This window comes from Noviherbaspirillum sp. Root189, from assembly GCF_001428545.1.
Taxonomy (GTDB): Bacteria; Pseudomonadota; Gammaproteobacteria; order Burkholderiales; family Burkholderiaceae_D; genus Noviherbaspirillum.
Genome location: NZ_LMHZ01000030.1, coordinates 1 through 44,060, shown reverse-complemented (window position 1 = coordinate 44,060; position 44,060 = coordinate 1). Strand labels below are relative to the sequence as shown.

The following is a 44,060-nucleotide window of genomic DNA, read 5'->3' as shown; positions in this document are numbered from 1 at the left end:
CCACACAGTGCATTGAAGTATCTGCCGCCGAGGATGTTCAGGGAGCGGCAGTCCTTAAATAACTAATACCGACGGTCCGGGAATATAGGGGCGAGACCACTGATGGCTTGTAAGTGATGCGACATCGTCTGTGTATCGGCATGGGGCAGCACCAGACCGACGGCGGTATCGCGCTCAGCACAGACGGCACCAAAGAGATATGCCGACTCCGACAGCTGTTGCCGCACGATTCGAGGCCGTGTTCCCTTACGGGCCCACAAGCGTGTTTGTGTGCCGCGCTGGCCGATGCGCATCTCGTCCTGGAACCAAATATCGACTTGGGCCAGGCTGACCTCAGCGGGCAGAACTGCCTGAACTTCCCGCAGCAGTTTTTTTCGAAATCCACTTGTCTGACTGCATCAGCGTACGGGCTTCTCGAGCGTGCCGAGATCCACACAATCCCCAGGCGTTTTAACGGTTCATAGACGCCATTGAGAGAGTACGTCACGTCAAACTATTGCGCCAGCAATTGGCGGATGTCTTCGCCGCGGAGACGACCGCCAGGACGGACTTGCTGTAACTGCTCAATCGCCACACGAAACGCTTCTTCCTGCTCTCTGGGCAGACGCTGATTGCACCAATAGCGCGGCTTGCTACCTAAGCCTTTGAGACTATCACGTTCGAACCATCTCTCCCAGCGCGCAACGGTATGGCGGGTGGTACGCCGGGCGGCTGCGACTTCGGTATAGCTCTTGCCGTCCTTCAAGTGAGCTAAGGCGATATAGCGTCGCCGTCGTTGCCCGTTCGGTTCTTCCCTCGCCAGCAAGTCAAAGTTGTACTGTTGCAGGTGCCGCAATCCCTCTGGCGTCAACATAGTCGCCTCCAAGACGGAACTTCGTCTTATTCACGACCTCTTCCGCCAGAGGCGGTTCGCTTAACCTTAGGATTGGTATAAGTTAGGTGGGTTGTGATTCGGTTTACCGGCAATGTAATGGACTTCCTCCACCCCTGAAGCAGATACACTGATGGTTACGCGAAGCGTAGGCTGCGCATTCAATAAAGGGAAGTCGGCATAGTTGACTTGCTCCGTGAATTTAACAACACGACAGTGTAGAATCCTTGGATGCAAAGTGGTGAAGGGCTGCAAATTCAGCTTGTGCCCTGTAATCCAGTGAGCTGTGCGGCTGGCTTAATTGTCATCCTGATACCATGCCTTGATTAAGACCGGCGCTTCAACAAACAGTTCCGGGTCTTGAAACCGATATGCACGGCTTGGTGCGGTACGAGGTGGACCCCAAGCGCGGGTACTACGTAGACCACGTGAAGTAAGCAGCGTGCGCCAGCCAAGTTGGAGCTACTGGTGTCTTACCAGGAATGCACGAACGCTGGATGAATACCAACGCGCTCCATTCCGGCCCCGTAAACCCTGCCGGTTCAGTTCAGAGGCAATCGCACTGAACGTCTTGCCCCGTTGCCGGCATTGGCTAATTCTAGCCAAGACCGCAGCTCTGTCGTACCACGTCGTTCTTGAAATGTCTGCAGCAGCACGCTTTTTCACAAGCTGGTTGCGATCCTTGTGCAACAACTCCGAAGCGCGAAGCTGCTGTTCAATGAACTTTGTCCAACTCATCTCTGTCGCTCCGCATGCGAGGCAAATGGACGCTTGTAGTGTTGTTTACTCATAATGGCCCACACACAAGCTGCTCAAAAACCACGGAGACGATTTGTTCTCCCGATTCGAGCCGCAACACAAAGCGCTGAACTTGAACGCTGCGCTCGCGTAACCGTCTACTATCACATCATTGATGATTGCGACCATCAGACCTGCTCGGACCACCAAAAAGCCGAAAAGGATAATCGACAACAGAATCAGGCATACCTCTTTAAGCGCGAATTTTAGAATCGCTTCGCCAGGCCGGAATACCGAGCAGACGACCGTGGCAAGCCCGATCAGAGCGAGCGTCCCGCCAAGCACTGTCGGGAAATAGGCAGCCTTTATCCTCCTGGCGCTCCACATGAAGCAGGCGCGACTAACGATGACGGCGGCCATGCCGAAGAATATAAAAATGGATTTGGATCCGAAGCCCCTTAAGTCTCGAACTAGATGTTGCACAAGGTAGCCTGCATGAATATGAACGACATGGGTTCTAAGCGTCGAGCGCAGTTTTTCGGCTCTACCAGAGCCCGATGTTTTGTTATGTGCTTCAAGCCCTCGAATGCGGTGAAGATACATGTGTGCTTGGGACGCGCCATTTCCCCAATAAACTTACTTATCTGGGAACCGGCTTGCGACCATTTTTGCCGCGAGCCGGTTTGTGATTTAGAAGCAGGAGTAGGCAACCTATAGGCAAGGCTTACAAACTAGCCGCCTCGTTAATCAACACCGTACGCGACTTGTTTCTGTGTCAGTCAATCTTCGCGCCGGCCTGTTTGACCACTTGGGCCCAGCGTGGAATCTCGGTTCGGATAAATGCTGCAAATTCCTCGGGGCTATTCGTGACTGAGGTGCCGCCTGTGGCAGCAATGCGATCGGCTACTTCTCTCGAACTGATGGCCTTGATGCTTGCGCTATTCAGCTTTTGAATAATCTCCTTCGGCGTCCCTGCCGGTGCGACAACTCCATACCACGCTGTTGCCTCATATCCAGACAATCCCGTCTCCTCAACCGTCGGTACATCTGGTAACGCCGGATTTCTTTTGCGTGATGTGACGGCCAACGGGATCAGCTTGCCCGCCTTCACATACGGCAAGGTGGCGGTTACGCTACCAATAACGATCGACACCTGTCCGCCGATAGCATCCGTTATCGCCGGACCGTCCCCCTTGTAGGGGATATGGCTAAGATTGATATTTGCCATGACCTTCAGCATTTCGCCACTGAGGTGCTGAGTGGTGCCATTACCACCGGTTGCGAAATTGTATTTGTCAGGATTGGCCTTAGCAAGACGGATCAAGTCTTCCAGCGACTTCACGCCCACGCTTGGATGCGCAGCGATCACATTTGGAACGAATGCCATCAGCGTGACAGGTGCGAAGTCTGTGGCTGGATCATAGGGCAACTTGGTAAACAGCGTGGCGTTGACAGCCAGCGGCCCGTTTGGTGCGAAGCCGAGCGTGTACCCGTCGGGCGCAGACTTGGCTACAAAATCCATGCCGATATTGCCGCCGGCGCCAGGCTTGTTGTCGACCACGACCGGCTGCTTGAGAATGTCGGACAACGTCTTCGCATAGGCGCGCGAAAGCGTGTCGGTTGTGCCGCCGGCGGAATAGGGAACGATCAACCGAATCGGCTTGGTCGGATATCCCTGGGCCGCAGCCGATAAAGCAAATCCTAGTACTACAATACCTACAATCATCTTACTTAAAAATCTGGGTTTCATTTTTATCTCGTCTCCTGGTACGGGTTGTTATAGGTCCATCTGCTTGGCGATAACGGAACGCATAATCTCGTTCGTGCCGCCGCCGATTGCTCCAATCCGGGCGTCCCGGAAATACATCTGCATCTCGTGTTCCATCATGTAACCCGCGCCACCCATAATTTGGATGCCCATGTCGGCGCAGCGTGAATTGTTTTCCGTCGCGAGCACCTTGGCCATCGCCGTTTCCATCGTCGGTGACTCTCCGGCATCCAGCATATCTGCCACCCGGTGCGTCATGACTCGGGCGCTTTCCGCCATGATTTGCATGTCCGCGAATTTATGGGCAATGGCCTGGTAACTTGAGATCGGTTTGCCGAACTGCGTGCGCTCGACGGCGTAATCGCGGGCATAATCAATAATTTTCATCATGTTTCCGCATGCTGCTGCCGCCAAACCCATCCTTTCAAGATTCAGGCCGCGCATCAGCGCTTTCCAGCCGCCGTTTTTCTCTCCCAGCATGCGTGCTGCTGGAACACGAACATTGTCGAAGTAGACTTCACTAGTGTGTATCATGCGCCGACCAAGGGACTTGAGAGGACGTATCGTCACACCTGGTGAGCGTACATCCACTAGGAACAGCGTAATCCCCTTGTGTCCGGCATCGCGCTCGGTCTTGGTGGCCACGACTAGGTGATGCGCGACGTGCGCGCATGTGATGTACACCTTTTGCCCTGTAATGACGTAGTCGTCACCATCCTGGACTGCTCTGGTGCGGATGGAGGCAACATCGGAGCCGGTTTCGGGCTCCGTAAGACACAGCGCAAGGCGGGTGGTACCTGCAATCACACCAGGCAGGATTTCTGCCTTCAACGCCTGGCTGCCGCCGTGCCTCACCTGCATTCCACCGTAGATCACGCTAGTCATGTACGCCGACGCGAGCTGCGCACTGTGATACGCAACTGACTCGATAAAGATTGTTAAATCCTTGAAGGAGCCTTCGGAACCGCCATACTCCACTTCGTATGGAAGGCCAAGCCACCCTGCCTTAGCCATCGCCTCATACGCTTCAAATGGAAACTGGCGTGCTTCGTCAAGCTCTAGAATCTTTTCGCGCGGCAACGCCTCTTCGACGAGCTGCAGCGCACTTTCACGGATCATCTTTTGTGCTTCCGTCAGTCCGAAGTCCACGTTGGATTGGTTCATCATTCTGTCATCTCCTGGAAATTGAAAAGGGCGGCCTTGGTTATTGAGGCCGGCGGCGGTACAGAAGAGTGACGTTCATCTCCTGGACCGTGGTGCCGTCCTGCTTGACGATCCGTCGCTGCAATGTCACTGCACCGCGATCTGGCTTGCTTGATTCCTTCTTGCCAAGCACCTTCGACACCATATGAATGGTGTCACCGTGTTTGACAGGCGCGAGCATCTTCCAGCCGTCGATTTGCAGCAATGCGAGCAGCGTTCCATCGTTCAGGCCGCTGGCATATTGGAGACCGGCGGCGATGGCGTAAACTAGGGGACCGTGTGCAACCGGCTCGCCGAAGGGGGTCGATTTGCAATACTCGAAATTGGCATGCACTTCGTTGAAGTCGCCCGACAGGCAAGCGAAATTGACGATGTCGGTCGAAGTGATAGTACGTGCTGGTGTGATGTATTCGGCGCCAGCCTCAAAATCTTCGAAATACTTGCCTCGGATGGGGCGTGTAGACATGGTGGTTTCTCCTCTATAAAAAGTGTTATCGTTTTTCGTTTGTCAGTATCAGCGTGCAATGCGACGATAGAATGCCTCCTTCGTTATGCACTAACGCCACTTCCGCTCCTTCCACCTGCCGGCTTCCCAGACCTCCACGCAACTGCCGAACCGCTTCGACAATGCCGAACAGTCCCCCTACCGAGCCTGCGTGCGCATGCGACAACATGCCGCCATGCGTATTGACCGGCATCTTTCCGCCAATTCGGGCATGGCCTTCCTGGTAATAGAAGCCGCCTTCGCCGCGTCCGCAGAATCCTAGTTCTTCCAGCTCGACGATCGGTACGATGGAGAAGCAATCGTAGAGCTGCGCAACATCAATGTCCGATGGTCCGAGCCCTGCCATGCGGTACGCAGCTTCACCGGATTCGCGTGCGCCGAACTCAGTGAGGCTCGGCGCGAAGGAAATGTGCTCATGCGTGTGAAACTCGCCGATGCCTGCCAGGTATACCGGGCGGCGGAGCAGATCCTTGGCGCGTTCGGCGGAGGTCACGATGAACGCGCCGCCGGCGTCCGACAGCAAGCAGCAATCCAGCATTTTGAGCGGATCGGCGATCGGCTTGGAATTCATTACGTCTTCCAGCGTCAAGGGCTTTTTGGCGTGCGCGTTCGGATGAAGCATTGCGTGTGCGCGGGTCGTGACAGCGACGGCGGCCATCTGCTCCTCCGTCGTGCCGAATTCTTCCATGTGCCGACGCGCAATCATTGCGTAGAAGGCAGGAATTGATGCCCCGTAGGGCTGTTCGAAATATGGGTGACCTACTGCGGTAAGTGCCGCTACAGCTTGGTCGCGGCTCTGTCCGGTGGCGCGGTTTTCGCCAGCGCACACTAGGACGGTATTGCATTGTCCGGATGCGATTGCTTCGGCAGCATGCTTGAGCATGACCCCAGGTGAGGCACCGCCTACCACCATGGATGCGTTGTACCGCGGCTTGATGCCGAGGTATTCGCTAATCACGGTTCCAAGCATGAAGTACGGCTCCGTAAAGGAGTACGCGGTCAACAAGCCGTCGATATCAGACACCTTCATTCCGGCATCATCCAGTGCGCGCCGCGCTGCCTGGGCATTGAGTCCCAGACCGCTCATACCCGGCACCTTGCCGATGTCGGACTCTCCGACTCCCACAATCGCTACCTTGTTGCGCAATGTGTTCATCATGTCAGTTACCTTCCTTTGTGCCGGACTGGCGGACGAATTGAGGCACTTTCGCGTTGTCCCCACGCTGTTCAAAGCAAACCTCGACCCGGTCAGCGATCCGGGTTTCAAGCGCGTCCTTGCCAAGGATGTTGGCCATCATTCGCGTTCCTTCATCCAAATCAATTAGTGCCAACACATATGGCACCTGATCGGCAAATTCGGGGAGCGCCGCACGACGGACTATGCTATAGCTGTGGACAGTGCCCCGTCCGCTCGCCTGTATCCATTCCAGCTCGGTGCTCCAGCACTTTGGACACAAGTAGCGAGGGAGGAAATGGACCGTCCCGCAGGATTTGCATTTCCGGATCATCAGGCGATTCTCGCGAGCGCCATCCCAGTAAACTTGGGAGTCTGGATTGGCGATGGGTTGCGGAAGGTTTTGACTCATTCGTTTTCTCGCTAAATAGTTGAGCAATCTCACTTGGCCTTGGCGGTGGCGCCAGGGAAGTCTGCGGGCCTGCGTTCGATCGCGGCATCAAGGCCTTCATGGAATTCAGGGTTCGACATGGCCAGCACCTGGCCAAAGCCCTCGAAGGCCATCATGTCGGACAGAGATGTTTCAAAGGTGCGCGCCATCAACGTCTTGGCAAGCCCCATGACCTCGGCCGGCCCCTCGGCGAGGCGCTGCGCTTGACGCAATCCCATCGCGTGGAGCTCGTCATCCGGCACCACCTTGGCTACCAGGCCGAGCTCGGCGGCTTGGTGCGCAGTGAAGGTTCCACCACTGAATATGAAATTTTTGGCGCGCGCCATGCCGATGAGACGCGGAAGGTGATACATGGTGGCGATGTCCGGCACCACGCCTAACCGGAAAAAACCTGCCATGAACTTCGCGCTTTCGCCGGCGATCAGCACATCACCGGTCAACGCCAGTCCCATGCCGCCCCCGACCGCGTAACCCTGAACACCGATTACTACCGGCTTGTCAAGATTAATTAAGGGTGACAACCACTGATTCAGGCCGCGGAACCGGCGATGGACGGTCCATGGGTCGCACGATGTCTTCAGCATGTGCAGGTCTCCGCCTGCACAGAAGCTCGGGCCGTCGGCAGCCAAGAACACCGATCGCACAGCGTGATCACGTCCAGCCTCGTCCACCGCGGCGCCAATTTGCGCGCGCATGTCCATCGTCAGGGAATTCAAATTCTCCGGACTCGAAAGGCGGATAATCATTACACCGCCGTCTCTTTCCGTAGTCACTAGTTTGTTAGTCATTATCAGTCTCCATGCATCGATGCGCCGAAATGCGCCTTATCGCATCTGGAATAGCAATCGATATGCCAATGGGGTAAGAAATGTGTTGATGCGGCTTGCCAAGCATGGCTTGAGTCAAAACGCACTTCGCCAACTCATTGATTCGTCAAAACAATTTTCCGACTGAAGCAGTTGGTGACGCGCCTGCGAGATGCAAGGAGCCGTATGCCGAGCTGCGCGGAATAGCGTCTTTCGCCAGCTGAGATGTCTGCTTCACATACAACTGATACGCAATTGGCAGCGCGGGATACACTCGCCTTACCGCGGCTGCGCTACGCTGAAGACGCCTTGTCCGGATGCCAGCATTTCTCCCCCCGGACACGCGTAGACCTTGATCGTTGAAAAGTACATGGATCGGCCGCGTTTGGTGATTTGAGCTTCGGCTCGCAATGACGTTGTCTGCGCAAGGCCGGTACCACGCAGGAAGGAGCAATTCATGGAAACCGTGGAGGCGATATGCTCCGAAACGTCTTTTTTTACGCCTGCCCAGTAGCCGGCGACGTCAATCAGCGTCATGACCACGCCACCGTGAACTGTACCTTTGAAATTGCAGTGTTCCTGTCGCAGCTTGAGCTCTACGATAGCGCTTCCCTCTGGCGATTCCAGGCGCTCGAAACCAAGCAGGGCTTTAAAATGAGGAGCGGATCCTTCACGCCCGCCGACTTCATATTGTTGTTTAATTTTTTCCATGCGATCTCCCATGAGTGTCATCATTAGGCCGCTACGGAGCAAGTCGTATGCCATCACAAATACTGAAGTTGTAGCGCGTGTTGTCGCGGTTCTCGGGTAGTCGAGCCGCTCAATTCATGTGAGCTGTATGCGGGCAAGACAAAATAGGTGTCTGTGGGGGAAGAGACCGAGAGGCGCTTTGATTGCGATGTCTGAATTCGGCAGCTTGCACTTCCCTCTCCCGCCCGCGGGAGAGGGAAGTGCAGAGCGCGGCAAGCCAACCGCTATTCCGGATCGAGCTTCTTGTAGAGATAGGCACGCGAGATCCCCAGTTCCTCCGCCGCCTTCTTTTTGTTTCCGCGATGCCTGCTCATGGCTTCTCGAATCATGTTTTTTTCCAGCTCATTGATGGCGTCTTGGATCGTTCGCGTCGAAGAAGGCGCAGCTGTGCCGTTTGAAGCATTGACTGGAACGGGCGCCTCGGAGGAAGACGCTCTCTCCAGCGGGATGTCGCTCATAAGGCGAAAATTCTCGATGGTGATTTCGGGACCGTCGCAGAAGATGGCTGCTTTCTCCACTTCATGCAAGAGCTGCCGGACATTCCCGGGCCACGACTGCTCTCGCAAAAAGTCATAGACACGACCATCAACGCGCTTTACCGACGTTCGATGACGGTTGGCGAATGAAACCAGGATGCTTTGCACGAGCTCCGGGACGTCCTCAAGGCGCTCACGCAAGCTCGGCATGCGAATGGTCACACCGCTGATTCGATAATAAAGGTCGAGTCGGAACTGTCCGTTGCCTATCATCTCCTGGAAGTTACAGTTACTGGCGCAGATAAGACGGAAGTCCGAATGAAAGACCCGGTTGCCGCCGACACGCTCAAACATGCCATCCTGCAGGACACGCAGCAGCTTTACCTGAATTTCAGCCGGCATGTCGCCGACCTCGTCGAAGAACAATGAGCTGTTGTCAGCCAGTTCGAACTTGCCTTTGCGGCCGGCTTTCTCTGCCCCCGTGAATGCGCCGGACTCGTATCCGAACAATTCGCTTTCGACAAGCCCGCCCGGAAGTGCTGCTGCGTTGACAAAAATCATTCGGTTCTTGCTGCGCAGGCTTAACGCATGAATTGCGTGCGCGGCCAGTTCCTTCCCTGTGCCGCTCTCGCCGACAATCAACACCGGGACATGGAGCGGCGCCACCTTGATGATGTCCGACTTGAGTTGTCGCATCGCTTCGCTGTCGCCCACCATCTGTTCCAAATCAAAGGAGCTCTTCTTCATGCCTGACATTTCTTGCCGGTAGAATTGGACTTCCGAACGCAACTTGGTCACTTCACGTGAGAGATTGTGAACAGTCTCCGGTTCCTTGAACATGACCTGGCCAATCGCCCCGACAGTCTTGCCGTTTTGCGTGATGGGAATGCGGGAAACGACGCGAGTCACTCCACCCATTTCCTGCAGCTTGCCGATCTCCGCACGGCCGCTCTGCACGACCTCATGCAGCCGGGTGTTCTCAATCACTTCCGTGACGTGCTTCCCTATTCCTTCCCCGCGCTTGAATCCGAAAAACTTCTCATGTACTGGGGGAATAAATTTGAGCCGCGATTGCTCATCCGCTACGATCATCGAAAAATAGGGGTTTTCAACCAGATAGGTAAAGATGGCGTGCGCGAAATCAACGCAGGTAATCAAATCGAAGAGCGCCGACTTCTCTTCAACCGGCTGGATGAAAAAGACCATCGCATCTGCCATTGCGCGATACGTCACAACCATCTGCCTTCCAAGTTCCAGCGCTATCATCCCGCTGCCTTGCGCGCGCTTTTCATCCAGGCCTTCCAGAAGCTTGTGCCGAATCTTGATGCTATCGGCGCAACCGCCGGCGTACACCACGATATCGTTGGTGTCTATTATCAGAATTCCGAAACGGCCTGTCTCATTTACCATCATATCTATTATCCGTCTTATAAGTATGGGAAATCTGCGGTGTCTTCCAAGAATACACTTATATCATGGGGCCGACACAGCTACCGGACGATGGTTATGCGTAGTGAGTGTGGAAGGAGCAGGACTCCAAACCGCACCATACGGCCATGCCTGTTCCTCACCACCTTATTTACCGAGAAAACAAGTGTTTTCAGATAGCGGCTGAAACGCCTGCTCGCCTGAAATGACCCTCTTGATCCTGACAATGTCCCATTCGCCTTTCGACTCGGCGGGCGTCTTGACTTCGGCCAGATACATGTCATGCACCATTCGGCCGTTTGCCCTAATCTTTCCACCCTTGGCGAAGAAGTCGTTGATTTCGGTCTCTTTCATCTTTTTGGTTACGGCGTCGGCGTTGTCCGTTCCGGCAGACTGGATGGCCTTGAGGTAATGCATGGTTGCGGAATATGCCCCCGCCTGAATCATTGTTGGCATCGCCCCGTGGACGGCGTAGAACCGTTTCGACCAATTGCGTGTCTCATCGTTGTAATCCCAATAGAAGCCCGTGGTGAACAGGAGGTTCTGGGAGATATTCAGCCCCATGCCTTTGATGTCGGTATCGAATACCAGCAGCGTCGCCAGTTTTTGGCCGGAGCGCCCGACGCCGAACTCCGCTGCCTGCCGTACCGCGTTCTGCGTATCCTTGCCGGCATTGGCCAGCCCGATAATCTTTGCCTTGGATGTCTGAGCCTGCAAAAGGAAGGAAGAAAAGTCAGTCGCGTTCAGCGGATGCCTGCGCGTGCCGTGGACTTTGCCGCCCATCTTTTGTATAACCTTGGTGGTATCCTTTTCCAAGGAGCTGCCGAACGCGTAGTCGGCCGTAATGAAATACCAGCTATCTCCGCCCTCCTGCATCACTGCGCGGCCGGTTCCTGTCGCCAGCGCATAGGTGTCGTATACATAGTGGATTCCGTAAGGAGAACACTCGTTGTTGGTAAGCGCCGTGGAGGCCGAGCCGGCGAAAATCATAACTTTCTTCTTCTCAGCACCTAGTTTTTGCAGTGCGATTGCCGCGGCCGAATCGGTCGACTCAATGATCATATCAACTTGCTCACGGTCGAACCACTCCCGGCCCTTAGTGGCGGCAATATCGACCTTGTTCTGGTAATCGGCACTCAATACCTGAATCGGCTTGCCATGGACCTTGCCGCCGAAATCTTGGACTGCCATCTCGACTGCCCTGACTGCGCCTGGTCCGCCGTTAGCGGAGTAGACCCCAGTCTTGTCAACCATGACACCGATTTTTACCTCATTGTCAGAAACTTGAGCGAAGGCGAACAACGGTAGAACGGAAAGCGCAATCAGAAGGGTTGCCGACTTAGAATGAAGTTTCATCATCGTCTCCATTTGTTTTGTAGTTGTTAATGGGAAGGGCGTCAACGGCGCATACACCGCTGCAGCAAATGAAACGCAAATTCCATTCCATAAGTAAAGCCGGCGCATACATCCTCTCCGCCTGCAGTCCGCCGTCGTTTTTTCACCATCCCGTTCTCGTACTGCCTTCGCCACGAGCAAACTGCCTCCAAGCACTGTCTTCGACGTAGACAACTGTACTCCTCCAGGAGCTTGATCTGATCGCCGCGTGCCCGGACACGCTCCGCCTAGCCACGTAAATACAAGCTTGCGGCAGGGTTTGGAGAAGGTAGGGCATGACTGAGCGCCAGTGGCACAGACGTTGCTATTGCGAGATTACCTACAACTTTTGAACTGCTTTCCTCATGGTCCCTGCTGATAACATGCGCTCTCCGCCACTGCCTTCTCAAGCGATCAATCTTCTCGAAGGTATTCGTGTACTGGATATGACAACATCGGTGGCGGGCCCTTATGCGGGCCTGCTGCTGGCGGACTTAGGTGCCGAAGTCGCCAAGATCGAGCGGCCGGAACAGGGGGATGACGCGCGCGCCTGGGGACCTCCTTTCCTCGACGGCGAGTCCCTGTGGTTCCTGAGCGTGAACCGCAACAAGCAGAGTGTCACTCTCGACACTTCGCAGCCCGCCGGCCGAGAGACGTTGCGAGCGCTGGTTTCCAAGGCGGACGTCATGCTCACGAACCAGGTACTGCGCAGCCAGAAGAAACTTGGCATCGACTACGAAACGCTCAAGGCGGTTAACCCTCGCTTAATCCATGTTTCCATCACAGGATTTGGCTTGAGCGGCCCGAACGCCGACCTGCCTTGCTATGACCTGATCGCCGAGGGCTATAGCGGTGTCATGGACCTAACGGGTGAAGCAGACGGCGATCCGCAGAAAGTCGGCACGCCGGCGGCGGATCTTCTGGCGGGACAGGATGCGGCCTTGGCCACGCTGGCTGCAATCATTGCGCGCAACCGCACCGGGTTCGGCCAGGAAATCGACGTCTCGATGGTCGAAAGCATGACACGCTTCCTCACGCCGCGCATCATTCCGTTCCTTGGCTCGGGTGAGCTGCCGCGCCGCGCCGGAGGCAAGGACAGCGTGATCGCGATCTATCAGACCTTCGACGCCGAAGATGCCCCGTTGACTCTGGGCCTCGGCAATGACGGCATTTGGATCCGCTTCTGCAACGCCATCGGGCGTCAGGATATGGCGGCCGACCCGCGCTTGGCGAATAACGAGGGACGACGCCGTCACCGGCCGGAAATCGTGGAAGAAATCCAGAAAGCACTCCGCACTAAACCTCGCAGCCATTGGCTTGCGCTTTTTGCCAAGTCTCGTGTACCAGCCGGTCCGATCAACCGTCTCGATGAAGTTGTGCAGGACCCGGCCATGCAGGAACGCGGGTTGTTTTTTTCACTCGAACGCAACGGCTTCGCCATCCCACAGATTGGCCTCGGCATACGCTTCGACGGCAATAGCCACGCCTGCCGGTCGGCCCCGCCGCGCCTTGGCGAGGACACCATGAAAGTATTTAAGACCTGGCTCGACTGGGACGACACCAGACTCGCAGCGCTCGCGGGTAAGCCTGCACAGTAATACATACTTAATCCTCAATTCGACGACAAGGAGATCACCGATGAGCAGCAAATTCGAAACCATCCTGTATCAAGAAGACGGCCCGATCGGCACAATCACGCTCAACCGCCCGGACAACGGCAACATGTTCAATGAGCGCATGTGTCACGAGATCCGCGACTGCATCAACGAGATTCGCCGCGAAACGCGCACACGTGTCGTGGTGATCACGGGGGCAGGCGATCGCTTCTTCTGTATCGGGGGCGAGAAGACGGGTATGGAAGACACAAAACTTTATGCGGGCGTGCTTCCGGTCCTAGAAATGTACGAGAGTATCGACCGGCTGCAGAAGCCCGTAATCGCCTCGGTGAACGGCTTTGCCGTCGGTGGCGGGAATGTGCTGCAGGTGATGTGCGACCTGACCATTGCAAAGGAAAGCGCTGTGTTCCGTCAGGTGGGTCCGATGATGGGCAGCTTCGATGCCGGATACGGCACATGGTATCTCGAAGACCTGGTTGGCAAGAAAAAAGCCAAGGAGATCTGGTACCTCAATCCCAAGATCTCAGCGGCAGAAGCCGTGTCTATCGGACTAATCAACAAGGTTGTTCCGGACGACCAGCTAGCCGCCGCCACCCGCGAGATGGCGCTGGAAGTTGCCAACCGCGGTGCGTTCGCGCTGGCAGCAATCAAAGGCGCTTTCGGTGCACGCCACGGCGGCGTTGCTGGCCTGTCCCGTGTGACGCACGACCAGTTGCTGCGCCAGTATCTCGATACTGACGAATCGAAGGAAATGTCAAAGTCCTTCGCCGAAAAGCGCAAGCCCGATCCGTCGACCTTTGGCCACTGAAGCCGACCACGCCATGACTACCATCCTCACCCTGCACGATCCGGGCAAGGCCGCAGCCTTGTATGCAAGCGGCGTCTGGCAGAAGGACACTTTGTATACGCTGCTGGCGCAACATGCCGCGGAGCGTCCCAACGCCTACGCGCTGCGCGACCGCAGCCGCCGTATCACATGGTCTGCCCTGCTGGCATGGACCGACGCGGTCGCCGCCGACCTAGAGAATGCCGGCCTGCGCAATGGTTCACGGGTGTCCGTGTGGTTGCCCAATCGCGTCGAATCCATCATCGTGTTCTTGGCATGTTCGCGCAACGGCTACGTCTGCAATGCGTCGCTTCACCAGAACTACACCGTCGCAGAGATTGTTACGCTGCTGAACCGGATCGAGTCCGAAGCTTTTTTCGGCCAGACAGGTTATGGCGCAGATGCTGCTCAAGCGGATGCGCCTGGTTCGATCGCCACGGTGGCGAGCATGCGGCGTGCATGGTGGCTACCGCCACTTGAAGCGCAGGCGCAGGAAGGCAACTTCCCTAGACCTGACGCCGGCCGCCGGCCCGTCCAGGCTGCGAATCTTAATCCGGACAAGGTCACTTACCTAGCCTTCACCTCCGGCACGACCGGGCTTCCCAAGGCGGTCATGCACAGTGACAACACGCTGCTTGCAAACGGTCGGGCGATGGTCAAGGATTGGCATCACGATGCGAACACGATATTGCTATCGCTGTCCCCGGTCAGCCACCATATCGCGACGGTCGGTCTGGAACAGGCGCTTGCAGCTGGCTTCGAAATGGTGCTCAACGATGTCCCGCAAGGCATGAAGCCGCTTGACTGGATCCTGGAGACTGGCGCCACCTATGTCATGGGCGTGCCTACCCACGCGATGGACATCCTGGCCGAGGCCAAACAGCGTGGCCTGGAGGGGCTGGGCCAGGTGAAAGTCTTCTATATGGCCGGCTCGCCGATTCCGCCGGAAACGGCGCAGTCCTTCCTGTCTCGTGGCGTGACGCCGCAGAATGTGTACGGCATGACCGAGAACGGCTCGCACCAGTACACGCTCCCCTCGGACGGCGCTGACACCATCGTCGGCACCTGCGGGCGCGCCTGCGCCGGATTCGAAGTCAAGCTCTGGACTCAGGACAATCCCAACGTGGAAGTAGCGCCAGGCGAAGTGGGGGAAATCGGCAGCCGCGGTGGCAATCTGATGCTCGGCTACTTTAACAACCAATCCGCAACGGAAAAGTGCTTCAACGCCGACGGCTGGTTCCTAAGCGGCGACCTCGGCCGGATGGATGAAAACGGCTGTCTGGTCATTGTCGGTCGGAAAAAAGATTTGATTATCCGTGGCGGCCACAACATTTATCCCTCGAGCATCGAGGATCGCGCAATCACGCATCCCGCCGTGCTAAAGGCAGCCGCTTTTTCGGTTGCCGACGACCGGCTCGGCGAAAAAGTCTGCCTGGCCGTCATCCTCGCCCACAACATCGAACTGGACGGCGACGCGATGCTACAACACCTGAATGACGCCGGTCTATCCAAGTTCGACATGCCGGAGTACTACATCGCGATGCGGGAATTCCCGCTCACCGCCAGCGGCAAGATCCTCAAGCGCGAATTGATGGAATGGGTCAAGCAGAAACGCATCGCCCCCACGCCGGTACGCTGGACCGGCGGCCGGTAATGAAACCAAAGGAGACCTGAAAATGCCCATCACGCTAAGCCGCAAAGACGAGTTCTGCTTGCTGACGATCGATCGCCAGGAAGCGTTGAACGCGCTTAGTTTTTCCCTGATCCAGGAGATCGGAATGGCTTTGGACGAAGCAGCCGACTCGGGCTGCCGCGCACTTATCATCACGGGCGCCGGTCCCAAGTCCTTCTGCGCCGGTGCCGACATCACCGAATTGACCGGACGCGACCTCGAGGCGCAAAAACGAGGTTCCGAAATCGGCCAGCACACGTTTGCCAAGCTCGACACGCTGCCAATGCCTTCGGTGGCCGTCATTAACGGTTTCGCGTTCGGCGGCGGACTGGAACTGGCGATAGCCTGTACCTTCCGGCTGGCGATGCCCAACGCAAAAATGGGCCTGCCGGAAATCAAGCTTGGACTGATTCCCGGCTACGGCGGGACGCAGCGCCTGCCGCGCTTGGTCGGCGAAGCAAGAGCGATGGAGCTAATCCTTACCGGCCGCACGGTGCCGGCGGAGGAAGCTTATCGCATCGGGCTGGTCAATCGCCTGGTCGAAGGCGACCCGGTTGAAGCGGGAATTGCTTTCGCCCGTGAATTCAGCGGCTTCGGCATGTTGGCGTCGCGCCTGGCGCGCGGCGCTGTTCAGCGAGCGCTGCAGACACCGCTGCAGGAAGGACTCAAGATCGAGGCCGACCTGTCCACGCTGGCCTACTGCACGGAGGATGCCGACGAAGGGATGGCGGCGTTCCTCGCCAAACGTCAACCCATTTTCAAGGATCGATAAGCCCATGAACAAAGACGGGATCATCATCATCACTGGCGGCAGCCGCGGCATCGGTGCCGCTATTGCTTCGGCTCTGCTGCGCGCCGGCTATCGCATAGCCTGCCTGTCGCGCAGCGGTGCCCTGCCAGCAATGGGCGACAGCGCACTACTCACCGACCGCTGCAAAGCATTTTCCTGTGACGTCACCCGCCCGGACAGCATGCGGGCCGCGTTCGACCAGATCGCGGCACTCGGCTATCCCGTGGTCGGACTGGTCAATAATGCGGGCATCCATCTAGAAGGTCCAAGCAAGTCGTTTTCTCTGGAAGACTACGACACGGTATTCGACACGAATGCCAAGGCTGTGCTGATTGCTAGCCAATGTGCGTATCCATTCCTCGAAGCTGGCGGCGGGCTAATCGTGAATATTGGCTCTTTCTTCGACAAGATGGGGGTCAAGCGCAACTTGGCGTATTGCGCCTCCAAGGCAGCCGTGGCGGCAATGACACGCTGCCTGGCGGTCGAATGGGCCAGCAAGGGCATCAACGTCATGAATGTCGCGCCGGGCTATATCGTCACCGACCTCAACAAGGAAGCGATGGAATCCGGGCCGCTGCGCACCTACCTGGAAAAGCGCATCCCACGCGGCACGCCTGGCACCTCCGCGGAAGTCGCCAACGTCGTTGCAACGCTCTATGCAACTGACACGTCCTTCCTGACCGGGGAAACCATCTATATCGACGGCGCACAGGGCATCGCCCACTAAAATTTCGTTAGAAAGGCAAGCACATGAACATTTTCGAACGGCTCGATTTCGCGGTATCCCTGAATCAAGAAGAGAGGATACTGCTGGACGCCGTCCGCACGTTGTCACAGGAGCAGATCGCTGCGAAGGCCGAGCATTATGACAAGACCGGCAAATTCCCCTGGGAAAACATTCAGGCCATTAACGACCTCGGCTTGAACGCCATGTTCATCCCCGAAGAGTATGGCGGGGCACCCCTGTCCTATTCGGCTTACCTGGCCTGCGTGCGGGAAATCTCGAAGGCCTGCGCTTCTACCGGCATCATCTGGGCAACCAATTTCCACGCGATCAAGCCGCTGATCGACTTTGGCACGCAGGACCAGAAGCAGCGCTTCCTGCCACGCATGGCGGCAGGTGGCCTAGCCTCGTTGGCAATCACCGAGCCGGGCGCCGGTTCAGATGCCTTGGGCATGCGCACAAAGTTCACGCCGGACGGCGATGACATCGTAATCCAAGGCGGCAAGGTCTTCATTACCAACGGCGACGTCGCTGACCTCTATATCCTGTTCGGCAAGTGGAGCGAGATTGAAGATCCCAGGCAGTCGATCTCCGTGCTGGTGCTGGAAAAAGAGACTCCCGGCCTGTCGGTGGTTGGCACCGAAACCAAGATGGGGCATCGCGCGTCCACCACAGCGGCCATTTCCTTCGACAACTGCCGTGTTCCACGCGCCAACCTGATCAAGGAACCGGGCGACGGCCTGCACATCTTGTTCTCGTCGCTTAACAAGTCGCGTCCCAGCGTCGCTGCGCATGCGCTAGGCATCGCGCGCGCCGCCTTCGAAGACGCGGTGACCTACATCAATGAACGCAAGCAGTCGGGCAGAAAGATCATTGAGTTCCAGGGCATCCAGTTCATGCTCGCCGACATGGCGACGGACCTGGCAATGTGCGAGGGTTGGCTCTGGCGCCTGGCAGCGATGGTCGATGCCGGCGCGACCGATTTCGGTATCGAGGCATCGATGCTGAAGATGCGCGCTTCCGACTTGGCCATGCGCATCGCCACGGACGCCGTGCAGCTGCTCGGTGGCTACGGATATTGTTGCGACTATCGCGTCGAACGGCTGATGCGCGACGCCAAGATCACTCAGATCTGGGAAGGAACTAATCAGGTGCACCGTCAGTTGATCGGACGCAGTTTTTTGAAAAAGTGAGGACTTAATGAGTGAAATCAAGACCATCGGTATTGCCGGCTGCGGCACCATGGGCGCTGGCATTGCCATCGTCGCAGCCCGCGCCGGCTTCCGTACCGTCGTGTATGACACGCGCCAGGACGCGCTGGACCGCGCGCTGAAGCAGACCAAGGATTTTCTTGCGAAGTCGGTACAGCGTGGCAAGCTGACCGAAGAGCAGGCTGCAGCGAGCGTCAACAACTTCGTTCTAACAACCAGCCTGAGCGACATGGGGTCATGCGACCTGGTGATCGACGCGGTGTTCGAAGATTTGCGCGTCAAGCATGACTTGTTCGGCAAGCTCAATGAAGTGTGCCCGCCGCACACGATTTTCGCATCCAATACGTCGACCTTGTCCATTACCGAGATCGCCGCCGGTTCGGGACGCGACGACCGTTTTGTCGGCATGCATTTCTGCCTGCCGGCGCAGTTAATGAAGTTGGTCGAAATGTCGCCCGGCCTTAACACCTCGGAAGAAACTTTGGCAAAGGCGTGGACTGCATGCGAAGCCTTGGGGCAAAAACCGGTGAAAACCAAGGACAATCCGGGCTTTATCCTGAACTACTTCCTTGTCCCGTTCAACAACGATGCGATCCGCATGGTTGAAGCCGGCGTTGCGGAGCCGGCCGATATCGACCGCGCGATCAAGGAGGGTCTCGGCTACCCGATGGGTCCGCTGGAGTTGCTCGACCTGGTCGGCCTCGACACGCAGCTATTGCTGTGCGAGGCGATGTACGGAATTACGAATGAGCCTCGAACAGCATGCCCGCCGCTGGTCAAGCGCATGATCGCCGCCGGTCACCTCGGCCGCAAGTCCGGCCGCGGTTTCTATACATATCAAGGCAATGCCATGTTTGGGAGCTGACACATGAACTATTCCATCATTGATACCGGAAACAGCCGTTCCTTCCCGACACCGCACGCCCTGTTACAAGGCACGGCAGCAGATGGCGAGGTCGTCATCCTGCTCGGACAACAGGCGGGCGACGCTCAGGCGAAAATACAAGGCGCCGATAAGAAAGCAGCGATCCTGATTGAACTCGGAAACGAATCCCTCGGCGTACATACCGGCGAAAGCCGCGGCAACGAAGGATCAAACGTACTCGGTTTTAACCGCTTCCGCCTCGGCGACGCGGAGCCGTCAAATTTGGTTGAGCTGGTACGCCAGCCCAATACTCCGCAGTCCACCATTAACGCTGCGAAACAGGTGCTAGAAGGCGCGGGACTCAAGGTCGCGGTATGTTTCGACGTTACCGGCCGTATCATCGACCGCCTGGTACGCCCCTACTACAATGCCGCATTACGCCGCTTGGACGAGGGTCTGGCCACCGCGGACGACCTCGACCTCACTTTGCGCCTGGGACTTGGCTACCCGGAGGGACCGATTGCGCTGCTTGAGCGGACCGGAATTGAGCATCACTTTGACGTGACAAGCGCCCTGTTCGAAGCTCTGGGTGAGACGCCCTATGCACCCGCTCGCCGGGCACGCGTAGCGAAGATGCGCGCCCAGAAGAAGAGCGCCTGACATGACGCTGCCATTAGAGGGGGTCCGGGTCCTCGACTTCAGCACGCTTCTTCCGGGCCCGCTGGCCACGCTGATACTGGCGGAGGCCGGCGCGGAAGTATTCAAGATCGAACGGCCCGGCCGGGGTGACGAGATGCGAAGCTACGTCCCAAAGTTTGGCGGCGACAGCGTCAACTTCGCGATGCTCAACCGTGGCAAGCGCAGCTTGGCGATCGATCTCAAGGAAAACGGCATCGTCGACAAGCTGCGCGGTCTCATCGAGAGCGCCGACATCGTGGTCGAGCAGTTCCGACCGGGCGTCATGGATCGTCTAGGTCTGGGTTACAACGCACTGTCGGCGATCAATGAAAAAATCATTTACTGCGCCATCACCGGTTACGGCCAGTCCGGACCACGCGCCGATGTGGCGGCACACGATCTCAATTACGTTGCCGAGTCCGGCATGCTCGGCCTGTCCGCCGGCGCAGACGGCGCTCCGGTGCTACCTCCTGCACTCATTGCCGATATCGCCGGCGGCTCCTATCCGGCTGTCGTCAACATTTTGCTCGCGCTGCGCAAGCGCGATCGCACGGGCAAGGGTTGCAAACTGGATATCGCGATGGCGGACAATTTGTTTCCCCTCCTCTATTGGGCACTCGGCAACGGGCAGGTTGCTGGCAAATGGCCGACATCCGGGGGCGACCTCGTGACCGGTGGTACGCCGCGCTACCAAATTTACCGCACCGCGGACAACAGGTTCCTAGCCGCCGCGCCACTGGAAGACAAATTCTGGTCGAACTTCATTGAAACAATCGGAGCGCCGCGAGAATTGCTCGACGACAGCACCAACCCCGAGGCGGTGAAGAAGCGCATCCAGGAAATTATCCGGACGCACACTGCCGACCATTGGCGCGAGCGTTTCAAAGACAAAGACGTCTGCTGCACCATCATGGCGACCGTGCAGGAAGCCATGCAGGATGCGCATTTCCGGGCACGCGGCCTGTTTGCTCGAGAATTGGAAAGCCAAGGAAAGCGCATCGCTGCCCTACCTGTGCCTGTAGTGAATGGACTTCGCGACGACGCAGTCAGCAAGGGCTTTCCGGCGCTGGGCGAAGGAAACCGCGATTTCGGGATCGGATGAACCAGGATCCCATATGAATGAATTCGCAGCTGGGTCTGCATCACGGCCTGAGCAGCAAGGAGAAAGAATGACATACCAACTGAAAGAATCCTCCGTCGTGGCGATCGTCGGTAGCGGCGCAATGGGTTCCGGCATTGCGCAAGTGGCAGCCGCCGCCGGTCATCCGGTCAAGCTGTACGACACACGGCCAGAAGCCATCGACAAAAGCATCACCGGCATCCGCAAGACATTCAATATGCTCGTGGAGAAGGGGCGAATGACGGCAGCGCAGGCTGAAGAAGCCGGCCAGCGTCTTTCGCCGGCCACCTCGCTCTCCGAGCTGGCCGACGCAAGTCTGGTGGTAGAAGCGATTGTCGAAAACCTTGACGTGAAGCGGCGCCTGTTTGCCGAACTCGAGGCAATCGTCGATGCACAGTGCATACTTGCGACCAATACCTCATCCATCTCAATTACCTCCCTTGCTGCCGAACTGCGTCTCGCCGGGCGTTTTGTCGGCATGCATTTCTTCAACCCAGTGCCGCTGATGGCGTTGGTCGAAGTTATTAGTGGACTTGCCACCGATCCTGCCGTCGCACAAGTAGTCCATGACACAGCTGCGGCGTGGGGAAAGAGCCCGGTATATGCGCGCTCAACACCGGGGTTTATCGTCAATCGCGTAGCGCGGCCGTATTACGCGGAAGCCTTGCGCCTGCTAAACGAGCAGGCTGCCGAGGCCGCCACTATCGATGCCATCCTGCGCGAATCGGGCGGGTTCCGCATGGGCCCGTTCGAACTGATGGACATGATTGGACATGACGTCAATTTTGCGGTGACGCAATCGGTGTTCCAAGCATACTTCAACGATCCACGCTTTACACCCTCGCTCGTGCAGCAGGAACTGGTCAATGCAGGCTTCCTCGGGCGAAAATCGGGACGCGGTTTCTATAGTTACGGGGACGGCAGCCAGCCGCCGATGCCGCGCAACGAAGCGACAGTACCGGCGCCAGCCTATATGATTATCAGTGAGCGGGGATCGGTGATCGACGCCATCGCCGCCCGTGCCGCCGCAGGCGGAGTGCAGGTCGTCAACGCACCGGCGAGTCGAAAGGACGGTGCATTGCTGGAATGCGGCGAAGCAGTGCTCTATCTCACTGACGGCCGCAGCGCCACGCAACGTGCTTTCGAAATCGGCATTGCGAACACGGTTCTTCTCGACTTGGCACTGGATTACGGCAAGGCCAAGAGATTAGCGCTCTGCCCTGCCCAGCAGTGCTCATCTGAAGCCTATCAGGCTGTTGTCGGTCTGCTGCAAGCATGCGGTTACGAAGTGTCGCGGCTCGGCGACGTCCCGGGCATGGCAGTCATGCGCACGGTTGCGATGCTGGCCAATGAAGCGGCTGACGCAGTAAATCAAGGGGTGTGCGACGCCCGCGCAGCAGACACCGCAATGCTCAAAGGCGTCAACTATCCGCGAGGCCCCCTTGCCTGGGCCGATGAACTCGGCGCGAACTACCTGGCACGTGTGCTGCGCAACCTTTCCATGAGCTACGGCGAAGACCGTTATCGCGTTTCGCCACTGATCCACCAGCATATGTGGAGCGGCAGCAGGTTTCACGGCAGAATTTGATGATGACCAGACTTTCCGTCACATGGCGGAAGGCGCGGCAAGTCATTCAAATGATGTTGCAGGATGCACTTGCGCATCCTGCATTTCTTTAATCATCAAACTTAACTAGTGGCCGGGCGCTCCCTAATTTTCGGATGGAACATGGAGCGCGCGCCGTAAGGTCACTTCCGCCTTGCAGGGTGAATCACGGCGGATACCAAGTCCTCGATGATAATTTAGCGCTAATGTCATGGACTCCCCCACCTTCGAAGCTGGATACGCTGGTGGTGAAGCAACGCGTGGCCACCGCATTTCATAACGAGAGGTGGGCATAGCAATCGTCAGGATCGATCTAGATAATGCGAGTTGGTGTTCCATTTGCATGGGTACCGCAAGGCGGTGCTGAAGGGGACGTTGTCGCACTCGGATATAATGAGAACTTGTTCCATAAATAGGTAGTCGATGCTCTTTTTCGGACCAGCAGAATTTTCATCACGTCACGAAGAGAAGAGCTTACCGATGAGCAATGGGAACTACTAGAGCGATTATTTCCGTGACAGCACGGCGACCTGATGGCCGTGGACGACCCGAAGTGCATAGTGATCGGGTGGTACTCAATGGCATTTTGTTGGTATTGCGTGCCGGTGCGCGCTGGGCCGATCTACCTGACCGGTTTCTTTCCGGTTCGACCTGCTTCAGACGCTTTAGTCGCTGGGTGAAAGCCAGCGTCATGCGGCAGTTACCAGAAGCGCTGGCCTGACACCTGGAAGAAGCTGGACAAAGCTTTGATGCTCTTGGTTATTGCAGACGTTTAAGGTCTTTCACTCGCCGTGCACACGGCTTCTGCTAGCCGTTATTTCGTTACCCTTGTCGAGCCTACCATCGATGATGGCGTCACTGTGGGACGACCCCGACGACTTATTGGGGATCGCGCCTACGACAGTGATCCGGTCGATCAAAGGCTGGCACAGCGTGGTATTGAACTGATTGCGCCGCATAAGCGAAGCCGGAAGAAAGCAGTAACGCAGGACAGGCGAGCGCTGCGGCGTTACGCCAGACGCTGAAAAATTGAACGCACTTTCGCATGGCTCAATAAGTTTAAGCGTGCGATTACCCGATGGGACCGTTGCGTCGGACCGCAATGCCTTTGTTCAACTTGCCCTTGCCATGTTTCTGATCCGAAGGTATTTATAAAATCAGTTTTAATAACCAATACGTAAGATGAAATCGTATCTTTTTCCGTCTGGCGGTGCTGCACTCGTCGTCAATAGCACCGCTATTAGCTCCTCCTGCGCCTTGCCGAAATCAACTTTTACAGGACTACAATGCGTGGGTGCTGGTAATAACACCCACGATCGCCAAGCTGGCCAAGGAGCTAGCCCTGGTCTCTGGTGAGACAGCCTGGCCGGAGCGTTTTTCTACGCCGGCAGGCAATGTCAAGGAAGTTCCTTTTCAGTCTGCCTGAATCTTTGCTTTGGTTACCACTTGGCGCCAGCGTTCCGTCTCGGACTTGATCATTTTGCTGAACGCTTCTGGCGAGCTGCCAACCGAATCCATACCGCGAGACGCCAGCATCTGACGCATTTCCGGCTCCTTGGCCATGGCCATGAATTCCTTGCTGAGACGATCACGAATGTGTTTTGGCACATTGATCGGTGCCAGGATTCCGTACCATCCTAAGACTTCAAATCCCGGTACGCCGGACTCCGAGACCGTCGGAACATTCGGAAGCAGGCTGTTTCGTTCCTTTGTCGCCACAGCAAGGGCGCGGAGCTTGCCCGACTGGATGGACGGCAATGCGCCGCCGAGAGTGGCAAACATGCCGGTCAAGCGCCCTCCCATCAATTCGGTAAACGCAGCCGATTCTCCACGGAAGGGAATGTGAACGACATCAATGCCGACTTGATCTTTCAGCAATTCGGTCATCAGATGCGAGGTCGAGGCATTGCCCGCAGATCCGTAATCCAATTTACCGGGCTTCGCACGCGCCGTCGCGATGAATTCTTCCATCGATTTGGGCGGCAGTTCAGGATTGCCCACAAAGACCAGCGAGAACGTCGAAACCAGTGATATCGGCGCGAAGTCACGCAAGGTGTCATAAGGGAGGTTTTTGTGCAGGCTTGCATTCACACTTGCCAGCCCTTGCGCGACTAGTACGATGGTGTAACCGTCCGCCGGCGATTTGGCCACTGCATCGACGCCGATAATGCCGCCTGCACCGGTGCGATTTTCCACAACCACGGGCTGTCCGATGCGCTCCGACAATCGCTTTGCCAATACCCTGGCGAGCACGTCGGTCAATCCACCCGCAGCATAAGGGCAGACCAATCGAATGGGACGGATCGGATAATCGCTTGCCGCGGCAGCGCCGAAAGGCATAACGCACGAAAGGCAGAGCAAGGCTGTACCAATCGCTTTTTTTAATGTTCTTATGTTCATTATTTTCTCACTGTTTTAAAAAAAATGTGAAACTGAATTCCGGCGGCTAGTTTCACTACACACTCGATTTTCAATATGAATGTTGACGCCAAAACCAAACCCGGTGCTTCGTCTAAAATATCAAAGTGTGGCACCGCGGGCCACTAGAGCATTAATCTCTTCGTCGGACAAGCCCGCGCCCGAGAGCACCTCTCTGCTGTGCTCCCCCAACTTGGGTGCAAGGGTTCGCACCTCGTTTGGGGTTTGGCTGAAAGTCACCGGGCTCTTAACTTGCGTGATGGCGCCGAGATCGGGATGCTCGGCCTGAAAAAATGTACCCACAGCGCGCAGGTGCGGATCGGTGAACAGGTCCTCGAGACTATTGACCGGAGCGATCGGAATGCTTAACGGCTTGCAATGCGTCAGCCAGAATTCGGTGGATTGCTGCGCCATGATTTCGCCCAGAACGGCGTACAGGGTTTCATAGTTCGAACTACGCGAGGTGGCCGTTGCATACCTGAGATCGGCGGCAAGATCCGGCCGCTTGGCAAGTTCAAAAAAGTCACGCCAGTTGCGGTCCGTATAGGGAAGAACACAAACGTATCCGTCGCTGGTGCGATGGGGCTTTCGCAACTGGCTCATCACGCGCGGATAGCCGGCTACGCCATTTACAGGATCAAAGGCCCGCTCCCAGAGGTGCTCGACCATTATGAAAGAAACCAGCGTCTCGAACATCGGCACTTCCAAGAATTGCCCTTCGCCGGTCCGTAAGCGGTGGAATAATGCAGCCAGCACGCTGTGTGCAATGGTCAAACCGGCGACCTTGTCGCCCAAGATTGTCGGCGTAAACCGTGGCTCCCCCGCGAGATGCCGGTTGATTGATGCCATTCCGCAAACACCTTGAATCATGTCGTCGTAAGCCGGATCCTGTGCATAGGGGCCCGCCTTGCCGAATCCATAGGCGCCACAGTAAACGATATCCGGGCGGACCTCCCGAATCACGTCGTAACCGAGGCCAAGCCTTTCAATTGCATCCGGGCGCATCGCATGCACGAATACATCGGCATCACGCACCACGCGAAGCAGCGCTGATCGTGCAGCCTCCTGGCGCAGGTCGAGCATCAAGCTCTTTTTGTTGCGGTTCACCGACACATGGATCGGTCCCATCGTCGGCCTTTGCGCAGCGCCCATGTGGCGCATGATGTCACCATCCGGGCTTTCCACCTTAATGACTTCCGCCCCCATGTCCCCGAAGATCCGGGTTGCATAGGGGCCCATCACGACCGAAGTGAGATCGATAACTTTAATTCCAGATAACGGACCAGGCATAGCGAATATATGAATGATTGAAGTTAGGTTGTAATCAAACTCGAAAGTCAATGCTCATCGCCGCTCGTTTAATTCCATAAATCTTCGAAGTAATGCGAGCGCCGAAGCGGCAATGGCTCAGATCGAAATTTGCCTCGGTAAAGGCAATGCAATCGACGTGCCAGCGCAAACATGTGAAAAGCCTTGGTTTCAAGCGGCTTCTCGATCAAGACCGTGGATGCGTTACGTACACAGCGGCATAGAGTGTCGTTGTTGCATACGCTTTGTTTGGTGTCTGCACAAAAAACAGTGTCGGCAGGGTGCCATGTCTGCGACCCGGCTCTCCTGCCTATGGTCCTACCACTGATTCAAAAATACTACCCAAGCAGTCTTGCAAGCCTCTTGCCTGCGGCCTTGGCCTCGGCAACCATTCTCTCGACATACTCTCCTGCGCTTGGCACGTCGTCCACCATGGCGGCAGCCTGGCCTACCCACACAAGGCTGCTCTCCATATCTCCACCGAAGACACCGCGCTCGTTCGCGTCGGCTTTCACCATCTCGAAAATCGCCTCGCGCGACTGCCCCTCTGCTTCCGCGGATAGAATACGTTCTGTCCACGCATTGGCCAATGCCCTGCCCGGCGTCCCAAGCGAACGCTTAACGACGACAGTGTCCGACGCATTCGCGCGAACGACCGCGTCTTTGTAATTGTCATGGGCAAAGGCCTCTTTCACCGCGATGAATCGTGTGCCGATTTCGACACCGTCTGCACCGAGCGCGAGTGCGGCCGCGAGGCCTGCGCCGTCGGCAATGCCTCCGCCGGCAAGGACCGGTATTCCGACGGCGCGTACGACAAGCGGGATCGCCACGATGGTCGTCAGGTCTGAACGCCCGATATGACCTCCTCCTTCATAACCGACCGTTGCCACGACATGCGCCCCTGCCTGTTCGGCTTTCTGTGCCTGCTCTGGCCCGGAGACGAGCACCATCACTCGAGTGTCCGTGCCTTCAAGCCGCCGGATATATGGCTGAGGATTGCCGCCCGTGAAGGATACTGCTGTCACGCCTTCTTCAATCGTCAGATCGAGTAAAGCATCGATCTTCAGGTGCCCAATGGGAAAATTAACCCCGAACGGCGCTTGCGTCAGGCGCTTGGCCTTGCGAATTTCGGCACGCAGCACATCAGGGTCGGACAGGCCTGCCACAGCGATCTGCCCCATGCCGCCGGCGTTGGACACTGCTGCCGCAAGCTCAGCCTTGGCAATGCGCGCCAATCCGCCCTGGACGATCGGATAGCGGATGTTGAGCGCATGGGTTGCTCGGGTCTCGATCCTGTCCATGGGCGGTATGTGCATCGACGCCGTACTCATAGTCCCAACTCTCTGGCGATAAGCTGCCGCTGGATCTGGGAGGTGCCGCCGCCCACCGTCGCATTGCGCCCATCGCGCCAATGGCGCTGCATGTCGTGATCGGTAGTGTAGGCATGGCCGCCTAGGATCTGCATGCCGGCTGCCGTCACGCGCTGCAGCATCTCGGAGACAAACAGCTTGGCCATGCTGGCCTCCTTGCGGCAAGGGAGGCCACTGTCATAGCGCCAGGCTGCCATTGCTGTCATCCAGCGTGCGGCCTCGATTTCGGTCGCCATGTCCGCCAACATGTGCGCTATGACTTGAAATTCACCGATCCGTCGTCCGAACTGCTGCCTTTCCTTGGCATACGCCAGTGCTTCGTCTAGTGCGCTGCGCGCGCTGCCGAGGTAATTCGCCGCCAAGGTGATGCGTTCGCGCTCCAAGTGGCGTCCGACATAGCCCCAGCCTTTTCCTTCTTCGCCAATCAGGTAATGCCCTGGGATCCTGACATCGTCGAAGAAAATTTCCGTCAGTCCGAGCACACGGCGCCCGATGACGTCGAGCCGACGGATCGTCAGGCCCGGCAAGTCGTTCGGTACCAGGAACAGCGAGATGCCTTCGTGCCTGGTCTTGCCCTTCGCGGTACGGGCTGCAACGACAATCATGTTGTCTGGCGCATGCGCGCCGCTGGAAAACACCTTCTGGCCCCGGAGCACCCAATCATCGCCGTCCCGCCGTGCGCTGGTAGTAAGCGCAGCGGCGTCGGAGCCGGACTGCGGTTCCGTGAGACTGAACGAAAGCTTAAGCTCGCCCTTGGCCACGCGCGGCAAGATCTCGCGCTTGAGTTCTTCTTCCGCGAAATCCGCCAGGATCATTGCGCCCCATCCCTGGAGTCCGATGCGTGTGGCGAAGTCAACGGCGGGCCTGGCCACTTCCTCGAAAAGGATGATGCAATCGGACATCGGGCTGCCGATGCCGCCGTATTCGGCTGGGACAACCATCGACACGAAACCGGCCTCTGCCATCTTAGCATACACGTCTTCGGGGAAGACACCGTCGCGGTCCCATTGACGCACTTTTGACGGCGTGCATTCGGATTGGACGAGGCGCTCAATCGCCTCGCGCAGCATTTTTTGATCTTCAGTCGGTGTAAAACTCATGTTATGCCTCCAAAAAAGGGTCAGCGTTCGCTCATTGCCTCGAAACCCGGGTTCAAATGTAGATGATTCGGCCCGTGCACGATCTCAGGCAGCAACGTATTTCAGCCAGCGCCCGCCATCGACGACCATGTTTTCCCCGGTAACATAGGAAGCCAGATCTGATGCGAGATAAACGGCGGCATTGGCGATGTCGGCTTTGCGCCCCAGGTGTCCCAGCGCCGTCTTTTTGCGCTCCAGCTCTTCGCGCCCGGTTTCCTGGTACATGCGCCGCACTCCTTCGGTGTCGCCGATAGGGCCGGGGGAAATTGTGTTGACACGGATATTGTCCTCACCCCACTCCACCGCCAGCGTCCTTGACAGCGCCAGGATGCCGGACTTCGCGGCAGCGGCATGGGCCGCCCCCGGCCAACCACTCACGCCGAGCATGGTAATGATGCTGATGATGGATCCGCCGAAGGACGAGCGTTTCAGATGTTCGTAGGCGGCATGGCATCCATAGAAGGTACCGTTCAAATCGATGTCGATTACGGTGCGCCACCCGTTGGGCGACAGTTCGGCCGTCGGGCAGTGGAAATTGCCAGCCGCGTTGTTGACCAGAATATCGAGCGCACCAAATTGCTTCACTGTTTTGTCGATGGCGCTCTTGACGTCGTCATAATCTCGCACGTCGGTACGAGTGGCAGCCACCTTGATACCCTGGCCCGCCATGATGGATACGGCGGCATCCAACCGTTCCTGATTGCGGCTTGCCAGCATCACCGTGGCGCCGAGGCGGCCATACATCTCGGCGATCTCCATGCCGATTCCGCTCGCGCCGCCAGTGATGAACGCCACCCTGCCTTCGAGCGTGTCTGCCTTGAACATCTTAATCTCCTCCCGTTATTTATTTAAATTTCTTCAGTATTTCGGCCAATGCCGCCTTGTGTCCTTCAGTTGTCGTCGCCAATGCGAAGGCATCCGCTTCGTGGCTCAACGCGCGCTGCAAGCCTTGCGCCCATTGCTGCGCGCACAATGCCTTGGTTAGCATCAAGGCCTCCCAAGGCAGGTTAAGCAGATCCCTGGCCAAGGTCTGGCTTGTTTGATCAAGCTGCTCGGCGGACACAACGCGACGCGTTAGTCCGAGCCGCTCCGCCTCGGCGGCGGTCAGCGTGCCTCCAGTGAGCAGCAAATCGAGCGCGATACCGGCGTGCAGCTTGGCCTGAAGTAAAAATGAAGCGCCGCCGTCGGGCACAATGCCCAAGCGCACAAACGGGAACACCAACTTGGCATCGTCCGCCATGATCCGAATGTCGGCTGCCAGGGCTAGCGACGCACCGCCACCAACCGCCGCGCCCTGCACCGCCGCGATCACCGGCTTGCGCATCATTGCGATCGTCATATGGTGCGACTGCGCCGTCAGAATGCGATCACGCCATGCCAAAGGCGTCTTAGGTGCGTCGACCAGATCTGCACCGGCGCAGAAGGCTCGCCCCTCGCCGCGCAGCACTACTACTTTCACCTCCTGATCCTCGGCGACGTTGGCCAAGCATTCACCCAGACTGTTCCGCATGGATGTCGAAAGCGCGTTCAGTTTGTCAGGGCGTGAAAGCGTGATGGTCGCTATGCCGCCATCTTTGTGGAGCAAGACTTCTGAAGTGTCCATATACATTTGTCTTCTGTTGAAAAGGAGGATTCGCGATGGAGGCAGTTGAGCAAGCTACATGCCAGTTGACGGACGCCGAACGCGCAACACTGGCCAGCAAGGCTGGTCTTGCGCGGAAACGCATAGATAAGCTCTTGAATTTATGTGTTTTTCTGTGGTGGGCGAGCGTCCGGAGGCACGTCTATGCACAGAATAAACCGGGCTGACACGGCTCCATCTACACCCCGAGAGAACGGGAGTGCATTTATGAAAGACAGTAGCGCTGATAACAGCGAAGACACTACAAATTGCGTGATGCCTGCCGGACCTTTACGCGGGCAGCAAGCAACACTGTAACGGCCAGTAGGCCAATTGCGGCCGTTGCCATGACCACCGAAGAGTTCACTTGCTCGATGAACCGGCCAAACAACGAGACGCCAACCGACTGGCCAAAGAAAAAGCACGCAGAAAAGGCCGCCATCGCCGTGCCTCGCTGCTCCGGTGCAATCTGGGTGGCGCGCGTCTGCAGTGTGCTGTGCAGCATGTAAAAACCTAATCCCACGCAAAAGCATGCCGGCAGGGCCATTTGCCAGGCAGGAGAAAATCCGACCACCAGGAATGAAGCCACCATCAGGACGCCGCCGATGGTAATGAGCCGACGCTCTCCGAGATTGACCAGCTTCCCGGCGCATAGCGCATAAAACAAGCCTCCCAGACCTGCGAGCATCGCAATGGAGCCAGACATACTGAGTGAGATGCCGTATCGGGCATGCAGATGAGAAGGAACGAAAGCCAAGGCCGCGAGGTACAGGGCTCCTTCAAAAAACGAAACAAACAATATCAAACACATAGCTCCGCTCCTCAACTCGCCATCCACCACATGCTCACGGGTGGCGGACATGGCCTGCGGCTGGAGAGCTTGCGGCACCGCCCAGCGCAACATTAACAACAGCGCTAGGCCAACCAGCAGGAAACAAGCGGCAATAGTTCCGAAAACCGATCTCCAGCTAATCGTCTGGTCTGCGGCGAATCCCCCGACGGCGGCGCCGACCGCGACGCCGAGCGACATCCCGATCAACAGCCGGGACAGCGTCGACTGTCTCCGCTCATAGGGTATCGTGTCGCCTACCCAAGCCATGCCCAAGGTCATTACCGCACTGCTTGCCGCTCCACAAAGCAGCCGGGCGGCTCGCAGAGACAAAAAGTCTGGCGCAACTGCACAGGCAAAAGTAGTTATCGAGCACATAACGCACGCCCAGCCCACTACACGGAGCTTTCCGTAGCGGTCGCCCACCATACCGATGAAAAGCAAGCTGACTGCATAAGCCATGGAAAAGTAGGTAATCGTCTGCCCGGCCTCGCTCAGGGATACATTGAATTCTCTACTGAGAAAAGGCAGCATGGGATCCATCACGCGCATGGAAACCCCGGCGCAGAATCCGCCGGTGGCCAGGATTAGCAATAGCATCGACAGCAAGCAGGGGCCAGACAATCTCTTATCGCTAGCGTAGCGGGAGTATCGAGATGACATATCGGTGCGCGTCCAGTCAGGGCAAAATAAAATGGAGGTTACGGAACTAACACTGATGGTCCGTACAGGAATAAGTGGTGCAACTTCGTGGCTATACCGAGACGCAATCCAAGGTGCCCGACGCGCCGCAGTACAAGCCCTGAACAGCCTTCTTGTCTTTCTTCTATAGCGAGCAGGCCCGGATTAGTTCCGGGAAGCGCGATTAGACGAATGGTATGATGCGCATCGCAGGCGCCAGGGTCGTGCAGTCGTTTTTTCAGCAGTCTGCCGAAAGCAAACTATGTGCCCAACAAATGCATTGATACGCCGGCCAAAGCCTGCTTCCCATGCTTTTTCCGCGTACAAACGAGTGACTTTTGCAAAGACACTATTGGCAAGGTAAGCCCATTGAAAGGACACGCAGCCACCTGTATCGCGCCGTTAGAGAATGGAATGGAACTTGCATCACTATAACTCGAAGCAGATTCCATTTGCGACATCCACAATACGAGAGTTAGAGGCCGATATGAAGGAAAACAAAGGACGCGGAGAAAATACACCCGGCCTGCTCGTTGTCATGAATGACATTCCAGCTGAACTGGAAAAGGATTTGAATCGCTGGTACCACGAAGAACATCTGGCGGAGCGGCTCAGCCTGCCCGGCTTCACTTGGGCCCGCCGCTACCGAGCAGTTGGAGGCCAGCCAGCGTACATGGTTGTCTACAAGTGCGAGTCGATCCATGCCCTGCATTCGCCGGCATATCGAAACGTGCTGGATAACCCCACCGAAAGCACAAGGAAAATCATTCCCAGCTTGCAGAACGTCATTCGGGCAGCCTGCCGGGAAACCTGGTCCAGCGGCGACGCTATTGGAGGAAGCGCGGTCATCATCCAATGTAAGGCGATTGAAGGTCGGGAAGATGATGCGCGCCGATTCATTAAGAACGTCCTCGCCGAGCGGTTGAAGGAATCGGGCGGCATGGTTTCTATGTCGCTGTGGGAATCCGACGCTGAGGTTACCGCCGCCTCCAATTCAGAAACCACCCGGCGCAGCTCACCGGATCATTATGCGGATTGGGTAATGCTGGTGGAAAGCTACGATCCTGCGCTTCTTTCCCTGGCATTGCACAGCGAAGTACTCCAATGCGACGGCCAGCGCGATGGCCTGCTGATTGGATCGCTCATCCGTTATGAACTGATGTGCATGTACAAAGCGCCCTGACAACCAGTGAACATTGCCTGCCGTGAGCCTCCAGGCAAGCGAAACTGCTTGGCATCACAGGCGAACCCGTGCACGTCCTTACCCGTACAGGCTTGAAGGCAATCGGCATTTGTTCGCCGATTGCACCGCCTTCAACACCCTGCACCATTTTTACCATCCCCCTTTAAAGGAGTTTAACGAATGATTAACGAGGCCTATATTTGCGACGGAATTCGCACGCCGATCGGACGATACGGTGGCGCGCTGAAAGATATCCGTGCCGACGACCTGGCCGCCATTCCGCTGCGGGCGCTGATGGAGCGAAACGGCAAAGTTGATTGGTCCGATGTCCAAGACGTCATCTTCGGCTGCGCCAACCAAGCGGGCGAGGACAACCGAAATGTCGCGCGAATGGGCTTGTTGCTGGCGGGTTTGCCGATGGAAGTTGGCGGATCGACCATTAATCGTCTGTGCGGCTCCGGCATGGATGCCGTAGGCAGCGCGGCAAGGGCAATCAAATCCGGCGATGCAGGCCTGATGATTGCCGGCGGCGTTGAGTCGATGACGCGGGCTCCGTTTGTCATGGGCAAGGCGGATAGCGCCTTTTCCCGCAGCGTCGAGATCTTCGATACGACGATTGGATGGCGGTTCGTTAATCCGGAAATGCAGCGTGCCTTTGGTGTGGATTCAATGCCAGAAACCGCCGAGAACGTTGCACAGGAATTCAAAATCAGTCGGGAAGATCAGGATCGTTTTGCCCTATCGAGCCAGAACAAGGCGGCACGTGCACAGGAAAGCGGAATCCTGTCTCAGGAAATTGTGCCTGTTACGATAAAGCAGAAAAAAGGCGACCCGATCGTCGTCGAGCACGATGAGCACCCGCGTGCAACCACGCTGGAATCACTGAGCAAGCTCAAGGGTGTAATCCGCCCGGACGGCACGGTAACAGCGGGCAATGCCTCGGGAATCAACGACGGCGCATGCGCGCTTCTGTTGGCCAATGAAGAGTCTGCTAGGCGTTACGGCCTCACCCCTCGGGCCAGAATCGTCGGCATGGCCACGGCAGGCGTTGCACCGCGTGTCATGGGTATCGGGCCAGCACCGGCAACGCAAAATTTGCTCGCAAAGCTTGGCTTACACATTGACAAAATGGACGTCATCGAACTCAACGAAGCCTTTGCGGCCCAAGGTTTGGCGGTGACACGCATGCTGGGCATTGCCGATGACGATCCGCGTGTCAATCCCAACGGCGGAGCAATTGCACTCGGCCATCCTCTTGGCATGAGCGGCGCGCGCCTGATCACGACGGCTACGTACCAGTTACACCGCACTGGCGGCCGCTATGCATTGTGCACAATGTGTATCGGCGTCGGTCAGGGGATCGCGGTTGTACTGGAGCGAGTCTGAATGATAGGCGACAGCGGTTTTAACAACCGCGATTTAGTAATTGATCTGTTCGTACTGGACGTCACCAAGAAGTTTCTCGTCTTGGAAAGTAATTTTGGCTGAAACATATAATACCAATCCCGGACCTTGCCCCGATTTCACGTACAGCAGGAAATTTGATAATTTTCTGTTTGTATGGAGGAATTAATGGAAGAGAAGTCGGTGCCGGTAATCACCCCGGCCAAAAGAAGCGAACAGAAGTAGAATTTTCTCGTTTAGGGAGAGTTCTGCATGAAGAAGTCGAAGTTTTCAGATAGCCAGATAATCGAAGCGCTCAAGCGCGTAGAAGGCGGATTGTCGGTGCCGGAGTTGTGCCGGGAGCTGGGGATCAGCTCGGCGACGTTCTACAAGTGGCGCGCGAAGTACGGCGGGATGGATACGTCGATGATGGCACGGATGAAGGAGTTGGAAGCGGAGAATGCGCGCCTGAAGAAGATGTACGCCGAGGAGCGCTTGAAGGCCGATATCCTCAAGGAGGCGATGTCAAAAAAGTTTTGAGGCCATCTCGCCGACGAGAGATGGCCAAGGAAGCCGTGGAAAGCAAAGGGATCAGTATCCGTCTGGCCTGTGACATCTTCCAGGTCAGCCAGACGTGCTATCGCTACAATGCCAAGCGCAACGCCGAGAACGAAGAAATTGCCCATTGGCTGATGCGCTTGACGGACAACCATCGCAGCTGGGGCTTTGGCCTGTGCTACCTGTATTTGCGTAACGTACGGGGCTACAGCTGGAACCACATGCTGTAATTGCTTTTACTGCATGCTCTAATGGTTGGACTTACCTTCCGTGGAGGGCAACATGGACCAGTATGTGGGCTTAGATGTTTCGCAGAAACTGACGGCAATTTGCGTTATCGACCAGGACGGCAAGCAACTCTGGCGTGGCAACTGTGCCACCTCTCCAGCCTCGATTGCCGCAGTCTTGCAGCAACGGGCTCCCCGGCTCCAGCGGGCCGGTATGGAAACCGGCCCGCTGGCTGTATGGCTTTATCACGGATTACGGCGGTTGGGTGTGCCTATTGACTGTATCCATGCGCGTCATGCCCATGCCGCGCTGGCGAGCCAGCTTAACAAGACCGACACCAATGATGCGCACGGCATTGCGCAACTTACCCGTACCGGCTGGTACCGTCCTGTCGAGATCAAGAGCATGGCAAGTCATGAAGTGCGGCTACTCTTACGCGCACGCCACAAACTGGTTGGCTTGCGCACCGCCATGTACAACCAGATTCGCGGTACCCTCAAGACCTTTGGCGTTGTATTGGCCGCAGGAAAAGGATTGACTTTCGAGCAGCTGGTACTGTCCCAGACTCCGCGCTCCTCGCTGATCCAGCATGTCATCCATGCATTGCTTGATACCTGGCGTCACCTAAACCTACAAATCCGCGACTTCGACAAAGCCATTGCTCGCCTAGCCAACACCAGCCATGTCTGCCGGCGACTCATGACTGTCCCGGGTGTCGGTTCACTGACCGCTGTCGCCTTTGCATCAGCGGTGGACGATCCCGCGCGCTTCAAGCGACTGCAGGACATCGGACCGTATTTGGGACTGACACCGAAGAAGTATCAGTCCGGAGACGTAGACCGCCAAGGCAGCATTTCCAAAACCGGGGGCCCGATGACCCGGCAGCTACTGTTTGAAGCAGCCAGCATCCTGATTACCCGGCTGAAGAAGGAATGCGCATTGCGGCAATGGGCACTTGAACTTGCATCCCGTTGCGGTCTGCGAAAGGCAACCGTGGCGACTGCACGCAAACTGGCTACCGTGCTACTTACGCTATGGCGACAGGACAAAGACTTCGTTCCTGGTTCGGCGTAGCAAAGCACATCAATCAAGGAGGCACAGCTCTCTGACCGATTACGTCGCCGTGACGATTCCTTGACTCTCTTTGCAGCTGCATGGACTACGGGAATCACACTGGAACGTCACAGCGACCATAGATTCTGGCGGCATGTGGTGACACGAAAAACCGTGATCACAAAGACGACAACGAAACAGCAGAGAACGTGTGTTGAATGTTTAAACTACCGGGGAAGAAATTGATCTGATCTACTTGACTGCAATTAGACGACTTGGCTGCAATTAGACGATAAGAGGATTTACCGGATTTATCGCGAGCTGGAGCTGAATCTGCGGATCAAGCCGAGGAAGCGACTGGTCCGAGAGAAGCCGGAGCCGTTAATGGTGCTAATAACGATCAACCAGGTTTGGTCCATGGACTTCATGCATGATCAACTCGGTGACGGCCGCTGCTTCCGGCTGCTGAACGTGATCGATGACTTCAACCGCGAAGCACTGGGCATCGAGATCGATTTCTTCTTGCCAGCCGAGAGAGTGATTCGAGCTCTCGAGCAGATCATCGAGTGGCGCGGCAAGCCGGCCGCCATTCGTTGCGATAACGGACCAGAGAACATCAGCGGCGCCGTACAGGGCTGGGCAGCACGACGGCAAATACGGATCGATTACATCCAGCCCGGCAAGCCTCAGCAAAATGCCTACGTCGAGCGATTCAACCGCACCGTGCGCTACGAGTGGCTATCGCAGTACTACTGGGACGATCTCGAGGAAGTGCAGTTGTTCGCTACGCGGTGGATGTACGACTACAATCATGACCGCCCAGACATGGTCCTGGGCGGCTTCACGCCAAAACAGCGGTTGGCCATGGCCGCGTGATTCTACTTCTGAACGCCCTCAATTCCGGGGGGATTACCATCCATTCTGTTCGAGTTCTGCATACACGATTCCCCCTCTTAATTTGATTTAACCGAACGTGTTGCAGTCACCGGTTGAATCCATCCCCTCTTTTGGCCGGGGAGATTACCAGCACTAGTTAACTGGTTTCATTCCAGATTCCTTAACTATCACACGCCATTTGTTATTTTCACTAATCAAAAATTTTTTAAAATCGACTGGACTATTATTTTCTGTTATGAAGCCCATCTCGGCTATCTTCGTTTTGACGGCTGGCTGCTCAAGAATTCTCATCAGAGACTTGTTAAGCTTTTCCACAATTTCCGGTGGCGTTCCAGCGGGAGCGCCTAATCCATAATAAGAGGATACCTCGTAGTTTGGCACCCCTGATTCTGCAATCGTTGGAATATCAGGAAAATTAGGTGCACGTTTAGCAGTCGTGACAGCCAAAGCCGTAAAATCACCTGACTTGATCAGCCCAGCAGCAGCCGACAAATTGACAAGTCCGATATCAACCACGCCACTTTTAACAGCCACTATAGAAGGCGCATCGCCATTGTATGGAATATGTAATAGGTTAGCCTTGGTTTCCCGCCGAAGGAGTTCGCTAGAAAGATGTGCCGAAGATCCAGCTGCAGGAGCGGCAAAGGCGACTTCTTTCTTTGGGTGGTTAACCGAATAATCCACTAGCTCCTTCAAAGATGAAACATTTAATTTCTTGTTGACAATAATCACGTTTGGCATTTTGGCGATGAGGCCAATTGGCTCAAAATCTTTGATACTGTATGTGACTTTATTATAGAAAAGCTCATTAACAGCTAGGCCGACGGGAACAAGCAAGAGCGTATGGCCATCGGAAGGGGCTGTAGCGACTGAAGACATAGCTAACCCACTATTTGCGCCAGGCTTGTTGACCACTATGAATGGCTTTTTGAATTCCTCCGAAAATTCACGAGCAAGTAATCGAGCCAAAAAATCGGTAGCGCCGCCTGGTGCGAACCCCACCACCATTGTAACCGGCTTACTTGGAAATGAATCTTGGCTATATGCAAAATTGCCAACGAAAGCCCCGCTTATAATTAATGCTAATGCGACTCTCCTAAACCGTTTCATAGTGTCTCCATTATCAGTTCTTGTATTTCTATAATCACTGCTATTTGCCGAGCAAGTACTGGTAGATAATCGCACTATCTCGATCTGCATGGCCAGCATTCGCACAGAGCTGGTACAACTGGGCAGCGGCACTACCTAAGACTGTTCCTGCTCCAACCTCCATCGCAGCTTCCTGGGCAAGCAGCATGTCCTTAAGTAAAAGTTTAGTTGTAAAGCCGTTTGTATAATTTCGACTACTCGGGGCAGTAGGAACGAGTCCAGGAACAGGGCAGGTTTTAGTTAGCGAGAATGACTGGGCACTCCCATTTGACGCCACATCGAAGAAAATTTTATCATCAAGCCCGAGTTTTTTAGCTAACACGAAAGCTTCGCTAAGCGCGATTTTGTTAATGCCTGCAACCATATTGTTGCAGATCTTGGCGGCTTGACCGACACCCTCTGCGCCAGCGTGGATGATGACCTTCCCTATTTGCTCCAGGATCGGCTTTGCGCAATCAAAGACATCACGGTCTCCACCTACCATGATAGTCAACGTTGCAGCCTCAGCGCCGGCAACTGCACCGGTAACGGGGGCGTCCAGCGTGCGAACGCCTTTAGCCCTTCCAAGCGCGTGTAGCTTGCGCGCACTCGGCACACCAGAAGTTGAGCAATCAATCAAAAGATGTCGGCTGGTTGCATGTTCGATGATTCCAGACTCGGCTTCATACATACTGATGACGTGAGGACCAGTGGGAAGCATGGTAAAGACAACTTCAGCGTTTGACATTAGATCTGCAATGTCCACCGCCGCAACACCACCGTTTGATTCAAACTCTTTAACAGCCTTTTCAGAAAGGTCAAGGCCGTATACGACATTACCCTTTTTAACAAGGTTAATTGCCATGGGCAAGCCCATTGTGCCAAGTCCGATAAAACCGATATTTGCCATGATTATTCAGCCTTATTTGATTAAATTGAGCTCGCCAAAAACTTCCTCTGCAGCGCGGAATGCCTCCACACCGGCTGGTATTCCGCAATACACGGCTGCTTGCAGCAAAACTTCCTTAATTTCCTCAACGGAGCATCCGTTATTGATCGCACCCCGGACGTGAAGTCTTAGCTCGGGCCCCTTGTTGAGTGCCGTTAACATTCCGAGCAATATCAAACTACGTGTTCGGTGGTCGATTCCAGGACGCCCCCAGACCGTACCAAAACAGTATTCCTCTGTAATTGCACGAAATTCGGTATTGAAAGAATTTTCCTTTAACTCGCGCTTCGCAAAGTATTCTTCACCCAATACCTTGCGAAGAATTGAACGTCCAGTTTCTCTTATCTGACTCATTTCGACCTCTCAATAAAATATAAAAAGATATGGGCTCAATTTAATCACTTGCTATGCGTTGCGTGAATTGCGAATTTGTAGGGGGCTATAGCGGAAAGGTATGGGGAGGAATTTCGATGATGTTGGCCTCATTACAGCCTGGGGAACATAGCGGACGTATGCTTCGTCAACGCGACAACAACTTCATTGCGACGGTGGTTGTTCCAGTCGTACAATCTTGCGTAGTTTGATCCGGTTGTTGATTTGCTTGGACTTTAGTAATAAGGCGCTTTGGCTTGGAACGGCTGCCCGCTTATGAAATATTCTGGCTAGGTCTTCCGTGCGGGGGCGAGACATGCATTCGGAAGGCAAGAGCGCGTATGTCGACCGATGGCACTCAACTACATAATCAGATAAAGAGAGAAGATAATGGGTTACCAGGATACGAAACTGTTTATCAACGGACGCTGGCAAGAGGCGACAGGGGGCAAGACCATTGCGGTGGTCAACCCCGCTACCGGTAAGGAAATCGGGCGGGTCGCCCATGCCGCGCAGGCGGATCTCCAAGCGGCCGTAGCAGCGGGCAGAAAGGGTTTTGAAACCTGGCGTGACATGACACCTGCCGAACGCAGCGGGATCATGCGTAAAGCCGCTGATTTGCTGCGCGAGCGGGTGGACAGCACCGCCACGCTCATGACCCTGGAACAGGGCAAGCCGCTGGCTGAAGCCAAGGGCGAGGTGCGGGCCGCCGCCGATATCATCGATTGGTTCGCCGACGAGGGCTTCCGGGTTTACGGGCGCATCGTGCCGTCCCGCACCAATCTGGCGATACGCCAAATGGTATTGAAGGATCCGGTTGGCCAGGTCGCCGCATTCACGCCATGGAACTTCCCGATCAACCAGGTGGTGCGTAAGGTTGGCGCGGCGCTCGCGACCGGCTGCTCAATGCTGGTAAAAGGGCCGGAAGAAACGCCGGCAAGCCCCGCGGCGTTGATTCAGGCATTTGCCGATGCGGGCCTGCCACCCGGCGTGCTTGGACTGGTCTACGGGGACCCGGCGGAAATCTCCGGCTTCCTGATTCCGCACCCGGAAATCCGCAAAATTACCTTCACCGGCTCCACTGCGGTAGGCAAGCAATTGGCGGCGCTGGCGGGCCAGCACATGAAGCGCGTGACGATGGAACTGGGGGGCCATGCCCCGGTAATCGTCGCCGAAGATGCCGATATCGAATTGGCGGTCAAGGCGGCCGGCGCGGCCAAGTTCCGTAACGCGGGACAGGTATGCATTTCGCCTACCCGGTTCTTGGTCCATAGGAGCGTTTGCGAAGAATTTACCAAGGCGTTCGCGAAACATGCGCAGGGATTGAAAGTGGGTGACGGACTGGCCGCGGAAACTCAAATGGGGCCGCTCGCCAATCCACGGCGCGTCACGGCAATGGAAGGATTGATACAGGAAGCGGTTGCGCGCGGCGCGACGCTGGTGACTGGCGGCCAGCGTATCAGCAACGCGGGCAATTTCTGGCAGCCCACGGTGCTTAGCGACGTGCCGGCCACCGCGAAGATCTTCAATGAAGAGCCGTTCGGGCCGGTCGCCGCGATTCGCAGCTTCGAGAGGATCGAAGAGGCGATCGCGGAGGCGAACCGCCTGTCTTACGGCCTCGCGGGCTATGGGTTCACGCAATCGCTGAAGTCCGCGGACCTATTGGCGCGCAAGGTGGAAGTCGGCATGATGTGGATTAACATGCCGGCAGTGACTTCGGCCGAGATGCCCTTTGGCGGCATCAAGGAATCGGGCTATGGGTCGGAAGGCGGCCCGGAAGCGCTGGAGGCGTATCTGAACGTTCGGTCGGTCGCGGTGATGAACGGCTGATTGCTGTATTCTGGCATCCTGCTGGTGGTCGGGGCGATCTCAACGCTTCTGGTCCCGGCGCTGCCCAAATCAACTACACGGCTAGGCACCCTGCTTTCGCAGCTTCATTGTAGGAGGTTTGAAGCCGCCATTTTAGAAATGGGATCCAAATGCATTTCAAGCTGCGTCAAATGGAAATTTTTCGTGCCATTATGATAACGGGCTCGATTAGTGGAGCTGCGAGAATGCTATTTATTTCTCAGCCAGTAGTTAGTAGAGCGCTCTCATATATGGAAGATTCATTGAAGATTTCGCTTTTTGTGAGGAAGTCTGGAGCGTTGATACCGACTGACGATGCCCGGATAATTTTTCGTGAAATTGAAGATGTATACATCTCGGCATTACGCGTTGATGAATTGGTGACCAATCTTCGTAGCAAAAAGAAATCCAAAATTTCTTTTTGCTCAAGCCCAGCACTGGGGATAAATCTGGTTCCGCTAGCGATTCGGAATTTTTTGGAAAAGAATGAAGATATAAGGTTTGAGTATAGGACAGTTCTTGTCAAGGACATGCCTATGGATCTTCTGGGAAGGGCCTCTGCATTTGCTATTTCGGTTTGGCCAATAAATCATCCAAATCTCTTATGTGAAACGCTTTTTGAAGGAGAAATGGTATTGGTTGTGCCAAACACGCATCCTCTTGCTTCTGCTGAGACAGTGCAATTAAAAGATCTTGATGGGCAACAGATGATAACTTATCGACAGGATTTGCCTCTTGGCGCGTTCATTCGTGACTTGCTGCTTGGAGCTGGTGTTAAGGTGAACTCAATAGTTGAAATCAATCGCTCCGAACTTGCTTGCTCCCTTGTCCATCAAGGTGTCGGTATCGCATTGGTTAATCGGTTTTGCGTCGACGAGGACATCTGGAACAGGTTGACGGTGAAAGAGATTGACTTTGGTCTACCTGCGTCAGTATGTCTAATCACATCTAGGTTCGAGGTTCTATCTCAAGAAAGTAAAAACTTCATCCAGTTCATTCGCGATGCGTACGGTAAAAGTAGGTTAATTTGATTTTTTATCGAAGTCTGTTTTATTCTAAAACGTATTCAAATGAAATTTAGCGCTGCATACATGCCAACATTGAGATACCGGTGAAGAAAGAAGGATTCTTTTCATTCACCTATCAGAACAAACCAGTCGCCACGAATTGGCTCACAGATGCGCCGAACCGTAGCGCTTCGTCACGCACTTGGTCTGCCAATTCGGGACGGAGCATTACATTGAAGAGTTTCCATTCCTTATCCTCGCCACGCGGTGATCGAGCCCAGCCCGAAATTCCAGTTTGCTTCCGGCCGCTAGCGAACTGGAAGTACGGTTTCAATTTTAAAAACCGTTCAAATACCTGATCCAAGGTCGCCCTTAACGTAATAAGGCCGCTGTCGCTTGCAATCATCTTCAGCTCCGCCATTAGCACCTTTGGTATCTTGGTCAAAATCGGTGTGCGCGCATTAGGCAATTTCGAAGATATTTTGATCGGGCTTCGTCGAAATGGCTGATTTTCTTTGACAGGGTTCACGCTGAGTACATTTGTAATCGCGGCCTGGGCGATGACGCTAACCGACATCGTGGGATACTTTTCTTTTATTGCATCAAGCTGCGTCTCACGCGTGACTATGCATACTGGCCGGTGTCCGGCGTAAGCCGGTAATATGGCGTGAATGGAAAAGGGGAAGCTCCATGAGCCTGATTGCGCGTGTTTTGGAGAAGCTACCTCCCTAGTTAAAAATAAAATTGGCTGAAACGCGTAAGTAATTTTAGCTACATGTCCGTTCTTGGGAAACTTTTCGCATTGAATTAATAACTTACGATGAAATGCGCTGAGATCCTGTGGAAGACCGACTGCGGAGTAAATTTGGCTACAAATTTTCGCTTTTATCTTCCCAGGAAATATCCATAGCCACTTCTATCCAAAGCGGGCACGCGTAATTGCGATTCGTCCCGACTTCTGCATTGGCGATCTTTTCGATAATGACGGCAGCATGCCAGGATAGATTCCATGGCACTTACTACACCGGTATGGCGCATCCAGTAGCAATGCATTCAACCAGTATGGCGTGCATGCTCCACAGTTCCGGCAACTGTCGAACAAATCAATGTCATGGATGGAGCATCTTTACCCTATTGAGCTGATGTGCGACGCTGTAATAGCCGGCATTAAGGCAATTTCAACAAAAGCGCTGACCTCAATCCACCCCCACTGACAGTAGGCAGACTATCGAGTGCATTGAGGACAATGCTTAACTCGAGGCCAGATGTCGATTCACGGAGTTGCCGGGCGTGTCATCGACACAGGGAGCCTGGGTAATCCCCCCGGCAGATAGAGGTGATGGATTCAACTGGTCACTGCAACACGTTCCTTTAAACAATTTGAAGAAGAGAATCGTGATGCAGAGTTCGGACCGAATGGATGACCGGCGCAAGAC

At 55.8% G+C, this 44,060-nt stretch carries 40 protein-coding genes and 3 pseudogenes; 18 read left to right on the top strand and 25 right to left on the bottom strand.

The window, feature by feature from the left end; translation table 11 throughout:
* Positions 1-62 precede the first annotated feature (62 nt).
* From ASE07_RS30750 to ASE07_RS17680, 14 genes and pseudogenes are all read right to left on the bottom strand, one after another.
* Positions 63-311 carry a transposase gene (locus ASE07_RS30750; RefSeq protein ID WP_442946092.1) on the bottom strand — a complete coding sequence of 83 codons (249 nt, stop codon included), beginning with the start codon at positions 309-311 and terminating at the stop codon, positions 63-65.
* 71 nt (positions 312-382) lie between these two features.
* Positions 383-487, bottom strand: a pseudogene (locus tag ASE07_RS30745) (helix-turn-helix domain-containing protein); the annotation flags it as partial.
* A gap of 6 nt (positions 488-493) precedes the next feature.
* Positions 494-853 carry a helix-turn-helix domain-containing protein gene (locus ASE07_RS17730; protein WP_235548515.1) on the bottom strand — a complete coding sequence of 120 codons (360 nt, stop codon included), beginning with the start codon at positions 851-853 and terminating at the stop codon, positions 494-496.
* A 480-nt stretch (positions 854-1,333) separates the two neighbouring features.
* Entirely contained in the window at positions 1,334-1,609 is a 276-nt protein-coding gene (locus ASE07_RS30740) for a recombinase family protein (protein ID WP_082584238.1), read from the bottom strand.
* A 45-nt stretch (positions 1,610-1,654) separates the two neighbouring features.
* Positions 1,655-2,212 (bottom strand): tripartite tricarboxylate transporter TctB family protein, encoded by a 558-nt coding sequence (locus ASE07_RS17725; RefSeq protein WP_156396729.1) that lies wholly within the window; start codon positions 2,210-2,212, stop codon positions 1,655-1,657.
* A gap of 172 nt (positions 2,213-2,384) precedes the next feature.
* Complete coding sequence (locus ASE07_RS17720; protein ID WP_057292166.1) at positions 2,385-3,359, bottom strand: Bug family tripartite tricarboxylate transporter substrate binding protein; 975 nt, start codon at positions 3,357-3,359, stop codon at positions 2,385-2,387.
* A gap of 27 nt (positions 3,360-3,386) precedes the next feature.
* The gene (locus tag ASE07_RS17715) at positions 3,387-4,544 is read right to left on the bottom strand and encodes an acyl-CoA dehydrogenase family protein (RefSeq protein ID WP_327196060.1); all 1,158 of its coding nucleotides are present in this window, start codon (positions 4,542-4,544) and stop codon (positions 3,387-3,389) included.
* Between the two features lie 37 nt (positions 4,545-4,581).
* On the bottom strand, positions 4,582-5,046 hold the full coding sequence (locus tag ASE07_RS17710; RefSeq protein ID WP_057292165.1) for a MaoC/PaaZ C-terminal domain-containing protein: 465 nt from the start codon (positions 5,044-5,046) through the stop codon (positions 4,582-4,584).
* A gap of 25 nt (positions 5,047-5,071) precedes the next feature.
* Positions 5,072-6,244 carry a thiolase C-terminal domain-containing protein gene (locus ASE07_RS17705; protein WP_057292164.1) on the bottom strand — a complete coding sequence of 391 codons (1,173 nt, stop codon included), beginning with the start codon at positions 6,242-6,244 and terminating at the stop codon, positions 5,072-5,074.
* A gap of 1 nt (position 6,245) precedes the next feature.
* Positions 6,246-6,671 carry a Zn-ribbon domain-containing OB-fold protein gene (locus ASE07_RS17700; protein ID WP_057292163.1) on the bottom strand — a complete coding sequence of 142 codons (426 nt, stop codon included), beginning with the start codon at positions 6,669-6,671 and terminating at the stop codon, positions 6,246-6,248.
* A 29-nt stretch (positions 6,672-6,700) separates the two neighbouring features.
* Positions 6,701-7,498 carry an enoyl-CoA hydratase/isomerase family protein gene (locus tag ASE07_RS17695; protein WP_057292162.1) on the bottom strand — a complete coding sequence of 266 codons (798 nt, stop codon included), beginning with the start codon at positions 7,496-7,498 and terminating at the stop codon, positions 6,701-6,703.
* Between the two features lie 297 nt (positions 7,499-7,795).
* Positions 7,796-8,227: a PaaI family thioesterase gene (locus tag ASE07_RS17690; RefSeq protein WP_162256901.1), complete on the bottom strand. Its 432-nt coding sequence runs from the start codon at positions 8,225-8,227 to the stop codon at positions 7,796-7,798.
* Positions 8,228-8,490: 263 nt separating this feature from the next.
* On the bottom strand, positions 8,491-10,155 hold the full coding sequence (locus ASE07_RS17685) for a sigma-54 interaction domain-containing protein (protein WP_057292160.1): 1,665 nt from the start codon (positions 10,153-10,155) through the stop codon (positions 8,491-8,493).
* A 162-nt stretch (positions 10,156-10,317) separates the two neighbouring features.
* On the bottom strand, positions 10,318-11,526 hold the full coding sequence (locus ASE07_RS17680) for an ABC transporter substrate-binding protein (protein ID WP_156396732.1): 1,209 nt from the start codon (positions 11,524-11,526) through the stop codon (positions 10,318-10,320).
* A gap of 401 nt (positions 11,527-11,927) precedes the next feature.
* Between ASE07_RS17680 and ASE07_RS17675 the strand changes: the two genes are divergently transcribed.
* The 11 genes from ASE07_RS17675 (at position 11,928) to ASE07_RS28160 (ending at position 23,373) form a co-directional block, all read left to right on the top strand.
* A complete protein-coding gene (locus ASE07_RS17675) occupies positions 11,928-13,142 on the top strand; it encodes a CaiB/BaiF CoA transferase family protein (protein ID WP_082584239.1) in 1,215 nt (404 codons plus the stop codon).
* A 40-nt stretch (positions 13,143-13,182) separates the two neighbouring features.
* On the top strand, positions 13,183-13,968 hold the full coding sequence (locus ASE07_RS17670) for an enoyl-CoA hydratase-related protein (protein WP_057292157.1): 786 nt from the start codon (positions 13,183-13,185) through the stop codon (positions 13,966-13,968).
* A gap of 13 nt (positions 13,969-13,981) precedes the next feature.
* Positions 13,982-15,640: a class I adenylate-forming enzyme family protein gene (locus ASE07_RS17665; RefSeq protein WP_057292156.1), complete on the top strand. Its 1,659-nt coding sequence runs from the start codon at positions 13,982-13,984 to the stop codon at positions 15,638-15,640.
* 22 nt (positions 15,641-15,662) lie between these two features.
* The gene (locus tag ASE07_RS17660; RefSeq protein ID WP_057292155.1) at positions 15,663-16,430 is read left to right on the top strand and encodes an enoyl-CoA hydratase/isomerase family protein; all 768 of its coding nucleotides are present in this window, start codon (positions 15,663-15,665) and stop codon (positions 16,428-16,430) included.
* A gap of 4 nt (positions 16,431-16,434) precedes the next feature.
* A complete protein-coding gene (locus ASE07_RS17655; RefSeq protein WP_057292154.1) occupies positions 16,435-17,175 on the top strand; it encodes an SDR family NAD(P)-dependent oxidoreductase in 741 nt (246 codons plus the stop codon).
* Positions 17,176-17,198: 23 nt separating this feature from the next.
* Positions 17,199-18,365 carry an acyl-CoA dehydrogenase family protein gene (locus ASE07_RS17650; RefSeq protein ID WP_057292153.1) on the top strand — a complete coding sequence of 389 codons (1,167 nt, stop codon included), beginning with the start codon at positions 17,199-17,201 and terminating at the stop codon, positions 18,363-18,365.
* Between the two features lie 7 nt (positions 18,366-18,372).
* A complete protein-coding gene (locus ASE07_RS17645; protein WP_057292152.1) occupies positions 18,373-19,248 on the top strand; it encodes a 3-hydroxyacyl-CoA dehydrogenase family protein in 876 nt (291 codons plus the stop codon).
* A 3-nt stretch (positions 19,249-19,251) separates the two neighbouring features.
* Positions 19,252-19,908, top strand: coding sequence for a 3-hydroxyacyl-CoA dehydrogenase family protein (locus tag ASE07_RS17640; protein WP_057292151.1), 657 nt, complete (start codon positions 19,252-19,254; stop codon positions 19,906-19,908).
* 1 nt (position 19,909) lies between these two features.
* Positions 19,910-21,028 carry a CaiB/BaiF CoA transferase family protein gene (locus tag ASE07_RS17635; protein ID WP_057292150.1) on the top strand — a complete coding sequence of 373 codons (1,119 nt, stop codon included), beginning with the start codon at positions 19,910-19,912 and terminating at the stop codon, positions 21,026-21,028.
* A gap of 67 nt (positions 21,029-21,095) precedes the next feature.
* Positions 21,096-22,634, top strand: a complete 1,539-nt coding sequence (gene paaH / locus ASE07_RS17630) for a 3-hydroxyacyl-CoA dehydrogenase PaaH (RefSeq protein WP_057292149.1) — start codon at positions 21,096-21,098, stop codon at positions 22,632-22,634.
* A 505-nt stretch (positions 22,635-23,139) separates the two neighbouring features.
* Positions 23,140-23,373 carry a transposase gene (locus ASE07_RS28160; RefSeq protein WP_082584236.1) on the top strand — a complete coding sequence of 78 codons (234 nt, stop codon included), beginning with the start codon at positions 23,140-23,142 and terminating at the stop codon, positions 23,371-23,373.
* A gap of 692 nt (positions 23,374-24,065) precedes the next feature.
* Here ASE07_RS28160 and ASE07_RS17625 read toward each other — a convergent pair.
* The 7 genes from ASE07_RS17625 to ASE07_RS17595 all read right to left on the bottom strand — a co-directional run bounded on the left by ASE07_RS17625 (position 24,066) and on the right by ASE07_RS17595 (position 31,937).
* Positions 24,066-25,052, bottom strand: coding sequence for a Bug family tripartite tricarboxylate transporter substrate binding protein (locus ASE07_RS17625; RefSeq protein WP_057292148.1), 987 nt, complete (start codon positions 25,050-25,052; stop codon positions 24,066-24,068).
* A gap of 120 nt (positions 25,053-25,172) precedes the next feature.
* Positions 25,173-26,411, bottom strand: coding sequence for a CaiB/BaiF CoA transferase family protein (locus ASE07_RS17620; RefSeq protein ID WP_235548513.1), 1,239 nt, complete (start codon positions 26,409-26,411; stop codon positions 25,173-25,175).
* 305 nt (positions 26,412-26,716) lie between these two features.
* Complete coding sequence (locus ASE07_RS17615) at positions 26,717-27,679, bottom strand: NAD(P)H-dependent flavin oxidoreductase (RefSeq protein ID WP_057292147.1); 963 nt, start codon at positions 27,677-27,679, stop codon at positions 26,717-26,719.
* Between the two features lie 26 nt (positions 27,680-27,705).
* A complete protein-coding gene (locus ASE07_RS17610) occupies positions 27,706-28,848 on the bottom strand; it encodes an acyl-CoA dehydrogenase family protein (protein ID WP_057292146.1) in 1,143 nt (380 codons plus the stop codon).
* 84 nt (positions 28,849-28,932) lie between these two features.
* The gene (locus ASE07_RS17605; protein ID WP_057292145.1) at positions 28,933-29,712 is read right to left on the bottom strand and encodes an SDR family oxidoreductase; all 780 of its coding nucleotides are present in this window, start codon (positions 29,710-29,712) and stop codon (positions 28,933-28,935) included.
* A 19-nt stretch (positions 29,713-29,731) separates the two neighbouring features.
* Positions 29,732-30,490 carry an enoyl-CoA hydratase/isomerase family protein gene (locus ASE07_RS17600; protein ID WP_235548512.1) on the bottom strand — a complete coding sequence of 253 codons (759 nt, stop codon included), beginning with the start codon at positions 30,488-30,490 and terminating at the stop codon, positions 29,732-29,734.
* A gap of 280 nt (positions 30,491-30,770) precedes the next feature.
* Positions 30,771-31,937 carry an MFS transporter gene (locus tag ASE07_RS17595; protein ID WP_057292143.1) on the bottom strand — a complete coding sequence of 389 codons (1,167 nt, stop codon included), beginning with the start codon at positions 31,935-31,937 and terminating at the stop codon, positions 30,771-30,773.
* Between the two features lie 568 nt (positions 31,938-32,505).
* On the opposite strand from ASE07_RS17595, the gene ASE07_RS17590 reads away from it, so the two are divergent.
* From ASE07_RS17590 to ASE07_RS17565, 5 genes and pseudogenes are all read left to right on the top strand, one after another.
* The gene (locus tag ASE07_RS17590) at positions 32,506-33,201 is read left to right on the top strand and encodes a DUF4286 family protein (RefSeq protein WP_156396726.1); all 696 of its coding nucleotides are present in this window, start codon (positions 32,506-32,508) and stop codon (positions 33,199-33,201) included.
* A gap of 183 nt (positions 33,202-33,384) precedes the next feature.
* Positions 33,385-34,587, top strand: a complete 1,203-nt coding sequence (gene pcaF / locus ASE07_RS17585) for a 3-oxoadipyl-CoA thiolase (RefSeq protein WP_057292168.1) — start codon at positions 33,385-33,387, stop codon at positions 34,585-34,587.
* 270 nt (positions 34,588-34,857) lie between these two features.
* A pseudogene (locus ASE07_RS28155) lies at positions 34,858-35,363 on the top strand (transposase); the annotation flags it as partial.
* A 61-nt stretch (positions 35,364-35,424) separates the two neighbouring features.
* Positions 35,425-36,444, top strand: coding sequence for an IS110 family transposase (locus tag ASE07_RS17570; RefSeq protein ID WP_057292139.1), 1,020 nt, complete (start codon positions 35,425-35,427; stop codon positions 36,442-36,444).
* A gap of 273 nt (positions 36,445-36,717) precedes the next feature.
* Positions 36,718-37,299, top strand: a pseudogene (locus ASE07_RS17565) (IS3 family transposase); the annotation flags it as partial.
* 153 nt (positions 37,300-37,452) lie between these two features.
* Here ASE07_RS17565 and ASE07_RS17560 read toward each other — a convergent pair.
* Genes ASE07_RS17560 through ASE07_RS17550 form a run of 3 tightly spaced genes read right to left on the bottom strand, consistent with a single transcriptional unit; the run spans position 37,453 to position 39,751 of the window.
* The gene (locus ASE07_RS17560; protein WP_057292138.1) at positions 37,453-38,430 is read right to left on the bottom strand and encodes a Bug family tripartite tricarboxylate transporter substrate binding protein; all 978 of its coding nucleotides are present in this window, start codon (positions 38,428-38,430) and stop codon (positions 37,453-37,455) included.
* Positions 38,431-38,470: 40 nt separating this feature from the next.
* Positions 38,471-39,358: a 3-hydroxyisobutyrate dehydrogenase gene (mmsB, locus tag ASE07_RS17555; protein WP_057292137.1), complete on the bottom strand. Its 888-nt coding sequence runs from the start codon at positions 39,356-39,358 to the stop codon at positions 38,471-38,473.
* Between the two features lie 12 nt (positions 39,359-39,370).
* A complete protein-coding gene (locus ASE07_RS17550; RefSeq protein WP_057292136.1) occupies positions 39,371-39,751 on the bottom strand; it encodes a carboxymuconolactone decarboxylase family protein in 381 nt (126 codons plus the stop codon).
* Positions 39,752-40,159: 408 nt separating this feature from the next.
* Between ASE07_RS17550 and ASE07_RS17545 the strand changes: the two genes are divergently transcribed.
* Positions 40,160-41,599: an NAD-dependent succinate-semialdehyde dehydrogenase gene (locus ASE07_RS17545; RefSeq protein WP_057292135.1), complete on the top strand. Its 1,440-nt coding sequence runs from the start codon at positions 40,160-40,162 to the stop codon at positions 41,597-41,599.
* Positions 41,600-41,748: 149 nt separating this feature from the next.
* Positions 41,749-42,648, top strand: coding sequence for a LysR family transcriptional regulator (locus tag ASE07_RS17540; protein WP_057292134.1), 900 nt, complete (start codon positions 41,749-41,751; stop codon positions 42,646-42,648).
* Positions 42,649-42,760: 112 nt separating this feature from the next.
* Here ASE07_RS17540 and ASE07_RS17535 read toward each other — a convergent pair whose 3' ends face one another.
* Positions 42,761-43,201, bottom strand: coding sequence for a hypothetical protein (locus ASE07_RS17535; RefSeq protein ID WP_057292133.1), 441 nt, complete (start codon positions 43,199-43,201; stop codon positions 42,761-42,763).
* Between the last annotated feature and the right edge of the window lie 859 nt (positions 43,202-44,060).

Bases quoted from the DNA above. Each gene is read 5' to 3' on its own strand.
- ASE07_RS17730 (WP_235548515.1), bottom strand. From the start codon at position 853: ATGTTGACGCCAGAGGGATTGCGGCACCTGCAACAGTACAACTTTGAC.
- ASE07_RS30740 (WP_082584238.1), bottom strand. From the start codon at position 1,609: ATGAGTTGGACAAAGTTCATTGAACAGCAGCTTCGCGCTTCGGAGTTG.
- ASE07_RS17725 (WP_156396729.1), bottom strand. From the start codon at position 2,212: ATGTATCTTCACCGCATTCGAGGGCTTGAAGCACATAACAAAACATCG.
- ASE07_RS17720 (WP_057292166.1), bottom strand. From the start codon at position 3,359: ATGAAACCCAGATTTTTAAGTAAGATGATTGTAGGTATTGTAGTACTA.
- ASE07_RS17715 (WP_327196060.1), bottom strand. From the start codon at position 4,544: ATGATGAACCAATCCAACGTGGACTTCGGACTGACGGAAGCACAAAAG.
- ASE07_RS17710 (WP_057292165.1), bottom strand. From the start codon at position 5,046: ATGTCTACACGCCCCATCCGAGGCAAGTATTTCGAAGATTTTGAGGCT.
- ASE07_RS17705 (WP_057292164.1), bottom strand. From the start codon at position 6,244: ATGATGAACACATTGCGCAACAAGGTAGCGATTGTGGGAGTCGGAGAG.
- ASE07_RS17700 (WP_057292163.1), bottom strand. From the start codon at position 6,671: ATGAGTCAAAACCTTCCGCAACCCATCGCCAATCCAGACTCCCAAGTT.
- ASE07_RS17695 (WP_057292162.1), bottom strand. From the start codon at position 7,498: ATGACTAACAAACTAGTGACTACGGAAAGAGACGGCGGTGTAATGATT.
- ASE07_RS17690 (WP_162256901.1), bottom strand. From the start codon at position 8,227: ATGGAAAAAATTAAACAACAATATGAAGTCGGCGGGCGTGAAGGATCC.
- ASE07_RS17685 (WP_057292160.1), bottom strand. From the start codon at position 10,155: ATGATGGTAAATGAGACAGGCCGTTTCGGAATTCTGATAATAGACACC.
- ASE07_RS17680 (WP_156396732.1), bottom strand. From the start codon at position 11,526: ATGAAACTTCATTCTAAGTCGGCAACCCTTCTGATTGCGCTTTCCGTT.
- ASE07_RS17675 (WP_082584239.1), top strand. From the start codon at position 11,928: ATGCGCTCTCCGCCACTGCCTTCTCAAGCGATCAATCTTCTCGAAGGT.
- ASE07_RS17670 (WP_057292157.1), top strand. From the start codon at position 13,183: ATGAGCAGCAAATTCGAAACCATCCTGTATCAAGAAGACGGCCCGATC.
- ASE07_RS17665 (WP_057292156.1), top strand. From the start codon at position 13,982: ATGACTACCATCCTCACCCTGCACGATCCGGGCAAGGCCGCAGCCTTG.
- ASE07_RS17660 (WP_057292155.1), top strand. From the start codon at position 15,663: ATGCCCATCACGCTAAGCCGCAAAGACGAGTTCTGCTTGCTGACGATC.
- ASE07_RS17655 (WP_057292154.1), top strand. From the start codon at position 16,435: ATGAACAAAGACGGGATCATCATCATCACTGGCGGCAGCCGCGGCATC.
- ASE07_RS17650 (WP_057292153.1), top strand. From the start codon at position 17,199: ATGAACATTTTCGAACGGCTCGATTTCGCGGTATCCCTGAATCAAGAA.
- ASE07_RS17645 (WP_057292152.1), top strand. From the start codon at position 18,373: ATGAGTGAAATCAAGACCATCGGTATTGCCGGCTGCGGCACCATGGGC.
- ASE07_RS17640 (WP_057292151.1), top strand. From the start codon at position 19,252: ATGAACTATTCCATCATTGATACCGGAAACAGCCGTTCCTTCCCGACA.
- ASE07_RS17635 (WP_057292150.1), top strand. From the start codon at position 19,910: ATGACGCTGCCATTAGAGGGGGTCCGGGTCCTCGACTTCAGCACGCTT.
- paaH (WP_057292149.1), top strand. From the start codon at position 21,096: ATGACATACCAACTGAAAGAATCCTCCGTCGTGGCGATCGTCGGTAGC.
- ASE07_RS28160 (WP_082584236.1), top strand. From the start codon at position 23,140: ATGGGAACTACTAGAGCGATTATTTCCGTGACAGCACGGCGACCTGAT.
- ASE07_RS17625 (WP_057292148.1), bottom strand. From the start codon at position 25,052: ATGAACATAAGAACATTAAAAAAAGCGATTGGTACAGCCTTGCTCTGC.
- ASE07_RS17615 (WP_057292147.1), bottom strand. From the start codon at position 27,679: ATGGACAGGATCGAGACCCGAGCAACCCATGCGCTCAACATCCGCTAT.
- ASE07_RS17610 (WP_057292146.1), bottom strand. From the start codon at position 28,848: ATGAGTTTTACACCGACTGAAGATCAAAAAATGCTGCGCGAGGCGATT.
- ASE07_RS17605 (WP_057292145.1), bottom strand. From the start codon at position 29,712: ATGTTCAAGGCAGACACGCTCGAAGGCAGGGTGGCGTTCATCACTGGC.
- ASE07_RS17600 (WP_235548512.1), bottom strand. From the start codon at position 30,490: ATGGACACTTCAGAAGTCTTGCTCCACAAAGATGGCGGCATAGCGACC.
- ASE07_RS17595 (WP_057292143.1), bottom strand. From the start codon at position 31,937: ATGCTATTGCTAATCCTGGCCACCGGCGGATTCTGCGCCGGGGTTTCC.
- ASE07_RS17590 (WP_156396726.1), top strand. From the start codon at position 32,506: ATGAAGGAAAACAAAGGACGCGGAGAAAATACACCCGGCCTGCTCGTT.
- ASE07_RS17570 (WP_057292139.1), top strand. From the start codon at position 35,425: ATGGACCAGTATGTGGGCTTAGATGTTTCGCAGAAACTGACGGCAATT.
- ASE07_RS17560 (WP_057292138.1), bottom strand. From the start codon at position 38,430: ATGAAACGGTTTAGGAGAGTCGCATTAGCATTAATTATAAGCGGGGCT.
- mmsB (WP_057292137.1), bottom strand. From the start codon at position 39,358: ATGGCAAATATCGGTTTTATCGGACTTGGCACAATGGGCTTGCCCATG.
- ASE07_RS17550 (WP_057292136.1), bottom strand. From the start codon at position 39,751: ATGAGTCAGATAAGAGAAACTGGACGTTCAATTCTTCGCAAGGTATTG.
- ASE07_RS17545 (WP_057292135.1), top strand. From the start codon at position 40,160: ATGGGTTACCAGGATACGAAACTGTTTATCAACGGACGCTGGCAAGAG.
- ASE07_RS17540 (WP_057292134.1), top strand. From the start codon at position 41,749: ATGCATTTCAAGCTGCGTCAAATGGAAATTTTTCGTGCCATTATGATA.
- ASE07_RS17535 (WP_057292133.1), bottom strand. From the start codon at position 43,201: ATGTCGGTTAGCGTCATCGCCCAGGCCGCGATTACAAATGTACTCAGC.